This is a genomic window from Aneurinibacillus thermoaerophilus, assembly GCF_019603355.1.
In the GTDB taxonomy this organism is placed as follows: domain Bacteria; phylum Bacillota; class Bacilli; order Aneurinibacillales; family Aneurinibacillaceae; genus Aneurinibacillus; species Aneurinibacillus thermoaerophilus.
Map to the genome: position 1 here is coordinate 415001 of NZ_CP080764.1, position 56999 is coordinate 471999.

Genomic DNA, 56999 nt, shown 5'->3' on the forward strand with positions numbered 1-56999 from the left:
GGGGTATCGCCAAGCGGTAAGGCAACGGACTTTGACTCCGTCATTCCCTGGTTCGAATCCAGGTACCCCAGCCATTGATGAGCCATTAGCTCAGTTGGTAGAGCACCTGACTTTTAATCAGGGTGTCACTGGTTCGAGTCCAGTATGGCTCACCACTTTCATGCGGGTGTGGCGGAATTGGCAGACGCACTAGACTTAGGATCTAGCGCTTCGGCGTGGGGGTTCAAGTCCCTCCACCCGCACCAATTTAATTAAAATGCGGACATAGCTCAGTTGGTAGAGCACAACCTTGCCAAGGTTGGGGTCGCGAGTTCGAGTCTCGTTGTCCGCTCCATCTGTATTCATTTTTACTTAGTTGTATTTTCAGGCTTCTTCATTTTAATAATGTGCCCGTAGCTCAACCGGATAGAGTGTCTGACTACGAATCAGAAGGTTGGGAGTTCGAGTCTCTCCGGGCACGCCATTTATGCCGATGTGGCGGAATTGGCAGACGCGCACGACTCAAAATCGTGTGGGGTACCCCCCGTGTGGGTTCGACTCCCACCATCGGCATCAAAAAGGAGACTTTGGGTTTGTGGAAAGCCTACTAATAAAAGTTTTATGACATACTATTTTTACTGCATACAATCTTCGTACTGTGTATTACTTATTAAAAGCTAAATCACCTAATTCATCAATGTTAATACTCCAAATATCATCGCCATTATATATAGCGACCTCATTAGCTTCTCTATTGAAGTAAAGTGAATATTTTTCTTTTTCTTTAATCAATTCCATGTCCTTCAAATATTGTTCCATATCTTGCATTTTCATTCCCCTTCCTTATTTAGTAGTTTGTGTTATTGTGAAACAATTGTTATTTTAAAAGCATTTCAAATGTCTATATTTCACTACTTAATCCGAAAAGCCTAAATTTTTAAATGAAGTTTCAATGGATATGTATGCAACGAATCCGTTCGACATTTACTTGTCATTCAAAACACAAGAGATAAACGCTTTTAAGATGCCTTCAAGAGAATACAATACAGATGTTCCTTTAAGAAGTGTTTTACAAGAATTAAAAGGATTGACGAATTGATTAGATAGTTTGCACACTGTAGCCTTGTAAAAAATTGTTTAATAATGATTGATTAAAAGTAGACGTTAAATCATAAAATGTCTACTTTTACAATGGTAATATGCACCAATGTAGTGTGTAGAAAAGGGTTGAGTAGATTAACCAATGGTTTTAGACGGCTTATGCTATATAAAAAAGTGAATCGAAATATATTGGGATTCATGCGTTCGATAGAATCTACATGTTTTGTTTTGTATTTCGAGGACTTATTTTAAAACTATTTGGTTTTTTTATCACTTTCTGTATTTTTTTACAAAAAAACTATTGACATCCATTTTTTTGATATTTTATATTATGAGTTGTAAGAAGAAAATTAAAAGGTGAAATTTTATGAAAACTAAAACTATTAGTAGGATGGTAAAAGGAGTCTTAGCAACATCGCTTGCTACAGCCGTTGCGTTTGGGGTAAGGCAAGAGTCATTGGCGGCTTCGCCTCAAAACCAAGAGAATGTTGTTAAACCACAGGCAGGTGTCATTACTCCTCAGTCTATTGTTTCAAAAACGAAGTCAGTAACTTTTAAGGCTGGAGGAACTTATCAAACGTTAAGCATTACAGGAACTTTTGAGACACAATATAGTGATATTTATGAGAGACAAATGTTTGCGGGAATTAAATCTATAACTTCGAAAGTAACAACTGGTGGAAGCTGGAAACAAACAGGGTATGAAGTACGGCTAATTGATGGTGGTCGTACATATGTTATTATTGTATCAGGATATTTTACAATAGCTGGAGTAACTTATACAGTTACAGAAAGCGTAGAATTTTATTGTAATGCTGATGGTTCCATTAGCTGATGAGAAAACTTCATTTTAACGAATGCCGAAATTTGAAATACAGGTGAAATTTAACATGAATAGCGATTCATCCCCCACCTACGTCGGAGGCGTGGAGGAAGGGGACTTCTCGCGTGTTATGTTAAAAAGCACTTTTCCTCTTCAGTAAAGAGGAAAAGTGCTTTTTTCTTTATTAAAACATATTTTTCAGCATGGACTGTACCATTGGATTTTGTAAAAGTTTGGTGATTTCGGCAAAATCAATTCCGCTTAGCGTATCAGAAAGGCCTTCTTTTCTATTTGGCTTTTTGTTGTTTGTTTTTCCTAGCTTTGTCACTACACCGCTGTTGAGGCCCTTTTTTATTAATGTTTGTACCGCAGGGTTTTGCAGTATTTCTATTAGTGCGGCGGCATCTAACCCTTTGCTATCGTTTCTTTTTGTACGGGTTCTTCCGCTTTCTGAAGTTTGGTTCTTACGACGGAGAAACGGAAAGAGGTTAATACGGCGGCGTTGTCGTGGCTTGCTTCTCGTTGGTCGCGTTCTCCGGGCTACCGACTTTGTTTGATTTAATGCTTTTTCGATTTTACTTGCAGATTCTTTTGTCTCATTCACCTGGCTTTCTATTTCATACAGTGACTGTTTGAATCCTGTAAGCCGTTTGCTTACTGCGGTTGCCGGCTTTTTCTTCTTTCTTTTTTTTGTCAAACCGGTCACCTCCTTAGTTATATAAATTTGTGCACTCTATATAAACAGTGTATGTGTCATTCCTATCGTGAGAAATAAGGTATGTACTCAGAGTGGAATTACGGGCGGGAATCCTTAGCCTTTTCCTTTCACCAGACTTCACTTTGTTTAAAAGTGGGAGTCTTCTCAGTTGCTATGATAAAATAAAAATAAAATGTACTTTTTTACAGAAGATGCTGTCTGAAAGCTCACTGGCTTTAACTGTGGGATGAAAGACGGCGTTGCTCGGTATCCTATTCGTGGAGATGCTTAGAGCAACAATTTTTATGTTTGCAAATGACGTTGCAGAATTTAGTGTGGAGTGGAGGACTGCTATGAAGAAATATCGTCAGGGAAACGTATTGCGACATGAAGAGGCAAGCGCTAAAGATATTTATTTAAGGCGCCCATTCAAGTACAAGTTCATTGAAACCATTCTTTATGTTTTTGTGATGTTTGGCATATTGAGTTTGCTGCCGAAAAGCAGCGTAGCTGTGTTTATTGTCGCTATGGTAGCTGCTATTGTTATCGTTGGTTTTGCCCCGTTTATTTATAAAGTATTGCTCCATCCAGCATATAAGCTTTCCCGCACCCATTTACTAATTCGTATAGGTAAGACTGAAGAAAGTGTGCCGCTGCATGAACTACAGCGCACAAGCACATGGAATTCGACGTACCGGGCCAACGGGAAGAAATATCACATTATGGCTTCGAAAGAGTTTCTTGAAGAGTTGGACAATCAAATCGCACGTGTACAGAAAAGAGGGAAATAGACGATGGAAGCATTCTATCGGGATGTCTGGGCTGAAATCGACCTAGACGCCATTGGAAGAAATATTAAAACATTTCGTAAGCACATTCCTTCAGAAACAAAAATTATGGCGGTTGTTAAGGCGGATGGTTATGGTCATGGTGCTTTTCAAATAGCGAGGCGGGCGCTTAAGGAAGGCGCTGATTGGCTGGGGGTCGCGTTGTTGGATGAAGCGTTGGAACTTCGTCACCAAGGAATTGAAGCGCCAATTCTTGTTCTCAGTTCATTTCCTACCCGGGGAATCAGGCTGGCCATCGAACATGACATCACTATGACAGTATATCAATTGGAGATGTTGCGGAAAATTTCTCAGGAAGCTGAAAAGCAAAAAAAGCGGACAAAAATTCACATAAAAGTGGATACAGGCATGGGACGTATCGGTATGCGGAGCGAGGAAGAATTAGGAGCATTCATGGAAACGGTGCGCGATTGTCCGTGGGTAGAGGTCGAAGGGATGTTTACTCACTTTGCAACAGCTGATGAGGAGGACGGCACCTACACAAAAGAGCAGTTTCAGATGTTCCAACGCTTTGTGGATAGTCTGGAGGAAAGAGGAATGAAGGTTCCACTCCTGTATACAAATAACAGCGCAGCGGCCATGTTCTACCCGGAGCAAAGCCGTCATATGATCCGTTTGGGTATTAGTTTGTATGGCCAGTATCCTTCTAGGTACTCGAAAACGACAGGTATCCCGCTAGCGCCTGCGTTTCAATGGAAGGCGCGGATTAGTCATGTTAAACAAGTGCCGGCCGGGGCAAAAATCGGCTATGGTGCGACTTATGAAGCGAAACGAGATGCGGTTATTGCCACCGTTCCGGCAGGGTATGCGGATGGATACAATCGTTTGCTGTCGAATAAGGGGTATGTGCTTGTTAAAGGTTATCGAGCGCCGATCGCTGGACGTGTCTGCATGGATCAGTTCATGATTGATGTTACGCACATTCCGAATGTAGCTGCGGGAGAGGAAGTAGTTTTGATCGGGCGACAGGGCAACGAAGAGATTTCGGTAGATGAGATGGCGGAATGGCTGACGACGATTAACTATGAGGTTACATGCATGGTTAGCAAACGGGTTCCACGCGTATATTACGAAAATGGCCGCATTGTTGCTGTAAACAATCACATATTACCAGACTTCTGTAAGGAGTAGGGAGTTCATGCGTCGATTCCTACTGTTGTGACGCAGGAAGAATCATGATACAATCAGTAAGAATCAAAATCTCTTCTAAAAATGGCGAAGAGATGCAGGAATTTGCTATTATAACTCGAATACTAAGAAGGGAAGTCGAATCTTCCCGCTAAAAAACCGTGCAAAGTATAATTCTGTACCCATTACGACATACTGGTAATGAGACGTACGCGCGGTCTTTCATCTTAGAAAAAAGTTGTACAGTGTTGGTGTTGGAGGTGCGATGGTCTTGTCTAAAATGGACACGAAGCGAATTATGATTAGCTTGCCGGGGCATCTATTGCAGGAAGTCGATGGATTGGTGGAGAAAGAAAAATCTAATCGCAGCGAGTTTATCCGTCAGGCAATGAGATTATATTTGAAAGAGCGGAAGAAGCGGCATATTCGTGAAATGATGCAGCGTGGATATATGGAAATGGCCAATATTAATCTAGACATCGCGAGCGAGGCTTTTCAGGCTGAGGAAGAAGCGGATTTGACATTGGGTCGTTTAGTGAGCGGGGTGTAGTGTGTGATCGTGAAGCGTGGCGACGTATATTTTGCGGATTTATCCCCTGTTGTCGGATCGGAGCAGGGCGGAGTCCGGCCTGTGCTGGTTATACAGAATGATATAGGAAACCGCTTCAGTCCGACAGTAATCGTCGCAGCCATTACGGCCCAAATCCAAAAAGCTAAGTTGCCTACCCATGTAGAAATTGATGCAAAGACATACGCATTTGACCGTGATTCTGTTATCCTGCTTGAGCAGATACGGACGATTGATAAACAGAGATTAACGGATAAGATCACACACCTTGATGAAGAGATGATGGAGCGAGTAAATGAAGCTCTTCAGATTAGTTTGGGACTTATTGACTTTTAAACAAGATTCGTTTTTTATAATTTCTCGAAAGGCTGCTGTGAAATACGGTAGCTTTTTTTCATTATAAAAAAGTCGCGGAAGGATTGTTACTATGGAAATAAAACAGATGGCTTCGGTTATTGCGGATGAGTTACAAATTACTTCCGGACAGGTGGAGCGGACCATTGCGTTGCTTGATGAAGGTAGTACGGTTCCGTTTATCGCCCGTTACAGGAAAGAAGCTACAGGAATGCTGGATGAAAATCAAATTCGTTTCATTCAGGAACAGGTTCAGTACTTGCGTCAACTTGCGGAAAGAAAAGGGGAAGTCATTCGCCTGATTGCTGAACAGGACAAGTTGACAGAAGAACTGGAAAAACAAATTCGGGACGCGACAAAATTACAACAAGTAGAAGACTTATACCGTCCCTTTAGACAAAAGCGGCGGACGCGGGCGACGGTGGCGAAAGAGAAGGGGCTTGTGCCGCTCGCAAATTTCATGTTAATGGCTTGTACAGGTGACTTGCAGGAAGAAGCAGCAAAATATATTAGCCAGGAAAAAGGGGTTGCTTCAGCGGAAGAAGCGATACAGGGCGCATCTGATATCATTGCGGAGCAGGTAGCCGACGACCCGGATGTGCGCAGTTGGGTACGGGAGTATACGATGAAGCATGCGACGCTTATCACATCCAAGAAGGAAGATGAACCATCCGGAAAAAAAGTGTATGAAATGTACTACGAGTATAGCGAGCCGGTCAGCCGGATGGCACCCCATCGAGTTCTTGCTGTAAACCGGGCGGAACGGGAAGGGATTCTGCGCGTAAAGCTTGCGCTTGATTCTGCTCCGATATTGCAACATTTGGAACGAAATTGGATTCGCAAAAATAGTATTGCAGCCGAGCAACTAAAATCCGCGCTAGAAGATGGCTACAAGCGGCTGATTGCGCCTGCGGTTGAGCGGGAAGTGCGTGGCCTATTGACAGAGAAAGCTGAAGAACAGGCGATTCATATCTTTGCGGAAAATCTCCGTCAGCTATTGTTGCAGGCGCCGTTAAAAAATCGTGTTGTATTGGCACTTGATCCAGCTTACCGTACCGGATGCAAGACGGCGGTTCTGGATGAGACGGGCAAATTGCTGGAAGTAGCTGTTGTCTATCCGACGCCGCCACAGAACAAAACCGATGAAGCGAAGCGTGTGCTTACAGAACTCATCGAAAAGTATGGGGTGCAGGTCATCGCTATCGGTAATGGTACCGCTTCTCGAGAAACGGAGCAATTCGTCGCTAACATGCTAAAAGAAATTGATCGTGATATTTCTTATATTATCGTGAACGAAGCAGGCGCGAGTGTTTATTCCGCGTCCAAATTAGCAGGGGAAGAGTTCCCGGATCTAGATGTGGCGGAGCGAAGCGCTGTATCTATCGGTCGTCGTTTGCAGGACCCTCTTGCAGAACTCGTAAAAATTGACCCGAAATCCATCGGCGTCGGCCAGTATCAGCATGATGTGTCACAAAGCAGGCTGGCAGATAGCCTGCAATTTGTTGTGGAATCAGCGGTGAATTATGTGGGCGTGGACGTCAACACCGCTTCACCTTCGCTTCTGCAATACGTGTCGGGCATTACCAAACAGGTGGCCAAAAATATTGTGTCTCGCCGCGAACAACTAGGGAAATATGTATCGCGTGCCCAGCTAAAAGAGGTGCCCCGCCTTGGTGCCAAAACATACGAGCAATGCATAGGGTTTCTGCGCATTCCGGATGGCGAAAATCCGCTTGATAATACTCCTATTCATCCCGAATCTTATCCGGCTGTAGCTGTTCTCTTGCAAGAGCTCGGAATTCGGACGGACGAGATTGCGAGCGAGGCGGCAAAAGCAAAGCTAAAGGAAGTCAATGTAAAGGATATGGCGCAGAAGCTGAGCATTGGCGAACCGACGCTCACCGATATTATCGAAAGTCTTCTGCGGCCAGGACGAGATCCGCGAGAAGAATTGCATGCACCGCTTTTGAAAAAAGATGTATTAGATATTACAGATTTGTCGAAGGGGATGGAACTGCAAGGTACAGTACGCAACGTAGTCGATTTTGGCGTATTTGTGGATATCGGTTTGAAAAATGATGGACTTGTCCATATTTCTCAATTGAGCCGTCGCTTTGTTAGACATCCGCTGGACGTCGTATCCGTTGGCGAAATTGTTACCGTCTGGGTAAAGGACATTGATGTGGAAAAGGGACGGGTCGGCCTCACGATGCTAGGACCGGAAGCCGTGCAATAGTCGAGGTTAACAGGGAGGCCGTAAAAGCTTCAGTTGCGGCCCCCCTGTTTGTCATTGTATAAGAACCAGCAATCGTTCAGCAGTAGAATTTGCTTCCGGTTTTTTGTTTGAAAAGCTTTCATCAGTTGACGTTTTAACCATTGAGGCATCCTTATTCCTCCTGTTGACATATAGTAAGGCCAAAAAGCGGAATACGGTACGCGCGTCTTTTACTACTATATGTCACTGGAGCTTGGATGTTACTCGTATTCATTTTCTTCTGCCAGATATTCGAGTTGCGCGTGGAGGGCACGAATTTCAGTCAGCAGCGAGATGAGAGGATAATGTTCCTCCTTTAGTGAGGCGAATTGCTTTTCTAGGTTGGTTAGGTAATCGATGCCCTGGATAATGCGGGCATTTGTATCATGCAATTCGATATCACTGCATTCGGCAATAATGTGCGGCAGAACGGGGCGTTCTGCGACCGTTAGTTTGTCGATTTCTTTATGCAATCGGCGTAAAAGGGCAATAAGCTGATACATATAGCCGGAAGGCATGGCGACAAATTGGAGTTTATTTTCCACTGATAAAATACAATAGCGCATAACACGGCTCCCCCTTGCTTTGTATATGTCGTATGTACGTTCACAGTGTAGCGTATGTTTCGTCCCGGCGCAAGAATGGGAGGAGAAGAAATGGAAAAACTGACGGATGGACAATTGCAGAAATTGGTGGAGCGAATCTCTACGAAATTTTTTCGGCGCCCGTTTGCGCACAGGGCGTACTTTAACCCGCGTTTGAGAACAACAGGGGGGCGCTATGTACTTGGGACGCACAACATTGAGCTAAACCCCAAGCATTATGAAATGTTCGGAATGAATGAGCTTATCGGTATTATTAAACATGAACTCTGCCATTATCATTTGCATCTGACTGGCCGGGGATACAAGCACAAAGACGCGGATTTTCGACGGTTGTTGAAAGAGGTTGGTGGAAGTCGATACTGCCGTTCGGTAGCGCCTGAGCGGAAGCGGGAGACGTACCGCTATGAATTGATATGCAGGGATTGCGGAACACGCTATTTGCGCAGGCGGAGAATGAATACCTGCAGGTACGTTTGTGGAAAGTGCAGGGGACGCCTGCTGTTGCGTGAATGGAGGGAATACAATGACGGAAAAACGCCGTGATGAATTCGGGTTAATTTCGTATTTAACTGGCGGGCAAACCATACCGCAGGCGCTCAAAGGGCGGATTGCCGTCGGAAATGGGGATGACGCCGCCGTCGTCGCCGGAAGAAGTGGATATGATTGGGTTGTTTGCTGTGATTCAATGATCGAGGATGTGCATTTCAAACGGCAGACGATGCTGCCGTCTGACATTGGCCATAAAGCGCTGGCGTCAAACATTAGCGATATTGCGGCGATGGGTGGAATGCCGCTGTTTTATCTTGTTTCTCTTGGATTGCCGCGCACATGGACGGAAGAAGAGGTTGCAGAAATATACAAAGGAATGACGGAATTAGCCATGCGTTACGATATGGCGCTTATTGGCGGAGACACAGTGGCCATGCCGGGCCCCCTGACTATCACAGTTATGGTGCTTGGAGAAATGGAACAGGGGAGAGCGCTCCGCCGTTCTGGTGCCCAGCCGGGTGATCTCGTATTTGTCACCGGAACAGTGGGAAATTCAGGAGCCGGGTTGGATGTACTTTTGCAAGAGAGGTGGGGAGTGCATAACATTCCAAATGAGTGGGAATTTCTTGCTTCTTGTCACCGCCGCCCGGAACCAAGAGTAGACGCCGGACGAATGCTTGCGCAAAGCGAAATACGCATTGCGTTAAACGATATCAGCGACGGGCTGGCGAGCGAAGCGTGGGAAATCGCTGAAGCAAGCGATGTGGTGTTAGTGCTGGACGAAGCAAACATCCCGCTCGGTGATTGTATTCAGCGCTACGCTAAAGTTAGCAGAAAGGATCCTTTACAATGGGCCTTTTACGGGGGCGAAGATTATCAGCTGATCGGATGTGCGCCTGCGGCGGCCAAAGAAAAGCTTTCTGAAATGTTCGAGAAGGCTGCCCTTCCGCTTTACTGGATCGGCGAAGTACAGGAAGGAAAGGCACAGGTATGGTTGCGGAAATGGAATGGAAAGCTAACGCAGCTTGAGAAAAAAGGATATAATCATTTTACATGAACGGTAAGTTTGTATAGGAAGTGATAAAAATGGAAAAAAGGCAAACGTATACATTTTACACCCGTTCCGTAGAAGAAACGCAGGCGCTGGCTGAGAAGCTGGGAAAACGGGTAGAACCAGGAGATGTATTTACTTTGTCCGGAGACTTGGGAGCCGGAAAAACGAGTTTTACGCAAGGATTGGCCCGCGGCATGGGAATAGAGGGCGTCGTGAATAGCCCGACGTTTACGATTATTAAAGAATATATAGGACGTTTGCCTCTTTATCATATGGATGTATACCGTATAGAAGATGAGGCGGAAGATCTTGGGCTTGATGAATATTTCTACGGCGATGGCGTTACGGTTATAGAATGGCCGCAAATGATTGCTGAGCAGCTTCCTGAAGAACGCTGTGAAATCGTAATCAAGCGCGGCGCTGAGGATGAGAGGACACTTATTTTTACCCCGATAGGGAGCCGATACCAAATATTATGTGAGGCGATAAAACATGATGATTCTGGCGATTGATACATCCAACTTTAGCCTGGGCGTCGCTATTTGTTCCAAGGAAAAAGTTCTTGGGGAATGCACGACAAATTTAAAGAAAAACCATAGTGTTCGCTTGATGCCAATGATAGACCAGCTGTTGAAGGAAGTGGAAGTCGATCCGGCGGAACTTTCCGCAATTGCTGTTGCACGCGGGCCGGGCTCTTATACAGGGGTTCGCATTGGGGTGGCTACCGCCAAAAGTATGGCCTGGTCGCTTAATATTCCGCTTATCGGTATATCAAGCCTCGAGGTGCTGGCCTGGAATGGTGCATATTTTCCAGGCATGATTGTGCCGTTGTTTGACGCGCGCAGAGGACAAGTGTATACAGGCGTCTATCGTTCTGTTCCCGAGGGAGGCGTACAGCTTGCGGAACCAGAGAGAATTGTGTTGTTCCGCCAAGCTTTAGAAGAATGGAAGACGATCGCAACGGAAGAGCCTGTCCTCTTTTTAGGTGATGACGTGGCGCTTCATAAAGAGACCATCCAGGAAATACTTGGTACGAGGGCTGTATTTGCGCCGCTGTCGTATCAAATACCGCGTGCCGCTCATCTTGGCGCGGCGGGATGGAAAGCGCTGCGTGAAGGGCGAGTGGAGAATACGCAAACCTTTGCTCCGGTCTATCTTCAATTGGCGGAAGCGGAAGCGAAGTGGCTCGCCAGTCAGAAGAAGTAGGGGGACGGACGGTACGATGGAACAAGAATTTATGATTCGCCGTATGGAGATGAAAGACCTTGACGATATTGAAGAAGTAGAACAACTTTCGTTTCCTACCCCGTGGTCGCGCGAGTCTTTCATCAATGAGCTGAAAAATAACGTATTCGCCCGTTACTTCGTAATTGAAAAAGACAAGCGAGTTATCGGGTATGGCGGAATGTGGCTTGTACTGGACGAAGCTCATATTACGAATATTGCCATTCATCCCGATTATCGCGGTTTGCGTCTCGGGGAACGTCTGATGCGACGATTAATGGGCTTGGCCATCCGTTCCGGCGCCGCTAGCATGACGCTGGAAGTGCGCAAAAGCAATGAAGTGGCGCAGCGGTTGTACAGGAAGCTTGGATTTGTCGAAGAAGGGGTGCGTCCCGGTTATTACACGGACAATGGAGAAGACGCGATTATTATGTGGGCAACATTAAAAGAGAATGTTTGCGAGACAGAAACCTTTGATTTATAAGGGTTTCTTTTTTTGTCTTTAATGATAAGAATGAGGTTATCGGTTTTTATGTTACCACTAATAGTTTCTTGAAAGATATTGAGCTTTTGCAATAATATAACCATTATGTTGTGTATAATTGTATACAAGCACGTTTATTCCAAGGTATTCGAAAATGCAGGTGAAATAAAAAATGAACAATTGGAAACACAAAGTTTACAAGCGCCGTGAAGAAGCGCTGGCATCCGGGAAGCCGATCCGTATTCTTGGCATTGAGACGAGCTGCGATGAAACGTCGGCCGCCGTTATCGAGAACGGGAATACGATTCGTTCTAATGTGATTTCTTCCCAGATCGAAAGCCATAAACGTTTCGGCGGTGTAGTACCGGAAGTTGCTTCGCGGCACCATGTTGAAAATATTACGTTAATTATTGATCAAGCGCTGCGGGAAGCGAACCTTACGTTGGATGATATTGATGCGATTGCGGTTACATACGGTCCGGGACTTGTAGGGGCGCTTTTGGTCGGTGTGGCAGCAGCTAAAGCGATTTCGTTTGCACGCGGGATTCCGCTTGTAGGCGTGCATCATATCGCAGGCCACATTTACGCCAATCGTTTTGTCAAGGAATTGGAATTTCCATTGCTTGCGCTGGTTGTTTCCGGCGGGCATACGGAACTGGTTTATATGAAAGAGCATGGTGCTTATGAAATTATTGGACAAACGCGTGATGACGCGGTAGGCGAAGCATACGATAAAGTGGCCCGCTCGCTTGGCCTTCCGTATCCGGGTGGCCCGCATATTGATCAGCTGGCGCATGAGGGCGAACCGTCCATTCCGTTGCCGCGCGCCTGGTTGGAAGGAACGTATGACTTTAGTTTTAGTGGCTTAAAATCGGCGGTTTTGAATACTTTACACAATGCGGCGCAACGGGGAGAGTCCATCGAACCGAAGAATCTGGCCGCCAGTTTTCAGGAGTCAGTCATTGAAGTGCTTGTAGATAAAACATTTAGGCTAATTAATGAGCGCCCGGTAAAACAGCTTTTGCTGGCCGGCGGTGTGGCCGCTAACAAAGGTTTGCGCCGCGCGTTGTCCGAGCGGGCGGCGCGGGAAGGCGTGGAACTTATCATTCCGCCACTTTCGCTTTGCACCGACAATGCAGCGATGATTGCTGGAGCTGGCTATATTGAATATAAAAAGGGAAACCTAGCTAGTATGACGTTGAACGGTGTTCCCGGTTTACCTCTCGCTTGAAAAGGCAATCCTATGTACAGGGTTGCCTTTTTTCTACGTGTAGCTTTTTGTCAAAACTTGTGGACATATGCTGAATAACATTATCCATAGATTTGTGGATAATGTGGATAAATTAGTGGATAACCTATTTTACCAACCTTTATTTGTGTTAAGAGGTGTGGATAAAGCTGTGTGTATGTGGAAAAGGAGAGAAGCGGGTTGGGAAAAAAGACGATTCTTGTTGTTGGGTTTTGTAGTTTTTTTCTCGCTTCTTGTTTATGTTTTGCCACAAATGTTCTTTCCCAAAACCGATCTTCCGTTATGTTGTTTCTCGTGCCGGAGCTTACCCGGGAAGATGTTCGCGAGGCATATGATTCGCAGCGTTTTCCTTTCTTAAAACAGGCGGCGCTGGGGGAGTTAAATATAAGAAGTGCCCTATCTCTTAAAGATATTCACAATGTATTGACGATAAGCGCGGGAACGCGCGCGGCAGGCTCAGAATGGGGAAGGCACGCATACGGAATTCACGGACGCAATGGAGAAGGAATTGCCTTATACCGTCAATATACGGGAGAAATACCTCCCACGTTGCGGAACGGCTCAGTTCTGTTTCCTTATATGGCCGTTTTGCGGAGAAGCAATGAACAAAAAAATACAGGGGCGGTGCCGGGGTTAGTAGGAGAAACACTGGAAAGGCATGGAATTTCCAGAGCCGTTATTGGTAACAGCGATACAAATAGCCAAATCAGCCGCTTGGCAGCATTGATTACGATGAATCAAAAGGGGATCACCCCTGAAGGATGGGTTGGGGAGGAAACGCTGATCCGCCATGCTTTTTTTCCAGGAGAAAGAAAAACAGATTACTCTTTCATGTACTATCATATGGCGCGATGGAAAGCCAGAGGTGTTGGCCTAATTGTAGCGGAACTGGGCGATTTGCGGCGATTAGGGAAATATGAAAGCGTGCTGGATACCGAGCGATATGCTCTCCTGCGCAAACAGATCGTGCATGAGATGATAGGGTTTGTGGGAAAACTGGTTGCGGAAGCCGAACCCCGGCAGCGCCTACTGCTTGTTTCTGCCTCGCTTCCTGACAGCGAAATCGTCGCCAAAAAAAGAATGGCGTCTGTACTTTTGTGGGAAGCCGGAAGGTACGGTGGGGTGATCACGTCTGGTACGACAAGGCAACCGGGAATTGCGGCCAACATTGACATCGCCCCGTCCGTTCTGTCCTGGCTTGGAATACAGCTCCCTCCCGAAATGAAAGGACTGCCGCTTAGAGTTGATCGTTCGCGTTCGGTATCCCATGATTCATTTTGGCGTACAGCGGAACTGGTGGATGCTATTTACGCTACAAGACCGTTTGTTTTATATCCGTATATAGTTTTTTCTATCATTGTGATTTTAGTTGTACCCGCTTCTTTATTTTTGCGCGGGAAAGCAGAAGAAATAAAAAGAAAAGCCACACCGGCGCTCCAATGTTGTTTGTTATTCGTTTTGCTGATGCCTTGTCTGCTTCTGTTTCTTTCTGCCTTGCCGTATTTGCCATCACCTTTACTCACAGTGCTTTTGCTGGGCGGCGTGGGAAGTTGTCTGGCATATATACTACGAAAAACGTCGTTTGGTCTTTGTTTTTTATGCGTTGGCCTTGCAGGGTGGCTTCCTGTTCTGGCGGACGGTTTGTTGGGAGGCGAGCTGATCCGGCGTTCTTATCTGGGATATGACCCGGTTATTGGCGCTCGTTATTATGGAATTGGTAATGAATATATGGGCGTTATGCTGGGCAGTGTTGTACTAAGTTTGGCAATGTGGGGAGAACTGCGGGGGAAACAGAGAAGAGGGTTTCTCATTGCGACTATGCTTGTTTTATTCGCCATACTCATTTTGTATATGGCTTGGCCAGCAGGGGGAAGCAAAGCAGGGGGAATTCTCGTTTTTCTGGCTGCTCTTGTATATGGCGTGTTCGCTTTTTCCGGGTGCTCCATGCGAATATGGCGTGTGGTACTGGTTGTAACTATCGGCTTAGCAGCGGCCTGTTTGGTGTTCTGGCTGAATTATCAATTCGCCGCGCAAGAACAGTCACACATTGGTCGGGCGGTCGGAGAACTGCTGGGTGGAAACTGGGCGGAAATCGGGAGAATTATAGAGCGAAAGGTAACGATGAACTGGCGCTTAATTCTGACTTCCATATGGAGTAAATTGTTTATTGCTGGTTTGACCGTCAGCCTGCTGCTTTTGTATTGGAAGAGGGAAAAAGTAAAACAATTAGCTTCACCTTCTTCTTTTTTTATCGCCGGAGTAAAGACGATCGCGTTTGGTTCGTTTGTTGCCTTGTTCACCAATGATTCGGGTATTATTGCTGCCGCGTTGGCCATGCTGTACGCGCTCGTCCCCATTTTGTACGTTTTGTTGCGGAATGAAAATACGGTTGACTAGCGCTATCATAACAAAAGCAGAGGCTAAACTTTGTGTTTCATCTTTTTGCCGTTTACATACGAAAAAACGGCCGCAATTTTTTTCCCGCGGTGAATAAGCCGGGAGGTTTTGCGGCCGCTGTAGTTATTCCTGTAATTCCGCCCACTCTTCCAGACAGGTATCCAGTTCCACTTTTTTTGCTTCCATTTGCTCATGAAGTTCCCGCGCTTTTTCGTGATCCTGAAATACTTCTGGTTTGCATAATGCTTCTTCCAGCGAGGCGATCGTTTCTTCCAGCTGTCCGATCGTACTTTCCAGTTCTTCGATGCGGCGCTGACGTTGACGTTCCGCCCGTTTTGCTTCTTTGTTTTGCAGGAACTTTTCTTTATTGGAGGAGGGAGCAGGATGCTGTTCTTGTTTCTGAACCGCTTTCGCTGGAGCAAGGGCAGCTGACTGTAATTCCTCCAGTTCTTGCTTTTTCTCCATATAATAATCGTAGTTCCCGAGGTAAGAAATAACGCCGTTCGGAGTCAGTTCAAGCACCCGGGTCGCGATTTTGTTAAGGAAATACCGGTCGTGTGATACGAAAAAGATGGTACCAGGATAATCTTCTAGCGCTTCTTCGAGAATTTCTTTACTGAATAGATCAAGATGGTTTGTTGGCTCGTCCAGAATCAGGAAATTCGCCTTTTGCAGCATTAATTTGGCCAGCGAGACACGGGCCCGCTCTCCGCCGCTCAATTCACTAATTTTCTTAAGCACGTCATCGCCGCTGAACAGGAAGTTGCCCAGCACGGTGCGAACGTCTTTTTCCTGCATGGTCGGGTATTCGTCCCACAGTTCGTGCAACACTTGCTTCGCATGATTTAAATCTTCCTGTTCCTGATCATAAAAGCCAAGCATGACATTGCTTCCGTACTGAATTGATCCGGCGAGCGGCGGCATTCGTTTAACGATTGTTTTCAGCAAGGTGGATTTGCCAAGGCCGTTTGGGCCGAGCAGTGCTACACGTTCCCCGCGTTTGATGTCAAACGACAGGTTCTGAGCGAGCAGCGTATTTCCGTATCCGATCGCAACATCTTGTACAGTCAGCACTTGGTTACCGCTTACTTTCTCGATATCGAAGGAGAAATGTGCTTTTTTCAATTCGCTGATTGGTTTTTCGATCGGTTCCATCCGTTCCAGCATTTTGCGCCGGCTTTGCGCGCGTTTGGTCGTAGAAGCGCGGGCGATATTGCGCTGTATAAATTCCTCAATGCGCGAAATTTCTGCCTGTTGTTTTTCGTACTGCTTCATTTGTTGCTGTACCCGCTCGCCTTTCTGGATAAGATAATCAGTGTAATTGCCGACATAGCGCGTAACCTGGGTTCGTTCCAGTTCGTAAATAATATTGACAAGCGAATCGAGGAAGAAGCGATCGTGCGATACGACCAGCAGGGCGCCCGGATAGTTTGACAGGTATTTTTCAAGCCAGCCGAGCGTTCCAATGTCGAGATAGTTAGTTGGTTCGTCCAGAACTAGGACATCTGGTTCCATCAGGAGTAGTTTGGCCAGCGCGAGGCGCGTCTTTTGCCCGCCGCTTAATTGATGAATCGGCGTATCATAATCTTCCGGAAAAAAGCGCATGCCGTGCAGAACAGAACGGGTTTTTGCTTCGTATTGATAGCCGCCTTTCGATTTAAACTCCTCGGCTAATTGGGAGTAAGCGTTCAACAGCCGTTCGTGCTGGGATGCATCGGCAATAATGTTGGGATCAGCAATTTTCTGTTCAAGGCGGCGTAATTCTGTTTCCTGTTCCTTAAAATGTTCAAATACGGTCATCATCTCTTTCCAGATAGTATGTTCCGTATCTAGACCGCTATCCTGGGCCAGGTAACCGAGCGTCGTATCTTTTGCCTTCTGGATCTCTCCCTCGTCCGGCAGGATTTGGCCCGTAATAATTTTAAGCAGCGTCGATTTTCCAGCGCCGTTCACGCCGACCAGTCCAATCCGTTCGCCTGTCTGCAGTACCATATTAATATTGGAAAGCACCGGAGTGGCGCCGAATGATTTGCTTATGTTCAATGTTTGCAATAAGATCATTACTTAATTCACCTCTATTTTTGTCCATTGTTAGTTTATCGTAAAATACGGGCAAGGGAAAACCGGGGAAGGGAGAAAAGTGATGAATAAGAAAGAAAAAAAAGATATCAAGCGTCTTGTGCGCCGTGAGATGTTAAAGCGGAGGGCGGCGCTATCCGCGGAAGAGCATATCTGTAAATCAGAGGCGGTGGTGAAGCGGTTGTTTGCCGTCCCGGAAGTTCGTGCAGCCCAGAGGTTGTTTACTTTTCTTCCTTTTAGAGATGAAGTCAGGATTGACGCGTTTCTGGAAGCGTGCCGCGATGAAGCCAAGAATATATACATACCGAAAACGATTGTTGCTGATAAACAAATGCTCCCTTATCTTTTTGTAGGATGGGATTCGCTTGTGGAAGGCCCGTATGGCATTCGTGAGCCGGATACGGACAGAAGCGAGCTGTGGAGCGGTGAAGCATTTGATATTATTATTGTCCCCGGAGTAGCTTTCACCGAGCGGGGAGAACGTCTTGGATATGGCGGAGGCTTCTATGATCGTTTCTTTGCTCAGCTAAAGGGGCCCCCTCCTTTGCTTATCGCTCCTTGTTTTGAAGTGCAGATCACGACTTTTCTTCCGGTGGAGTCTCACGATAAAAAAGTGGATATAATTGTAACAGAGTGCCGCACTATCGTTTGTTCATGATTTTGCCACTGTATATATGCGCAAAAATCGACACAACTTGGACAGGTTGTAGTACAATATAATTGAATTTTTATGTATAATAACGGAGGGTTACCTGAATGTGGAAAATTGGGGTTGTCACATCTAGCAACTCGGTGTATCGCGGGGAACGGGAGAATGATTGTTTTCTGAGACTGGAAATGTTGCTGAAAAGCAATTTTGACGTTGATGTTACCCACCATCGCGTGTCGCCTGACAATATAGAGATGCTTAAAGAAAATATGATTGAACTTGTCGACCGGGAAAGAGTCGATTTATTGATTACAATTGGCGGCACAGGACTGAGCCCGGAAGATGTGACTCCAGAAGCGACGGAACTTGTTATTGATCGCCATGTTCCGGGGTTGGCTGAAGAAATGCGCCGCTCTGCTATGCAAAATTCGCGCAAGGCATTGTTGACGCGCGCCGCCGTAGGTACGCGTGGAAATGCGCTGGTAATTAATCTTCCAGGAAGCCTCCCGGCAATGGAATGGTGTTTTCTGGCGATCGCAGACCAAATTTCGTCAGCGCTGGCTATTATTCAAGGAAAAAATGAAAACGTAAATATTTAAAGGTGCAAACAACACTATATTTTGCAAGCTGTTTGTTAAGAGAGGGTTTGAACAGCATATGAGCAATGAAGACCGAGATATGCGGGTGGTGGAACACTTAAGCGAGTTGCGGAGACGTGTAATCTGGGTGTTGATTATTTTCATGGTGGCGTTTATCGGCGCGTTTGTCTACGCTGATCCGGTTGTCCGCTATTTTCAGAAAAACGCCGATATTCAGTGGAATGTTTTCGCTCTTGGCGACGGATTACGCGTGTACATGCAATTTTCATTTGTTATCGCGCTGGTGGTTACCCTTCCCTTTATGTTGTATCACATCTGGCGATTTGTTTCTCCGGGGCTTCGCCCGCATGAACGAAAAGCGGCTGGCGCTTTTATCGTTCCAGCATTCTTGCTTTTTATAACAGGGCTGGCTGTAGGATATTATTTAGTATTTCCGATGCTCGTAAGCTTCATGAAGAAGTTTTCCGAGAAACTCGGTACCGTAGAAACGTTTGGAATCTCTCAGTATTTTGGTTTCATGTTCAATATTGTGATCCCGCTGGCCTTGTTGTTTGAATTGCCGATCATTGTTATGTTTTTAACACGGTTACGCGTGTTGAACCCAATGCGGATGAAGAAGATGCGAGGTTATTCATATTTAGTTTTGGTCATTATAGCCTCGCTCATTTCACCACCAGATTTTATTAGCCATTTAAGCGTTTTTGTCCCACTGGTCATTTTATATGAAGTAAGTGTTGTGCTATCACGTATTGTGTACCGGAAACAACTGAAAGAAGAAGCCGAATGGGAACGCGAGTTTTATGGAGAGAGACAGGAAAAAGACGCTGTGCTAACGGTTGATAGAGAATAATAAGTATAATAGGGATAAGAGAGCCGAACCTTCCGGCTCTTTTTTTATCGTTTAAGAAACGTGGTTATTTGATGAATCAATACTTACCACAAGGAAAAGAGGAGTGAAGAATACGCGTATTTTCTACTCTAAATTCTGGAAAATAAACAGCCGTATTTTAGAATAAAGCTTATACGAAACGTACAAAATGAGAAAGAAAAATTTTTGTAACGCGGGGCTTGCAAAATGGAAATAAAGTATATATTATAATAATTGTGTTAGCACTCGTTTGTAACGAGTGCTAACAACTATACTTAACAGGGAGGTTGTTTTCAGTGTTAAAGCCATTGGGTGACCGTGTGATTGTAGAACCTATCGCAAAAGAAGAAACAACTGCTAGCGGAATCGTGCTTCCGGAAACAGCGAAAGAGAAGCCGCAAGAAGGCAAAATTATTGCTGTAGGAAACGGCCGTTATGAGAACGGTGAGCGCGTAGCTTTGGAAGTAAAAGAAGGCGATCGTGTTATCTACTCCAAATATGCTGGCACTGAAGTAAAATATGGCGATAAAGAATTGTTAATCATGCGTGAAAGCGACATTCTCGCGATTGTTGAGTAATCACTGAGAACGGCACTTTCATAAGTATCTGAGTTTTTCACCGTGCAGGTATCTATATAAAGACTACATAAATTAGGAGGGCGAACAGAATGGCGAAAGAAATTCGTTTTAGCGAAGAAGCGCGCCGCGCGATGCTTCGCGGTGTTGATACGCTTGCTGACGCAGTAAAAGTAACTCTCGGACCGAAAGGCCGCAACGTGGTACTTGAAAAGAAATTCGGTTCTCCGCTTATCACAAACGACGGTGTGAGCATCGCGAAAGAAATCGAGCTTGAAGATCCGTTCGAAAACATGGGTGCACAGCTTGTTAAAGAAGTTGCGACCAAAACAAACGATGTAGCGGGTGACGGTACGACTACTGCTACCGTTCTGGCTCAGGCGATGATTCGCGAAGGTCTGAAAAACGTAACAGCGGGCGCAAACCCAATGGATGTTCGCCGCGGTATTGACAAAGCGGTTCGCAAAGCGGTTGAAGAACTGCATGCTATTTCCAAGCCGATCGAAGGCAAGGAGTCTATCGCACAAGTTGCTGCAATCTCTGCTGCTGACGAAGAGATCGGCCAGCTGATTGCAGAAGCTATGGAAAAAGTAGGTAAAGACGGCGTTATCACAGTTGAGGAATCTAAAGGTTTCACAACTGAACTTGATGTTGTAGAGGGTATGCAATTTGACCGTGGATATGCATCTCCGTACATGATTACGGATACTGACAAGATGGAAGCGGTGCTTGAAAATCCGTTTATCCTGATTACTGACAAGAAAATCTCCAGCATCCAAGATATCTTGCCGATCCTTGAGAAAGTTGTACAACAAGGCAAGCCGCTTCTGATCATCGCTGAAGATGTAGAAGGCGAAGCGCTGGCAACGCTTGTTGTCAACAAATTGCGTGGCACATTTACTGCGGTAGCAGTTAAAGCCCCTGGATTCGGTGATCGCCGCAAAGCGATGCTCGAAGATATCGCGGTATTGACTGGCGGTCAAGTAATCACTGAAGACCTCGGTCTTGACCTGAAGACAGCTTCTCTGCAACAACTTGGTCAAGCCGGCAAAGTTGTTGTAACGAAAGAAAATACAACAATTGTAGAAGGCGCTGGTGACAAAGCGAACATTAACGCTCGCGTGAACCAAATCCGCGCTTCTATCGAAACAACAACTTCTGACTTTGACCGTGAAAAACTGCAAGAACGTCTGGCTAAATTGGCTGGCGGCGTAGCAGTTATCAAAGTTGGTGCGGCTACTGAAACTGAATTGAAAGAGAAAAAACTGCGCATCGAAGACGCGCTGAATGCTACTCGCGCTGCTGTTGAGGAAGGTATTGTAGCTGGCGGTGGTACTGCGTTTGTAGCTGTTTACAATAAAGTAGCAGAAGTTGAAGCGGAAGGCGATGAAGCTACTGGCGTACGCATCGTTCTGCGCGCTCTTGAAGAGCCGGTACGTCAAATTGCTGCCAACGCTGGCCTTGAAGGTTCTGTTATCGTTGAGCGCCTGAAACAAGAAGAAGTAGGCATCGGCTTTAATGCGGCAACTGAGCAATGGGTGAACATGATCGATGCTGGTATTGTTGACCCGGCGAAAGTTACTCGTTCTGCGTTGCAAAATGCTGCATCGGTTGCGGCTATGTTCTTGACAACAGAAGCGGTTGTAGCCGACAAGCCAGAAAAAGAAAAAGCAGCTCCTGGCATGGACGGAATGGGCGGCATGGGCGGTATGATGTAATCGCCTCTGGGAGAAACCCCTTCGAAGAAGTTCGAAGGGGTTTTTGCATGCATTTCGCCGGATTGAGAGAAGAAGCAACATCATCTACAGTTCTGATTTTTTTTAATAAATTTATGGTATGACGAATGAAAAAGCAAAAGAAAAAGAATTTATATGAGGAAAATCCGAACAATTAGATAGAAAAGAGGGTTAAATTTTCATATTTTAGTGCTTGACTTTTCGAATACCTCTGGTAAACTAAATTCGTTAAAGCCTCATATAATCTCAGGGATACGGCCTGAAAGTTTCTACCGAACGACCGTAAATCGTTCGACTATGAGGACAGATAGCTGTGCACCAGGTTTCTGTCTCTATACTTTTTTATAGAAAGCCTGGTTTTTGTTTTTTTATAGGAAAAAATAAAAATGCTAAAATGTTTGTTATGCTTATAGATGCAGCGATTTATACAGAGGAGGATTTTACAAAGATGGACAAGCCGAAAGAGTTAGTTGTAGTTCTCGATTTCGGAGGACAGTATAATCAGTTGATTGCACGTCGTGTTCGTGATCTTGGTGTATTTAGTGAACTTATACCTTATAACACTCCGGTTGAAGAATTGGAAAAGCTGAATCCAAAAGGGATTATCTTCTCCGGCGGTCCAGCGAGCGTATATGCCGAAGGAGCGCCACAGTGCGACACCCGCATTTATGACATGGGAGTGCCGATTCTGGGTATTTGCTATGGTATGCAGTTAATGTCTCACAATCTGAAAGGGAAAGTGGAACGCGCGGGCGTGCGTGAATACGGGCGTTCCGATATTTCCATTCATAATGATTCCCTGTTCTTTAAAGGGCTCGACAAAACGGAAACAGTATGGATGAGCCACTCAGACAAAGTAATCGAGGTGCCTGAAGGTTTCCAGATTGACGCTAGCAATGAAGCGTGTCCGGTAGCAGCTATCAGCCATCCGGTGAAGAAGTTCTACGGTGTCCAATTTCACCCGGAAGTTCGTCATTCCGTACGCGGCAGCGAGATGCTGAAGAACTTCCTGTTCGAAATCTGCAAATGCGAAGGCAATTGGTCGATGGAAAACTACATCGATATGATGGTAGAAGAGATTCGCCAAAAAGTCGGCAACAAAAAAGTGCTCTGCGCACTGAGCGGTGGCGTGGACTCTTCCGTAGTGGCCGTGCTTATTCATAAAGCGATTGGTGATCAGTTAACATGCATGTTTGTCGACCATGGTTTGTTGCGTAAGGGTGAAGCGGAAAGCGTAATGGAGACGTTCGCTGAGAAATTCCAGATGAACGTGATTAAAATCAATGCCCGCGAACGCTTCTTGAATAAGCTGAAAGGCGTATCTGATCCTGAGAAAAAACGTAAGATTATCGGTAACGAATTTATTTATGTGTTTGAAGAGGAAGCCAGCAAGCTGAAAGACATGGACTTCCTTGCCCAGGGTACGCTGTACACAGATATCATCGAGAGCGGTACGGCAACGGCACAGACAATTAAGTCACACCACAATGTAGGTGGCTTGCCGGAAGATATGAAGTTTGAGCTTATCGAACCATTAAACAAATTGTTTAAAGACGAAGTGCGCAAGGTGGGCGAAGAGCTTGGTCTGCCACGCGAAATCGTATGGCGCCAGCCATTCCCAGGCCCAGGTCTTGGAATTCGCGTGCTGGGTGAAGTTACGGAAGAGAAGTTAGAGATTGTACGCGAATCTGACTATATTTTGCGTGATGAAATCAAAAAAGCAGGTCTGGAGCAAGACATCTGGCAATACTTCACCGTGCTTCCGGATATTCGTAGCGTAGGTGTTATGGGAGATGGACGTACGTACGATTATACGGTTGGCATTCGTGCCGTTACATCAATTGACGGGATGACAGCTGACTGGGCGCGTATTCCGTATGAAGTGCTGGAGAAGATTTCAGTGCGCATTGTAAATGAAGTTCCGCATGTAAATCGTGTCGTTTATGACATTACGTCGAAACCGCCGGCAACGATTGAGTGGGAGTAAGTATAATTCGCGAGAGAAAAGGAAGAAAAGAGAAGATGGATAAGCTGTTCAGGTTGAAAGAGAATAACACGAATGTGCGTACGGAGCTTATCGCTGGTATTACCACGTTCATCACAATGGCATATATTCTAATCGTCAATCCGCTCACACTAACGGCCGGAGGGGCCACAGGCATGGATTTCAATGCTGTGTTTGTGGCTACCGCGCTTGGCGCGGGTCTTGTCACGATTATGATGGGATTGTTCGTGAACTATCCCATCGCGCTGGCACCTGGCATGGGTTTAAACGCATATTTCGCTACTGTCGTCATAAGTTCGGGGGGAGCCATTACCTGGCAAATCGCGCTCGCTTCTGTGTTTATTTCCGGTATTATCTTTTTTATTCTGACGATTACAAAAGTCCGGCAATTATTGCTGGACGCGGTTCCGGAATCTATCCGTGCGGCGATTACGGTAGGTATCGGTTTGTTTATTACGATTATCGGATTCAAGACAAGCGGCCTACTGACCGGTTTTTATATTGGAAAAGAGGGAGCAAAACCATTTACGGAGATGTCGCCGAATGACTGGCTTCTCCAACTTGGCAACTTTGTTGGACATAAAGAGATTTTGCTGACGATTATTGGTTTGCTGCTTACAAGCATTTTGATGGTCATGCGTGTACAGGCCGCGATTTTGTTAGGAATTGTTGTGACGACGATCATCGGTATTCCGATGGGGGTAACCAATCTATCCTCTTTGACAACCGCTCAGTGGGTGCCTGATTTCAGTAATCTGGCCATTGGACAGATGGATTTGGCAGGTGCGCTGAATGCAGGATTGTTAACGATTGTATTTACGTTTACGTTTGTCGAATTGTTCGATACATTCGGTACGTTGACGGGTACGGCCGCCAAAGCGGGCTTGCTGGATAAACCGGATGCAAAAAAACGCATCGGGCGTGCAATGCTGGTGGATGCTGGCGGGGTAAGCCTTGGCGCGTTACTTGGCACAAGTACCATTACGGCATATGTAGAAAGTGCAGCAGGTGTAGGCCAGGGTGGACGTACGGGTCTTACTTCAGTTACAACGGGCATCTTGTTTTTGCTTGCTTTATTCCTCGCTCCGCTTGCGTTGGTTGTTCCGGCTCAGGCGACGGCTCCGGCGCTTATCATTGTAGGTGTGCTTATGATGGGCGCAGTACGCGGCGTTGAATGGGATAACATGGTATACGCTATCCCGTCGTTTTTTACCATTGTGATGATGCCGCTGACATCTTCCATTGCTAACGGAATTTCGTTCGGTATCGTGTTCTACGTTATTCTCGCTACTGCGAACAATCTTGCTGGAGGCAGGAATAAGATTCATTGGCTTATGTGGATTCTTGCGCTGCTTATCATTGCGAGGTTTTTATTCATTGACATTAACGCATAACTCTATTGAAGTAAAAAAGCATCGGTTTTCACTTGAAGCCGATGCTTTTTTCACTTCGGAAAGATACAAGCTCGAGTTTTGTCGAATTTTTTTCTTAAATTATTAGAAAAGTTAGATCAATCTGTTGTACAATTTTAACATAAGTAGCGAGAAGTCTTCTTTCTCTTATAGATGGGAGATGAATCATTTTTTCTTTTGTATTTATTTCTGCAACTGGAGGGAGGTTCATTAGGAATATTTAGTTCGACAGCGAAGCTTGTAAAGAATTGCGCTTTGCCGTTTGCTTGAAAGGAGCCTTAAAGTAGGCGTATATAAACCGGGAGGAGATGGGGAGGCGATGGGCTTTTTCCCTTTTGCGACCGATAATATAAAAGAAAAAATGTGGATTGAAACATTTAGCGTGCTAATTGTTGATGACGAAGAATGCCATTTAGATATTATCGAGCAATTTTTATCCGAAAGAAACTATCGTGTGTTTTCCGCTTGCACGGGCACGGAGGCGCTGTGCATTCTTGAGAATGAAGATATCGATTTGGTTCTGCTTGACATTGCGATGTCTAGCATGGACGGATACAGAGTGCTTCGTGAAATCAGAGCGATGAAAGAGCGGTATATTCCTGTCATTATGCTTACTTCGTTTGATAGTAAAGAAGATAAAATCAAAGCGCTGGAGGAAGGTAGCGACGATTTTTTGAACAAGCCTATTGATAAGTATGAGATGTATGCAAGGGTGCAAACGTTGCTACGCATGCGCCACTATTCTAAACAAATGGCTGTCGCCAAACAGCGCTTGGAAAACGAAGTGGCGCGTCAGACGGCCGAGTTGCAGCAAGCGCTTAACGAGCTGCAATTGTTGAATAGCAAATTGGCGGACAGTCATCGAGAGATCGTAGAACGTTTGTCGGCAGCTGCCGAGTTTAAAGATCCAGAAACAGCAGCCCACATTCAGCGCATTAGCCATTACTGTGGGGTAGTGGCCCGGGCAATGGGCATGGGTGAAGAAGAGGTTAATCTGATGATTCAAGCCAGTCCCATGCACGATATCGGGAAAATTGGCGTACCCGATCGTATTCTTCTTAAGCCGGGAAAGTTGACGAAAGAAGAATTTGAGAAGATGAAACAACATACCGTAATCGGACATAAAATTTTAAGTGGTTCCGATTCGCAGTTGCTTAAACTGGCGAGTGAAATCGCATTATCACACCATGAGAAATATGACGGAACCGGGTATCCACGTGGTTTGTCTGGCGCCGATATTCCGCTGAGCGGAAGAATTGTGGCCGTTGTAGATGTGTTTGACGCTTTGACAAGCCGCAGGCCGTATAAAGCGCCATATCCAAATGAGAAAGCGTATGAAATCATTCGCCAGGGAAGCGGAACACATTTTGATCCCTTGATTGTGCGGCTATTTTTTGAAAATCTTTCTGAAATTTTACGTATTCAACAGCAATATCAAGATGAACGGTAAGAGCCAGAGCCTAGAATAGGCTCTTTTTTTTGGATAAAAATGGGCGGACGTCCAAACAGTCTGCCTGTTCAGGACATAGTATGTAACATGCCAAGTGATTCAAGGGCCTTGCTGAAGGGAGGGTATCGACACAACGTGAGTTGCTGAAATGGAGATAAAGTTGGGGTGATTTTAATCCTCTTTATTCTGCTGGTGGTAATCGCTTGCTCGTGTAATAGCTAAATTCCTAATAAGAAGGAAGGGTGAGGCAAATGAGTTGTTCTGGAGGATTTGGAGAAGAGATTGGCGTAATTCTGGTGTTGTTCATCTTGCTTGTAATTATTGCTTGCGCCTGTGACCGATGAAGAAAAAATAGGTATCCGCCGATTTTTCTGCCAGATAACAACGGGGTAGGCGGGTGTCCAAACCCTTACCGGTCAGGTGGCATACGTTGTAATATGGGTGATTGAACCCCCTGATGCTTTAGACAGCACGCTAGAAAGGGGTGAAATGAATGAGCTTTTTCAATGGAGATGACGTAATCGGTGTGATTCTGGTGTTGTTTATCCTGCTTGTTATTATCGCTTGCGCTTGCGATAGTTAATGCATAACATAACATGCAGGAAGACCGCCTTTCGGGCGGTCTTTTTTGGTGGCTAAAAAAGAGTTAGAATAGGGCTTGGTATGCGTCATGTTTTCTTTACTAGAATTTTGTAATAGCGAATAATATTATTTAAAAAAACGTTAAATGTTCGGTAATTTCCTTGACGAGCCTTGATTTGCTTGTTAAACTAAAAGTGAATTAAGCGGAAAGTGAATCTAGGGTTCCGCAGCCGAAGGCAGAGCTGTAGGTCCGAGCGATTCAGGCGTGCGATAGCACGCTACACCGTAGGGATAAAAGCCCAGGCGGTAGGTTTCCCGTTATTTAAGGGGAAATCTACCGCCTGGGCTTTTTTTGTCGTATAAGAAGGTATATGTTGCTTTATAGTGATAAAGAAACATATACTTTCTTTCCATAAGTAAATGAGGAAAAACATGCGAGGCGTGTGGTACGGAAGGAGAGAAAGACCGGCAACGTCCGCGAGCTTTTCTTGTGAAAATCATGAAGTAAGAAGAAAAAGCTAGCAGTCTCTGAGGTTTTTCTGACAAAGGAAACATACTAAGGGAAATAAGGGGGATTGCATATAGATGAATCAGCCGCTTGTAGGTGTGATTATGGGGAGCACGTCAGATTGGGATACGATGCAAGAAGCATGTGCCATTCTGGAAAAATTGAAAATACCTTACGAAAAAAAGGTGGTATCCGCTCATCGGACACCGGATTTGATGTTTGAATACGCCGAGAAAGCAGAGGAACGCGGATTGGAAGTTATCATTGCGGGAGCTGGCGGCGCGGCGCACTTGCCGGGCATGGTCGCTTCCAAAACGGCGCTTCCGGTTATCGGCGTACCCGTGAAATCTTCAACGTTGAATGGCCTTGACTCACTGCTTTCGATCGTGCAGATGCCAGGCGGTGTTCCGGTCGCCACAGTCGCGATTGGAAAGGCCGGAGCGATCAATGCAGGGTTGCTTGCCGCACAAATCCTAGGAAACAAATATCCGGAAATTCGTGATTGTTTTATGGCGCATCGGGAGGCCGTTAAACAAAAAGTGCTGGAGGCGGAATTGCCATTATGAGTAAGAAAAAAATCATTACGCCTGGCGCCACGATTGGCGTACTCGGGGGAGGTCAACTGGGACGAATGATGGCGCTTGCTGGTCGCGCGCTCGGCTATCGTTTCGCTACGCTTGATCCGACAGAAGATTGCCCGTGTGCCCAGGTATCGGATAAGCACGTTGCGACCCGTTACGATGACGTCGAAGGAGCGATGGAACTGGCGCAGGCCAGCGATGTGATTACGTATGAATTTGAAAATGTGGATGCGGATGTAGCGGCGATTTTAGAGGAAAAATCATACGTGCCGCAAGGAAGCAGTCTTTTGCGTGTGACCCAGCACCGGATTCGGGAAAAATCAACGCTGGCTTCGTTCGGAATTCCGGTGGCTCCTTTCCGTGTCATAGAGAATGAGCAAGATGCGGATCATGCGATTCGCGAATTGGGAGTGCCGGCGGTTATGAAAACGGCGACCGGCGGTTACGATGGAAAAGGTCAATACGTTATTCGCCAGGCGGAAGAAGCCGTATCCGCCTACCGCGAGCTTTCCAAAGCCGGTACGGAAATTATTATCGAACAATTCGTGCCTTTTACGAAAGAAATCTCGGTTATTGCGGCACGCAGTGTTTCGGGTGAAATTAGGACGTTTCCAGTGGCCGAGAACATTCACCGAGAAAATATTTTGCATCTGTCCATTGTTCCGGCGCGTATTACGGAAAATGTGACGGCACGCGCGGAGGAATTGGCTAAAACAATTGCAGAGAAGCTAGGAGTGGTCGGGCTAATCGCGGTGGAGATGTTCGTCACGGCGAACGATAAAGTGCTGGTTAATGAACTGGCGCCGCGCCCGCATAATTCAGGGCATTATACGATGGATGCTTGCGTGACTTCGCAGTTTGAGCAGCATATCCGCGCGATTTGTGATCTGCCGCTTGGAGATCCGAAGCTTTTAACCCCGGTTGTCATGGTCAATATTCTCGGCGAGCATCTTGAACATGTTCTTGATAAAATAGAGACGCTTCCTCGCTCCGCAAAACTGCACCTATATGGCAAAAAAGACAGCAAGCCGAAGCGGAAGATGGGACATATGAATGTCTTGGCGGAGTCGGTTGAGGTTGCGTTACAGCAAATAGAAGAATTACAAATCTGGGAGTAAATCAAGGGAGGATACGTAACATGATTCCACGCTATACCCGCCCGGAGATGGCGGCGATTTGGACGGAAGAAAACAAATTCAACGCATGGCTGAAAGTCGAAATTTTGGCCTGCGAAGCCTGGGCTGAACTGGGCGTTATTCCGAAAGAAGATGTTGAGAAGCTGTGGAAAAACGCCCGCTTTGATATCCACCGCATTTATGAGATTGAACAGGAAACGCGCCATGATGTGGTGGCATTCACCCGGGCGGTATCGGAAACGATCGAAGGCGATGAGAAAAAATGGATTCATTACGGCTTGACGTCTACCGATGTAGTGGACACCGCGCTTTCATACTTGCTTTTGCAGGCGAATGAAATTATCGAACGAGATCTTGTCCGCTTTATTGAAATTTTGAAGGAAAAAGCGCAAGAACACAAATATACCGTAATGATGGGACGTACGCACGGCGTACACGCAGAGCCGACTACGTTCGGTTTGAAAATGGCGCTCTGGTATGAGGAAATGAAGCGCAATCTTGAGCGGTTCCGCCGCGCGAAAGAAAACATTGCGGTTGGCAAAATTTCCGGCGCGGTCGGCACGTATGCCAACATCGACCCTTTTGTGGAAGCGTACGTGTGCAAAAAGCTCGGCTTGAAACCGGCACCGATTTCTACGCAAACGCTGCAGCGCGACCGTCACGCCGAATACATGGCAGCGCTGGCGCTTATTGCGACATCGCTTGACAAGTTCGCAGTAGAAATTCGCGGTTTGCAGAAGAGCGAGACGCGGGAAGTGGAAGAAGCGTTCGCCAAGGGACAAAAAGGCTCTTCCGCGATGCCGCACAAGCGCAACCCGATTGGCAGCGAAAACATTTCCGGTCTGGCGCGTGTGATTCGCGGACATATGCTGTCAGCTTACGAAAACGTTCCGCTCTGGCATGAGCGCGACATTTCCCATTCTTCTGTAGAACGCGTGATTTTACCGGACGCGACGCAGTTGATCAACTACATGCTGAATCGCTTCGGCAACATCGTGAAAAACCTGACAGTATTCCCGGAAAATATGAAACGCAACATGGATCGTACCTTTGGCCTCATTTATTCGCAACGTGTTTTGCTCAAGTTGATTGATAAGGGCTTAAGCCGTGAGGAAGCGTACGATACGGTACAACCGCGCGCAATGCAAGCGTGGGAAGAACAACGTCCGTTTCGCGAGCTGATTGAAGCTGATGAGAAAGTAAAATCGTTGTTATCGAAAGAAGAAATCGACGATTGTTTTGATTATAGCTGGCATCTGAAGCATGTAGACACGATTTTTGAGCGTCTCGGGTTATAAAGTAAGGCTGACTGACATCTCTTCCTTTTCTTGGCCGGGTTTTTTTAGCGTGCCTAAGCGAATGTATGCGCTCCGTTCTTCTTCAAGCGATCCCGCAAAATATGCAGGTATCTCGAATAGGAGAACAATTGCAATATCGTTTCATTTTGTGAAACACAGGGCTGAAGCTCGTCAGAAAAAAGTCTGTGAAAAGGAAGAATGTCAGTCCTTTCAAATTTATAAAAGTTAATAAATGAATTATATTTTCAATATTGGCAATAGATTGTAAAAACAAAGGGAATGATCGGGCCAGAAGCCTAGAAGGAGAAAAACGATGGAAAAACTCGAAATGCTGTATGAAGGAAAAGCGAAACGGATTTATCGCACAGATAAGCCAGGAGTTTTCTGGGTGCAATACAAGGACGATGCCACCGCTTTTAACGGAGAAAAGCGGGCTCAGATTATGGGAAAAGGCGAACTGAACAACCGTATAACTTCAATTTTTTTCCGTATGTTAAAAAAGAAAGGCATTGATAATCACTTCATTGAAGAGCTATCGTCGACCGAACAACTGGTAAAGCAAGTAGACATTATCCCGTTGGAAGTTGTCGTACGAAATATTGCAGCGGGTTCTCTCGCCAAGCGTCTTGGTATGGAGGAAGGGACAGAACTTTCTCAACCGGTCGTTGAATTTTATTACAAGGATGACGAGCTTGGCGATCCGCTCGTTAATGATTCACATATTGATGTGCTCGGCATTGCAACGGAGGAAGAACGCCGATATTTGCGCGAGATGGGGCTCAGAATCAATGAAATACTCACCGCATATATGAGGGAGCGCAACATTATTTTGGTTGATTTCAAGTTGGAATTCGGTCGTACTGAAGATGGAAACATTCTGTTAGCGGATGAAATTTCGCCGGATACGTGCCGTTTCTGGGATGTAGATACGAAAGAAAAGCTGGACAAGGATCGTTTTCGCCGCGATCTGGGCAACGTGGAAGACGCTTATAAGGAAATTTTAAAACGTATTGGAGGAGAAGCACATGTTTAAAGCCGTTGTATATGTAACATTGAAAGAGTCCGTACTTGATCCGCAGGGAAATGCCGTAAAAGGCTCCTTGCATTCCTTGGGATTCGATGAAGTAAACGATGTTCGTATCGGTAAATACATGGAAGTTGAACTGAATGTAAACGATCGCGTAGCAGCGGAAGAACGCCTGAAAGAAATGTGCGAAAAACTGCTCGCGAACACGGTAATTGAAGACTATCGTTTCGAATTGGTGGAGGCGTAAGCGATGAAGAGTGCAGTCCTCGTATTTCCCGGTTCGAACTGTGATATTGACATGTACAAGGCTGTGGAAGATTGTCTTGGGGAGCCGGTTGAATATGTATGGTATACCCGGAACAATCTCGATGAATTCGATTGCATTCTCCTCCCAGGCGGATTTTCTTATGGGGATTACTTACGCCCCGGAGCGATGGCCGGCATGGCACCTGTGTTGAACGCGGTACGCGAAGCGGCGGAGAAAGGCAAACTGATCATGGGCGTATGCAATGGGTTCCAGATACTGACGGAAGCACGCCTGCTACCAGGTGCGTTACGTCGCAATAAAAGTCTGAAATTCCGCTGCGAGATTGTGAACTTGCGCGTAGAGAACAACAAAACACCATTTACTTCACAGTATGAAGAGGGTGAGATTATCCGTATTCCGATCGCGCATGGTGACGGTAATTATTACTGCGATGAAGAGACATTGCGAGAAATGAAAGCGAATCATCAAGTCGTATTCCGTTATAACGGCGGCAATCCGAACGGTTCCATTGAGAACATTGCCGGGGTTATCAATAAAGCGGGCAATGTGCTGGGCATGATGCCGCATCCGGAGCGGGCTGTGCACGAATGGCTCGGTTCAGCGGACGGAAAGCGCATGTTTACTTCGATTTTACAGAGCTGGAGGGAGAAGAACGGTGTCACATATAGAGCCTAATCCGCAACAGATCGCCGATAGAAAAATTTACCGTGAAATGGGTTTGACTGACGAAGAGTATGCTAAAGTCGTTGAAATTCTTGGCCGAAAACCGAATTACACGGAGACAGGCTTGTTCAGCGTCATGTGGTCCGAGCATTGCAGCTACAAGAATTCCAAACCGGTGCTCCGCCGCTTTCCGACATCCGGTTCGCGCGTATTGCAGGGACCGGGCGAAGGTGCAGGCATTGTTGACATCGGCGACGGTCAGGCGGTTGTATTTAAAGTGGAAAGTCATAACCATCCGTCTGCGATTGAACCGTATCAAGGAGCTGCGACCGGCGTGGGCGGTATTATTCGCGATGTGTTCTCAATGGGAGCACGTCCGGTTGCCCTGTTGAATTCCCTTCGATTCGGTGAACTGAATAAGCCGCGCACGAAATATCTGTTTGAAAACGTGGTGGCAGGAATCGCGGGTTACGGCAATTGCATGGGCATTCCGACAGTAGGTGGCGAAGTTGCTTTTGACCCGTGCTATGAAGGAAATCCGCTCGTAAATGCGATGTGCGTAGGTCTCATTGACCACGATAAAATCCAAAAAGGCGTGGCGGAAGGAATTGGCAACCCAGTTGTGTATGTAGGTGCTGCAACCGGACGCGACGGCATTCACGGCGCGACATTCGCTTCGGAGGAATTAAATGAAGAATCAGAAGCGAAACGGCCGGCGGTGCAGGTTGGTGACCCGTTCATGGAAAAGTTGTTGCTTGAGGCCTGCCTCGAACTGCTGGAGACGGATGCGGTTGTCGGCATTCAGGATATGGGAGCCGCAGGTCTGACATGCTCAAGCGCAGAGATGGCTAGCAAAGCCGGAAACGGCATGGAACTAAACCTTGATCTGGTACCGCAGCGCGAAAAAGGCATGACACCGTACGAAATGATGCTATCCGAATCACAGGAGCGCATGCTTCTTGTCGTGAAAAAAGGCCGTGAATCCGAAGTGGAGAAAATCTTCAAGAAATGGGGATTAAACTCTGCGGTTGTGGGCCGGGTGACGGACGATGGCATGCTGCGGCTTACGCACAAAGGGGAAGTCGTTGCTGAAGTTCCGGTGAAAAGTCTTGCTGATGACGCTCCGGTATACTGCAAGCCTTCACAGGAGCCGGTTTACTATAACGAATATCGGAACGTGGACACATTAAACTTGCCGGAGCCTGCCGATTATACGGAAGCGTTGAAAAAAGTGCTGTCCGCGCCAACGGTGGCAAGCAAAGAATGGGTGTATAATCAGTACGATTATATGGTGCGCACCAGCACTGCTGTTGTACCAGGATCTGATGCGGCCGTCATTACCATCCGCGGCACGCGCAAAGCGCTGGCGATGAGCATTGATTGTAACGGGCGTTACGTATACCTTGATCCGGAAACAGGCGGCGCGATTGCGGTCGCAGAAGCGGCGCGCAATGTTGTCTGCTCCGGTGCAGAGCCGATTGGCCTGACCGATTGTCTGAACTTCGGCAATCCAGAAAAACCGGAGATTTTCTGGCAATTTGAAAAAGCGGTCGACGGTATGAGTGAAGCGTGTCGCGTACTTGAAACTCCGGTTATCGGGGGTAACGTGAGCTTGTACAATGAAACGAACGGTGAAGCCGTCTATCCAACACCGGTTGTTGGTATGGTTGGTTTGATTCACGACGTGGATCATATCACGACACAGGCGTTTAAAAATGAAGGGGACGTCCTGCTTTTGCTCGGCGAGACAAAAGCGGAAATCGGTGGTACAGAATATCAGAAACAGATGAATGGTTCGATTATTGGACGGCCGCCGTCCATTGATCTGGAAACGGAGAAAAGATTGCAAAAAACCATTCTTATGGCGATTCAGCAGGGACTGATCGCTTCCGCCCATGATCTAGCAGAAGGCGGGCTTGCTATTGCTTTGGTGGAATCGGCGCAGCCTGGTCTCGGGGCGAGCGTTGATTGGAATATTGACCTTCGCCCGGATTTTGCGTTGTTTAGCGAATCACAATCCCGCGTACTGCTGAGCGTGAAACCGGAACACGTGGAAAAAGTGTGGGAATTGGCGGCGGCAAACGGCATACTGTGTACGCGGATCGGTACGGTAGGCACGGATGCAATTAAAGTAACGGTAAACGGACGCGAATTGATCAACACGCCGCTGGAAGAACTGAAAGCGGCTTGGAAGGGTGCGATTGCATGTCTGATGCATTCATGATGGAACATGATGAATTGTGGGATAAATTGAACGAAGAATGTGGCGTATTCGGGGTGTTTAACCACCCCGATGCGCCGCAATTGACATATTACGGACTTCATGCACTGCAGCACCGGGGTCAGGAAAGCGCCGGGATTTGCGCGTCCGATGGGGAGAAATTTACTTCTCACCGCGGCATGGGCCTGGTAACAGAGGCGTTCAGCGGCGGGGAGTTAGGCAGAATCCGCGGACGGATGGCAATTGGGCACGTGCGTTATACAACGGCGGGCGAAAGTAAGCTTGAAAACGCCCAGCCGCTTGTCTTCAAATACACAGGGGGCAATCTGGCGCTCGCGCACAACGGCAATCTGGTAAACGCCACGCAGGTGCGCCATCAGTTGGAACGTCAGGGCTCCATCTTCCAGACAACAAGCGACACGGAAGTGATTGCCCATCTGATCGCGCGTTCCGGTTATGAGATTGAACAGGCGGTAAAAGAATCGTTGCGCATGATTAAAGGCGCGTACGCCCTGCTTGTTATGACGGAAAACAAAATGATTGTTGCGCTTGATCCGAACGGTCTGCGCCCGCTTGCGCTCGGAAAAATTGATGACGCATACGTTGTCGCTTCTGAGACCTGTGCGTTTGAAACGGTAGGAGCCGAGTATATTCGCGACGTAGAGCCGGGAGAGATGATCATTATGGACGAAGAGGGCCTTCGTTCCGAACGGTTTGCCGGCCAGTCCCAACGCGCGATTTGTTCATTCGAATACATTTATTTTGCACGCCCGGACAGCGATATCGGCGGTATTAACGTACATCTGGCCCGTAAAGAGCTGGGACGCCAGCTGTACAAAGAAGCCCCGGTGGAAGCTGACGTTGTCACCGGGGTACCGGATTCCAGCATTTCCGCGGCGATCGGATACGCGGAAGCGGCAGGCATTTCGTACGAGCTTGGCCTGATTAAAAACCGTTATGTTGGGCGGACGTTTATCCAGCCGACACAGGAAATGCGAGCTCGCGGCGTGCGGATGAAGCTGAGCGCGGTGCGTAAAGTCGTGGAAGGCAAGCGCGTCGTCATGATTGACGATTCCATTGTGCGCGGCACGACAAGCAGCCGAATTGTAAGAATGCTGCGCGAAGCGGGAGCAAAAGAAGTGCATGTACGTATCAGCTCCCCGCCGGTTACCAATCCGTGTTTTTATGGAATTGATACCTCCAGCCGGGAAGAGCTCATTGCAGCGAAGAAATCAATTGAAGAAATCCGGGAGTTTATCGGAGCTGACTCGCTGTATTTTTTGTCTGAAGAGGGTATGGTAAAAGCGATTGGGCGCAACGATACGGCTCCGAACCGCGGGCATTGTCTGGCCTGCTTCACAGGTTATTACCCGACAGAAATTTACGAAGAAACGAAAAATTGCGTGGAAAAATAGGGGGAGAAAGCATGAGTGAAGCTTACAAGCAGGCGGGAGTGGACATTGACGCCGGCAACGAAGCGGTTGAACGGATGAAAAAACATGTCAAGCGCACATTCCGCCCGGAGGTTTTGACTGACTTGGGTGGTTTTGGCGCGCTTTTCGGCCTTGATACAAGCAAATATAAAAAGCCGGTGCTCGTATCGGGCACGGATGGGGTAGGAACGAAATTGAAAATCGCATTTGCGATGGATAAGCATGATACGATTGGAATTGACGCGGTCGCCATGTGTGTCAACGACATTGTGGTACAGGGCGCTGAGCCGCTGTTTTTCCTTGATTACCTTGCCTGCGGCAAAGTTGTCCCGGAACGCATCGAAGCGATTGTCAAAGGAATTGCCGACGGATGCGAGCAATCCCGGTGCGCGCTTATCGGCGGCGAAACCGCGGAAATGCCAGGGATGTATGACGAATCGGAGTATGATATTGCGGGCTTTAGCGTAGGTGTAGTGGATGCTGATGAGATCATCGACGGCAAAAACATCAAGCCTGGCGATGTGATCATCGGTATGGCTTCCAGCGGGGTTCATAGCAACGGATTTTCGCTTGTGCGCAAGGTTCTGCTGGACAACGTTGGAATGTCACTGACGGATAACGTGGCGGAACTTGGCGGTACGCTGGGGGAGACGCTCTTGACGCCGACGCGCATTTACGTGAAATCGTGCCTTGCTTTGCTGGAAAAAGTGCGGGTGAACGGCTTTGTGCACATTACCGGCGGTGGATTTTACGACAATATTCCGCGCATCTTGCCGGAAGGAACAGCGGCTCAAATTGAGTACGGCTCCTGGGATATTCCGCCGGTGTTTATGCTTGTGGAAGAGAAAGGGCGTATATCGAAAAAAGACATGTTTCGTACGTTTAATATGGGGATTGGCATGATTGCCATCGTTCGGGAAAATGAGGCGGCCGAAGCGCTCCGCGTATTGCAGGAAGCGGGAGAGAAGGCGCAGATAATTGGCCGGATTGTACAGGGAGAGCAAGATGTACGCTTTGGCGGGGGGAATTGGTAATGAAAATCGCCGTCTTTGCTTCTGGAAGCGGCTCAAATTTCGCTGCTATTATGGAAGCTATTAGGAACAGGACGCTAACCGATGTGGAAGTAGCACTGCTTGTCTGTGACAGGCCTGGCGCATATGTGCTTACGAGGGCGGATTCTTACCAAGTGCCGACGTTTGTGTTCTCCGCCAGAGATTATCCGGACAAGCCAAGCTTTGAAAGGGAAATTCTCAAACAGCTTGAAGAGTTTGGTATAGAGCTTATCGTACTTGCGGGTTACATGCGCTTGATCGGTGACACGCTTTTAAAAGTGTACGGTGGGCACATTATCAATTTGCATCCGTCTCTCCTGCCTTCTTTTCCTGGAAAAGATGCTATTGGTCAGGCTTTACGCTATGGTGTGAAAGTTACAGGAATTACTGTCCATTTTGTGGATGAAGGCATGGATACGGGGCCGATTATCGCGCAGCGTTCTATTCCAGTGTACGGCAGCGATACGGAAGAAACGCTGGCGGCGCGCATTCATCGGGAAGAGCACCATTTGCTTCCTCAGGTGATTCAGCTTCTGGTAGACGGCAAGGTTCATCTTGATGGACGACATGTACGTGTTGATGCGGAAAATTTTGAATACGGTAGAGGAGTGGAAAAACTGTGAGTGCAGTACAGGTAAAACGCGCATTGATTAGCGTATCGGATAAAACAGGCATCATAGAGTTCGCCAAAGAACTGGAGAAACTGGGTGTAGAAATTATCTCCACTGGCGGTACAGCTGCTCTGCTACAAAAAGAAGGAGTAAAGGTGATCGGCATTTCTGACGTAACCGGCTTTCCTGAAATTCTTGATGGGCGCTTAAAAACGTTGGATCCACATATTCATGGCGGATTGCTTGCTGTACGTGACAATGAAAAACATGTTCAGCAAATCGCCGAGCATAACATTACGCCGATTGATCTTGTGGTTGTTAACCTGTATCCGTTCAAACAAACGATCAGCAAGCCAAACGTAGCATTCGCCGAAGCGATTGAAAACATTGATATCGGTGGGCCGACGATGCTCCGTTCCGCGGCGAAAAACCATAAATATGTAACGGTGATTGTAGATGCGGACGATTATAGCAAAGTGCTTGAAGAAATCCAGACGAACGGAAGCGTATCGGATGAAACGAAGCGTAAATTAGCGGCCAAAGTATTCCGCCATACAGCCGCTTATGACGCACTTATTTCTCAATACTTAACTGAACAGGTTGGGGAGCAACTGCCGGAAAGCTATACGGTAACATATGAGAAAGTGCAGGATCTTCGTTACGGTGAGAATCCGCATCAGACCGCAGCCTTTTATCGTGAACCGCTCGCAGGACAAGGCAATATTGCTACCGCCAAGCAATTGCACGGCAAAGAACTGTCTTACAATAATATCAATGACGGCAACGCCGCACTTGCGATCGTCAAGGAATTTAGCGAACCGGCTATTGTCGCAGTGAAACATACGAATCCCTGCGGTGTGGGCATAGGAGCAACGATTCTGGAAGCGTACCAGAAGGCGTACGAATCTGATCCGGTTTCAATTTTTGGAGGGATCATCGCAGCGAACCGTCCGATCGATAAAGAAACGGCCTTGCAAATGAAGGAAATCTTTCTTGAAATCATCATGGCACCTTCCTTTACCGAAGAAGCGCTCGAAATTTTGCAGGAGAAGAAAAATCTACGCTTGCTGGAACTAGGAGATCTGACGGCAAAAGACAAAGCTGCGTGGAAATTGACCAGCGTCGAAGGTGGCGCGCTGGTGCAGAGCGAAGATGCGAAACAAATTACAGAAGCTGACCTTGAAGTCGTGACGGATCGCAAGCCGACGAAGAAGGAAATCGAACAATTGCTGTTTGCGTGGAAAGTCGTAAAACACGTGAAATCGAATGCCATCGTTCTCGCCAAAGATAATATGACAATCGGCGTGGGCGCGGGACAAATGAACCGTGTGGGTGCAGCGCGTATCGCGATCGAGCAGGCGGGCGATAAAGCGTTTCGCAGCGTACTGGCGTCTGATGCGTTCTTCCCGATGCCGGATACGGTAGAAGAAGCCGCGAAAGCGGGTATTACCGCAGTGATTCAGCCGGGTGGTTCCATTCGCGATGAAGACTCCATCAAAGTGGCGAATGAGCACGGCATTGCGATGGTATTTACGAAGATCCGCCATTTCAAACACTAAAGTAAAGAGAGGGAGTAAATTCAATGAAAGTACTCGTTGTCGGCGGTGGCGGTCGCGAACACGCCCTTGTATGGAAGCTGGCGCAAAGCCCGAAGGTATCTCGCGTTTACTGCGCGCCGGGGAACGCTGGTATCGCGCAGGTGGCCGAGTGCGTGCCGATTGGTGTCAATGACTTTGCGGCTCTTGCGGAGTTTGCGAAAAAAGAAAGCATCGAGCTGACGGTAGTCGGTCCGGAAGACCCGCTGCTCGGCGGCATTGTGGATTATTTTGAGGAACAGGGGCTAAAAATTTTTGGACCCAAAAAAGAGGCGGCGCTGATTGAAGGCAGTAAAGCGTTCGCTAAAGAGCTAATGAAGAAGTATAACATTCCGACCGGCGCGTACTGTGCTTTTACTGATTATGAAGCGGCCCTTGCTTACGTACGTGAGCAGGGCGCGCCGATCGTTATTAAAGCGGATGGTTTGGCAGCAGGTAAAGGCGTAACCGTGGCGTTTACGCTTGAGGAGGCGGAAGAAGCGTTGCGGACGATGATGGTGGATGATGTGTTCTCAGGCGCTGGCGCCCGCGTTGTCATTGAAGAATATCTGGCCGGTGAGGAAATGACGCTGCTGTCGTTTGTAGATGGCGAAACGGTTATTCCGATGGTGCCGTCGCAGGATCACAAGCCGGTGTTTAACGATGACAGAGGCCCGAACACAGGTGGTATGGGAACGTATTCTCCGGTACCGCATATGGACGAGTTGGTTGTTCGTCGGGCCATTGATGAAATCGTCATTCCGACGGCTAAAGCGATGGTGGCTGAAGGGCGTCCGTTCCGTGGCATTTTGTATGCAGGATTGATGATTACGGACAAAGGACCAAAAGTCATTGAATTTAATGCGCGTTTTGGTGATCCGGAAACACAGGTTGTACTCCCGCGTCTCGCGAGCGATTTGGCCGATATTTTTGTCGCGACAGTGAATGGAAGGTTAGATGAGTGCCGTGTAGAATGGAAAAAAGACGCAACAGTTTGCGTCATTATGGCGTCTGAAGGTTATCCTGGTTCTTATTTGAAAGGCCGCGAAATTACCGGACTGCCGGAAAATACGGATGACGTGATCGTGTTTCACGCCGGAACGGCTGAGAAGGACGGTCGCATTGTGACAAGCGGCGGTCGCGTGCTTGGCGTGACCGCGATCGGAGAAGATTTGTCTGAAGCCCAGCGTAAAGCGTATGAAACAGTAAAGCGAATTTCGTTTGTAGGTGCGCATTACCGCACCGATATCGGGGCGAAAGCGTTGCGCCGAGCGGAAGAAAAAACAAAATAATCGGCAAAGGCGAAGCCACGCGGTTGCTATGATTTATAGCGACCGCGCGACTTCCCATTTTTAGCCCACATTATAGCTACGACAATAACAGAAGCGACAATGGTTAGAATGACGTATAAATTGTCGCTTACGACCTCCCACATAAGTCGATCCATATGTGCTTCCTCCTTTGTGCGTGTTTATTCGCTTATCGCCGGCAGCGTGGATAACTGCGGATGCGATATGGACGTTTATTTTCGCCGTTTATTGTGCTGATGTCAAGCAGCGCGAGCAGCGGGCAGAAGCGGGTAATACCTTCAGCTACTTTCAGGGCGCTGAGCATAATCAACACACATGTAGAAGTCCGGTAAGGATAGCGGGCAAGACGGGCTATGCCGTAAGAAAGGCCCATGAGTCCGAACGTAATCCGGATGAGTGCGTCACATATACCTACATTTTGTTTCATTTTGCAGTCCCCCTATATCTGAAAACTGTACATTCTTTTCTTAGCATGTGGAAAGAAAAAGGGAATATGCATAGGCTGTATGGCTTTTCCTTGGAAAAAGCGTAAGATTTTAATAGTACTATTAGAAGTATAGTAACAATAAAAAAATATTTATGCGAAAAGTTATACTTTTTTTAGATACAAAATACTATATTACTAGACGAAGACACAATAATGATGTACAATATTTTCAGAATAATAGGTTTTTTATTAATAAAAATAAATTTTATTTTCTGATTCAAAAATACAATATAGAGGGAGGGGATTTGTTTAGAAATAAGATATTTTTGCTTTTTTGAAAAAGGAGATTTTATTTGAAAAATAGGGGGCACATGATGAAGAAAAGAAAAGTCACAGGTATTCTTTTATCTCTCATGCTATCTGCCGGAATAGCAGTTGGTTGCAGCGGCGGGACGAAAGATGCGAATACATCCGCTTCAGGCGGACAGGGCGCAGCTGGGGATACGATTAAAATCGGAGCGAACCTTGAGCTTTCTGGGGGAACTGCATCGTATGGCCAATCTTCTGGTCAGGGGATCGAACTGGCTGTGGAGGAAATTAACAAGAATGGCGGGATCAACGGCAAAAAGCTGGAAGTGGTAAAAGTTGACAATAAGTCCGACCCGGCTGAGTCGACCAATGCCGCAATTAAGCTGATCAGTCAGGAGAAAGTAGCGGCGATTATCGGGCCGGCTACAAGCGGGGCTGTTTTGGCTGAGGTTGAGGTGGCTACCAAGAATAAAACGCCAGTGATTACAACTGCCGGTACAAGCACAAAAATTACGGTAAATGATGACGGGTCAGTGAATGATTTTATGTTCCGCACCTGCTTTATTGATCCGTTTCAGGGAAAAGTGGCAGCAAATTTTGCAACGAAAGAGTTGAAAGTGAAGACAGCCGCTATTTTTTCCGATAGCTCCAGTGATTATGCGAAAGGTTTAGCGGACGCATTTGAGAAAAAGTTTACAGAAAATGGCGGGAAAGTGGTAGCGAAAGAAGCGTATGTGGCAAAGGATACTGACTTTCGTGCTACGCTCACGCGCATTAAATCCGCAAACCCTGAGTTCATCTTTATTCCTGGATACTACGAAGAAGTAGGTCTAATTGTGAAACAGGCGCGTGAACTGGGAATTAAAGCAGTATTGATGGGTGGAGATGGTTGGGATTCTCCGACGTTGGTTGAACTGGCTGGAAAAGATGCGCTGAACAATGCGTACACGATCGTCCACTACTCATCCGATGATCCGGATCCGAAAATTCAAAACTTCGTCAAAGCTTTTAAGGAAAAGTACAACGGAAAATCTCCTAATGGATTTAACGCTTTAGGGTATGATTCCGTTTATTTTCTAGCTGACGCGCTTAAGCGGGCTGGTGATTTAGACCCGATTAAGATTAAAGACGCTCTGGCGCAAACAAAAGATTTGCAGCTTGTATCAGGAAAATTCAGCGTGGATGAGCAGCATAACCCGATTAAGTCAGCTACAATCTTAGAGTACAAAGATGGGAAGCAAGTATTTAAAACAAAAATTAATCCGTAAGTATACGAATGGGGGGCTTGCCCCCCATTCGAAATGTAAGGGGCACATTGTCGCGTTGTCGCGCGAAAGCATTGCCTGGAAGGAGTGGGAACATGGAACTGGTACAGCAGCTTATAAACGGTATTTCACTAGGAAGTATTTATGCTTTAATTGCACTTGGTTATACGATGGTTTATGGAATTATTAAGCTCATTAATTTTGCACATGGCGATGTTTTCATGGTGGGTGCTTTTGTTGGATTTTATGCGGTTACCGTCATGGGGCTGAGTTTTTTTCCTGCACTGTTGTTCGCGATGGTCGTCTGCGCGATTTTCGGCGTGTTGATTGAGCGGATCGCATATAAGCCGCTGCGCAATGCGACAAGAATCGCCGCTCTGATTACAGCTATTGGCGTCTCGTTGTTCATTGAATATAGCACGGTTTATATAAGGGGAGCACAACCGGAAGCGTATCCGGCTGATGTGATTCCGAATAAAAGCTTTGAAATTTTTGGAGTGACCGTTAATAGTCAGTCGTTATTCATTCTCGGCGTTTCGCTTGCGTTGATGGTTATTCTGCAATTTATTGTGCACAAAACAAAAATAGGAAAAGCAATGAGAGCGGTTTCATACGATGCAGAAGCTGCTCGTTTGATGGGAATTAATGTCGACAATACCATCTCGGCAACGTTTGCGATCGGATCGGCGTTGGCCGGCGCGGCTGGCGTTATTTTCGGAATTTATTATGTCAAAATTGACCCGCTAATGGGGATTATTCCAGGCCTTAAAGCGTTTGTTGCAGCGGTGCTGGGCGGTATCGGAATTATTCCAGGCGCGATGGTGGGCGGCTTGGTCCTTGGCGTGGTGGAATCTTTGGTCAGCGCTGTCGGATATTCGCTGTGGAGAGATGGGGTTGCTTTTGTCGTTTTGATTCTAATTCTGATTTTTAAGCCGTACGGATTGTTTGGCAAAAACGTCAGGGAGAAAGTGTAGAGGGGGGGAGAAAAATGCAACGGAAGAGAGCGAAAGGTTTCTGGTTATCCATTCTCCTTGCCATTGCTTTTTATGCAGTTATTCAATATCTTATATCTTTTTCTATGCTTAATACGTTTTATGAGAATACGCTGTACTTTATATGTATCAATATTATCCTCGCTGTTAGTCTTCACTTGGTTATCGGTATCACGGGCCAGTTCTCCATCGGGCATGCTGGCTTTTTGGCTGTTGGTGCTTATATTTCGGCCATTTGTACAATGAAATTAGAGCTGCCATTTAGCGTAGCGTTAATTGCCGGGGGGATTGTAGCGGCTATAGCCGGATTGGTTGTCGGCATCCCCAGCTTACGGCTTAAAGGGGATTATTTGGCAATTGCAACATTAGGCTTTGGTGAAATTATTCGAATTACTTTTTTGAACATTGATTATGTAGGCGGAGCCAGTGGGATGCAAGTATCCCATATGACAGATTGGACCACGCTATTCGTTTGCCTGTTGATTACGATTATCGTAATTATCAACTTTACGAATTCTACGCATGGGAGGGCGTGCATTTCGGTTAGAGAGGATGAAATTGCGGCCGATGCTATGGGAGTGAATACGACATACTACAAGGTCATTGCCTTCGTCCTGGGTTCTTTCTTTGCGGGAATTGCCGGTGGATTGTATGCACATAACTTCTATATCATTCAGCCCACAAACTTTGGCTTTTTAAAATCGTTTGATATTTTGATTTTTGTTGTGTTAGGTGGCTTGGGAAGCATGTCGGGCGCGGTGATTTCCGCTATTTTATTAACGATTGTGTCTACCTTCTTGCAGGATTACCCAGAAACGCGGATGATTATTTACAGTTTGGTTTTAATTATTGTGATGATTTATCGCCCGCAGGGATTGATGGGTACGAAGGAAATTACGGAACTCTTTAAGAAGAAACGCACAGGCATCGAAGGAGGAGAACCAGGTGGCAAACACACCGCTGCTTAAAGTAGACAGCGTCGGCATTCAATTTGGCGGGCTAAAGGCCGTCTCTGGTGTAAATGTGGAACTGTATCACGGGGAGCTTGTTGGACTTATCGGTCCGAATGGAGCTGGAAAAACAACATTTTTTAACCTTTTAACAGGCGTATATGTACCGACGGAAGGGCACATTTTTCTAAATGACGAAAAGTTGAACGGACTTGTACCATATCAAATCACCCGTAAGGGAATTAGCCGGACATTTCAGAATATTCGTCTGTTTGGTGATCTGTCGGTGCTTGACAACGTCAAGGTCGCTTACCACTCGCTTGCGAAACATTCGATTGTCAGTTCGATTCTCCGTTTGCCTTCCCATTTTTCCGGGGAGCGGGAGATGGAGAAGAAAGCGATTGAGTTTCTCAAAATTTTTAAGCTTGATAAACTGAAAGACGAGATGGCGAAAAATTTGCCGTACGGACAGCAACGTCGTCTGGAAATTGCCCGCGCGCTTGCGGCTCATCCGAAACTGCTTTTGCTTGATGAACCGGCGGCGGGGATGAATCCACAAGAAACGAAAGAGCTGATGGAGCTGATTGCGTTTATTCGCAAAGAGTTTAATCTTACCATCTTGTTGATTGAACACGACATGCCGCTTGTGATGGGCGTGTGCGAACGGATTTATGTTCTCGATCATGGACAATTAATTGCGCATGGCTCGCCGGAGGAGATCCGAAATAACCCGAAGGTGATTGAAGCGTATCTCGGCGAGGAGGTTTTGTAATGTTAAAGGTAGACAATATTGACGTATATTATGGAAATATTCAAGCATTGAAAAGTGTGTCATTGGAAGTGAATCAGGGGGAAATTGTGACGCTTATCGGGGCGAACGGAGCGGGAAAAAGTACGTTGCTTAAAACGATTTCCGGACTTCTAAAGCCAAGGCAGGGCAATATTGTATATCTTGACCAATTCATTGCGGGCAAACAGGCGCAGGCGATTGTAAAGCAAGGAATATCCCACGTACCGGAAGGGCGCCGTGTGTTTGCCAATATGACAGTGGAAGAAAACTTGGAACTGGGCGCGTTTTTGCGCCGCGACAAAGATGGTATGCGCAAGGATTTTGAGAAAGTATACGATTTGTTTCCGCGTCTGCTGGAACGCCGCAAACAATTGGCGGGCACGCTTTCCGGCGGAGAACAGCAAATGTTGGCGATGGGCAGGGCGCTGATGGCGCGTCCGAAGCTGCTCTTGCTTGATGAGCCATCTATGGGACTTGCGCCTCTGCTTGTAAAAACCATTTTTCGTATTATTCAGGAAATTAATGAAGCAGGCACAACCATTCTTCTGGTAGAGCAGAATGCACATATGGCCCTTTCCGTAGCCAATCGGGCATACGTTCTCGAAACGGGCCGTGTTGTTCTTTCAGGCACAGCAGCCGAACTGAATGCCAGCGATGAGGTGAAGATGGCGTATTTAGGCGGACATTAATACAACATGCGGATTCTTCCTTTATGATGAAAGTTGCACGAATTTTTAAATAGAGGAAGAAATCCGCATATTTTCTTTCTATATATTTTTGTAATTCTACGTACTTGGGCATAAATTTTAGAGGAAAGCTATACTAAAGAAGTATGGTAAGATATAGGAAAATGATAAAAAGAAGAGGGATTATTATGAGAAAAAAAGTATGGGCGGCATCGTTGCTTGCTTTGAGCCTGTCTTTTACCAGCGCTTGCGGACTGCTTGATAAGCTGGAAAACAAGAGGCAGCAAAATATGCCGAACATCGAAACGGCTACCGGAGCGGTTCCTGAATCGGTGTCCAAGTACGTAGCTCCCTTAACCGGTCTTCCCGTCGAGAGTGAAAACAAGGATCGCGTTGTGATGGTCATGGTGAATAACCATTCCAAGGCGCGGCCGCAGTCCGGATTAGATCAGGCTGATATGGTGTATGAGATGTTGGAAGAAGGGCTTATCACCCGGTTTATGGCGTTTTACCAAAGCAAGTCACCGAAAGTAGTTGGGCCTGTGCGCAGTATCCGTCCGTATAATATTGAAATCGGACAAGGGTTTGACGCCATTATGTCGCATGCCGGAGGCAGCGTCGCCGCACTCAGCATGCTTCGCAGTGGCGATTATGCTGATATGGATGAAATTTACACATATCCAAAAGCTTACTGGCGCGATAAATCACGCAAAGCGCCGCACAATTTATATACAAACATTGAAAAGCTGCGTAAAGGAGCAGAAGAAAAAGGCTACAACCTCGGGGGAGATATTCCAGTTTTCTTATTTAAAAAGGAAGATGAATCGGTAGAGGGAGAGCCAGGAACGAAAATCAGCATTCGCTATTCCAAAAGGAATACAGCGGGGTACGAATACGATCCGGCCACAAAACAGTACAAGCGGTTTACCGCAGGCAAACCTCATCTGGATAAAGAGACAGGCAAGCAATTGCTTGTGACCAATGTGCTGGTCATTGCGGCGCACCATCGTGTATTGGACGGCGAAGGTCGCCTGGAAATTGATACGGAAGGGCCAGGAGAAGGTTATCTGTTTCAGCGCGGCAAGGCGCTAAAAATTACCTGGGAGCGGAAAGATGGGGCGATTCGCGCCTATCAAAATGGTGTAGAAGTACCGCTGTATCCCGGTACGACCTGGGTCAATGTTGTACCAACAACCCCGTCCTTCTCTGAACATATGACATTTGAATAAGAAAGTGAATAGATCCACCTGTTTGGTTAACGTGGTGGATCTATTCATGACCAGAGGATTTCTATTGTTTACTTTTTCGTTATGATAAATTTGCTCATCTCTTTCTCCAGTGTTTCAGACATATGAGCTAACGAAGAAGAATTTGCCGCCACTTCTTCAACCGTCGCCGACTGCTCTTCCGCTGAAGAAGCTACTTCTTGAGCGGCTGCTGCTGACGCTTGAGCAATGGTGGCGATTTCTTGCAACGATTGCAAAATCTCTTGTGTATTGCTTTCTAATCTGTGAAAGATCTGCTCGATTTTTTTAATATTGTTTTCTGTCGCTCCAACTTTGGAGACAATGATGTCCAATGATTTTCCACCATATTTGATGATATCAACTTGCTTTTCTATAGCACTGAAATTACTTTCCATTGTACGAATGGTAATGGCTGTTTCCGCCTGAATATCGCGAATCATTTCGGTTATTTTTTTGGCAGCTATATTTGATTCCTCGGCAAGTTTATGTACTTCATCCGCTACTACCGCGAATCCTTTGCCATGTTCACCTGCCCGTGCTGCTTCAACCGCCGCATTTAACGCCAAAAGATTGGTTTGGCTGGAGATGTCGGTAATCGTTGTAATAATTCCTCCGATTTCTTCCGAACGACGTTCTAACTTTTGAATGGATTCAGTCGCTGAAGAAATCGTATCGCATACAACGTTAAGATGATGAATCGCTTCATGAATAGAACGGTTTCCTTCGTGGGCGGCGTTTGTTGCTTCTAAGGCATGTTCCATCGTCTTTTTCACTTGCTCATGTCCTTCTTTTGTTTCCTCCATTGCCTGTTCCATTTTCTCAAGAATGATGGAAGTCGCGTCGGCTTGACGGTTTGTTCCATCCGCCACTTCGTTAATGATAGTGGCAATCCGTTGGGAAGCTTCACCGCTTTGATTTGCGGAAGCTGATAATTCATGGCTGCTTGCGTTTAAATCAGATGATAGGGTTTGCATATCCTTGACGAGTGCCAACAGCTTTAGCCTCATTTGTTCAAAAGCGGCTCCAAGTTGCCCGATTTCATCTTTAGTATGCACAATGACTTTATCGGTCAGGTTTCCGTGTGCAATTTGCTGTGTTCCCGTCAAAAGCTGGGATAGAGGCAAAGTAATGGCACGGCTTATTTTCAAAGCGATTACGATGGAAAGAAGGAGCACGATTGATGAAGAGATAAGCAAGACCGTTTTCAAAAATGAAATCTCATCATCCAGTTGTTTAACGACAGCGCGAATGTTTTGCAGGGCTTCCGCACGAAACTTGTCTACCTTTTCGTTAATGCTTTCGGCATATGCGTCAAACTCGCCCATTGTTTCGTTTCCTTTTGCTGTGCCACCTTGAATGTAGTCATGCGCCATTTTTTTTCCCATATTGTAATATTCGTTGAACGACATCTGAATTTCTTGTAATCTTTGCTCCTGTTCCGGATAAAAGGAGCGCATTTCTCCGAGCGTTTTTTCAAATTGTTTAGCATATTCTTCGGCTTTATCGAAACCGTCATCCAAACCTTTTGCGGCTTTCGTAACGCTAATATCGGTGAGCCATTGCTGAACTTGCACAACGGATAATTTCATGTCATCGGCTTTTAAAGCTATCGGCAATGTTTTGGTTTCCATGTGCTGAATATTTTTCGTATTTTGGCTGATTTGCAGCAGAACAAAGGCTAAAACGGCTGCAAATAACAAAAAAATCATCGTAAAAGAAAGTAGCAATTTTCCTTTAATACTTTTCAAACATATCTCTCCTCTTTCAATAATGAACCTCTCCCACTTACCATAGGTTGAAGTGGGGGTTTCTGAACGATCCACCTCGGCAGAACAGGCGATCAACGGGTTGTCGCTGATCTCACAGACACGTGCCGTCTGCGAGGGGAATCATTCAGCAACACACCCTTACGGGCGTGGGTCGGAACAAACCATCTACTACTTCTCGCTTAGGCGATCCGTAGATACGTGGGTTTCTGAATTTCAAACGGCAAGGACTGAATCCGGTTTTCATACAACACTTTGGACAGTAGATTCGCCGCACCGTGAATGTCCCGATGTTGGGTATAGCCGCACGAACAGCGATACATACGCCCACGCACGTTCTTTTTCGCCCCGCAAACCGGACAGGTTTGCGATGTATAGCGTTCCTTGCGCTTATGGAGCATGATGCCTTCCGCCTTCAGTTTGTACGTTAGGTACTTCTTTACTTTCCCAACCTGCCACTGGCTCATTCGCTGATTGTGGCAGCGAGAACGTTTCTTTTTCTTCTTTCGCTGGACGCCTTCGACGTCTCCAAGGTAGACTTCGTTCACTTGCTGGGCGACCACCCATTCGACAAACTGTTTCGTCGTTTTGTGCAAGGCATCCTGTAACTGGCGTTTACTTTTAGAAAGAAGATATTGTTTCGCTCGGTTGTACCGCTTCCACTGACGGCTGTATTTCTGGCACTTGCTCATTTTTCGCTGAAGCTCTGCAAGCTTCTTGTTACGCAGGCGGTGAATACTTCGGATTTTGCGTCCGGTCACAATGAGACTGTCTCCAGTTGTTGCGACGGCCGCAAGCATATGAATTTCACCCGGGTCAATGGCGCATATATGCGAACCCGGCGGGTTCGGTGCTTGACGCTTGCCTTCCCAGATGCCGCGACGCAACGAAATGCGTCCGTTAGGATGAATGGTAAAACCGTCCGCCGCCCACTTTGTGTTGAAATACTTCTTTTGCTTATATGGATAGCGGACGTTCGTGTGCCCTTCCTTTCGGGCCTGATGTGCGCTATCTCGCGCCCAAAGATATTTGTGGCACACAGCTTGTATGCTCTGGCTGTGCATCGGGAAACGACGCTTCAAGCGTTTTTGTAGTTCGGTTTTACCGATCCACTGCCCGGTTTGCTGGTGGTAGACTTTCGCTTCAGCCAAGCACGTATTCCACACTTCTGCCGAGAAGCGATGTAAGGCAAACAGGGCATCTATGGTAGAGCGGGATGCGGTAAAAGCGACTTTTGCGGTTCGAATCATTCGAATCACCTTCTTTTTCACTACGAACATACATTCCTAGTACGCAACGAATGGAAGAGAAAAAGAAGCGCGATTCATCCCCCACCTACGCCGGAGGCGTGGAGGAAGAGGACTTCTCGCGTGTTATGTTAAATTGAATGTCGAAATGGTAAAAGTGCTATATATTTAATATATCGTCATATTTTGGTAGGTAAAGATAGGAAGAATTTTTGAAATTTTTAAGGCTGTGCTATATATTTGAATGTGACCGTTTTTTCTTGTCAAAGCGTAGAGAATTACATATTATAAAAATAGCGTTTGCTTTACTTCTTGAAAAAAGTAAAGTGGTACTTATGTAAAGAGTACATGTGCCGGAAACGGAGGGAAAGTCGGTGCAGTTAGATAAAATCAAGGGAAAAGAGCTTGAACAATTATTTGAAGCAATTCTCTCGCTGGAGACGATGGAAGATTGCTTTTTGTTTTTCGATGATTTGTGTACGGTAAACGAAATGAAATCGATGGCGCAGCGCCTTGAAGTGGCACGAATGTTGCGCGAAAAACAAACATACAGCCAGATTGAAGAAGAGACAGGCGCAAGCACGGCGACCATTTCCCGTGTAAAACGTTGCCTGAATTATGGTAATGGCGGATATATGGCCGTGCTGGATCGATTAAGCAAAAAGAAGAACAAAAAAGAGAAATAAGCCTTCTGAATTTTAGTTCAGGAGGCTTTTCTTTTTTCTTTCGTCTTATTTGAATTATAATAACAAGCATGAAAGCATGGAGGAGGATACATATCTTGAATATCCAAACATGGAAACACGTGTTTAAACTTGATCCCGATAAACTTATTGGTGATGAAGAATTAGAGATGGTCTGCGAATCAGGAACAGACGCGATTATTGTTGGTGGAACAACCAATGTGACGTTCGATAATACGATTGACTTGCTTAGCCGTATTCGGCGGTACGCAGTACCCTGCGCGCTTGAAGTATCGAATGTAGAAGCGATTGTCCCGGGGTTTGACGCGTACTTTGTGCCGCTTGTATTAAACGCGCAGAACCCGGAGTGGATTTTTAACGCTTATATTGAGGGACTGAAAGAGCATGGGCCGTTTATTAAATGGGATGAAGTGTTTGTCGAGGGGTATATTGTTTGTAATCCGGATTCAGCGGTCGCACGGCTGACAGAAAGTCGGACGAATATTGCTCAAGAAGAGATGAAAGCGTATGCGCGTCTTGCGGATCAGATGCTAAAGCTCCCGATTTTTTATATTGAATACAGCGGAATATATGGTGACGTGGAGCAAGTGCGAGCGGCGCAGAAGGTAGTACAGAACAGCCGCATTTTTTACGGCGGCGGTATCCGAAGCGCGGAACAAGCAGCGGAAATGGCACAGTGGGCGGATACGATTATTGTCGGCAATATTATTTACGAGAATCTTGAACAGGCGCTTCTGACCGTACAGGCGGTGAAGAAGCAGAAGTAGGCGAGCGCAGCATATTTGAGCACAAAGCCGTTCTTCAAGCAGAATAGACCAAACTCTGAACCGTTCCATGATGGAGAGAGTCCATTGCTTGTTTCCGCTTTTTGAACGGCTTTGCTGAAGGTAAAATGGGCCGGGAAGAAGGTGAGAGTTTTCTTATACAGGTATGATTGTTTTCACCCTGTATGCTACTTAATCCGTCCATACGGCGTGATCAATCTTGTTAAGAACATGTTTTGGATGCTGGGCATGAACAGTAAATGATGTTGCTTAGTTTCAACCGTGCCATGTATAATCTGGATTTAATGATTTCTTCTTTTATGTTTAATAGCGAAGCAATCTCTTGGGCACTTAACTCTTGGTAGTAGAACAGCATGATTATGATTCGCAGCTCCGTGTCCAGGGACATAACCGAATACAGGAACTGTTGCTTTGATTCTCCTTGAGGCAGTGTATCAATTGGCAAAATGCCGTCAGCACTGATTGTAGACGGAGCGACATGCTCACACCTTTTCCATTCCGCTTGTTGTTGCGAAATACCCAGTATACAACGGGCGAGTACATGATGAAACCACCCTTTAAAGTTGTCGATCCTTTCTTCATTCCTAATGCGTGTATATGTCTCGATCAGCGCATTTCGCACGACTTCTTCTGCCAGCTGTTGTCTGCCTAAAATAACGAGTGATGTTGTATATGCTCGCTGTAAGTAAGGCCCGACCAGTAAGCGAAATCTCTCTTTATCACCGCTACGACATTGTTTTAGTAACATTCTCTCATAGCCCATTTTTAGCACCTTACTTTTTTAGTAGTCAATAAATATAACGTTTTCTCTCCTTCTTTTCAATGAACATAATGAATTCATCATCGTTTACTTAATTTGAACCCTCCGGAAGAAAAATACAGCCAGTGCAAGCATGATGATCGTAATGAGACCGTAATACAAAATAAACCACCAGTAAGGGTCGCTCATTTGCGAGGCTCCGTTGCCAAAGATTGATTTCTCATTCATAAAGACCATCACCACAATATTCACCGGATTGATGCAGCTTAGTGCATGTAGCCAGCTGTACAACGGATGAGAGTTAAGAGGCGGAAATGAGTCATCAGGAATCATCTTTTCAGCTAAATCTATGTTGATGATGTCATAAAGCATCGCATTGATAAAAAACAGCAAAGCGGTATATGCGAACACGATGGCGTATGTTGTCACAGATGCAGCGCCGGTGCGTTTTACGAGTGTGGATACGCATACGCCCACAGAACCGATAGCCAATATCGTGATCATGTATACACCGAATATTTTCAGCCATTGTTGTGGATCAATTCCCCCGAACAAAAACACAATACTGTATAACGGAAGCGAAGCGAAAATAAGTAAAAGGATAAAGCTAAGCGCCGAAAGCCATTTGCCAATAATGATTTGCAAAGGCGATAAATTAGTTGTCAGTAGAAGCGACAATGTTTGGCGCTCACGTTCTCCACTGATCACACCCGCCGTTAATCCGGGTGTAACGAAAATAATCAGCCCGTATTGTAATATGGATAAGCACATAAAAATTTCGAAGTAATTAGTAGAAGAGTAAGCTTCTTTTTCTTTAAAATACATAATACTGAACACGACAAGCGCAAGCGCCGCCAAATAAAGGCTGATGATCCATGGTGTTTTGCCAGAACGCATACGTATGCGGAACTCTTTACTTAGCACGGGATTAGCGAAGAGTTGTAGAAAGTTCATGAGCCCACTCCTTTCGTGATTTCCAGGAATATATCTTCTAAATTTCCTTCTATTTCGCTGAATGCAGTAATTGGATATTTTTCTATAAGCAAGGTTTGCAACAGGGCTGCTTGCTCGGAATCAGAGCCGTTAAAGCTTATAATAATATGGTCATCTTCCCGCACCGCATTAGAGACTTCAGGGGCGGAGCGCAAACGGGCCAAGAGCGGTTCCCATTTATCCAGCACCCGAATTTTTAATAATCTTTGTGCTCGCATTTTCCGATAAATTTCTTCCACCTTACCTGTAGCAACCAGTTTGCCGGATTCGATAATGCCGATGGTGTCACACATCTCCGCCAGTTCGGGCAGAATATGCGAACTAATTAAAATCGTTTTTCCGGTTTCCCGCAGCACTTTTAAAATTTCCCGCATTTCAATCCGGGAGCGTGGATCAAGCCCGGAAGCAGGCTCGTCAAGAATGATGACTTCCGGATCATGGATCAGGCATCTGGCGAGTCCCAGACGTTGTTTCATCCCGCGAGACAACATATCGACATATTCATCCGTTTTATGTGTTAGTTGCACAAGCTCCAGCATTTGCGGAATTGCCCGTTGTCTTTCTTTGGGCGATAAACCGTAACTCGCCCCGTAAAAGTCCAGATACTCATAAGCCGTTAAATTGTCGTATACACCGAAAAAGTCAGGCATATAGCCGATGAGACGGCGAACTTCCCGCGGATGTTTTACGCAATCGTAGCCGCCGACTTTTGCCGTACCGCTCGTCGGGGTAAGCAGCGTGGCCAGAATGGACATGACCGTTGTTTTTCCGGCTCCGTTCGGCCCTACAAAGCCGTAAATTTGTCCTTTTTTAATCTCAAGGGTGATTCCCTGTAAAGCAACGGTACGGCCGAATTTTTTGTATAAATCTTTTACTTCGATCATTTTACGCCTCCCGTTTCTTTTAGCTCTCCTATTTTCGCTTTTACAACCGATAATTGCGAAAGCTGATAAGATTCATTGATGACTTCGTTTTTTAATGGATGCTGGTCGGTCCAGCCGATGAGATAAATCCCTTGTTCTCCAATATCATGATAAATGGATTCGATCAGGCGTGCTTCCGGTGAACGTGTATAATTTCTCTTCTCTACATCGAGAGAAGCAGGTAGCAGCGCTTTGGCAAAATCTGATTTGAGAAAGCTTCTTGGCGTATCAACGCTGCGAATCGGGACATTGACCTGAATGGAATCGCCGGGCGCAAGCGCAGGGATTGTCTGCACGCCATCTTTATAAACGATGCAGACATTGCGTAATGCGTAGTTTGTATGATTGCGAATCGTACCGGTAATCCGGTTATTTTGCGTTGTTAGCGCTGCTGCGAATGTTCCGATCCCTTCTTGATGTTGTTCGGAAAATGCTTGGCGCAGCGACCAAAATGCCGTATTTGTGAATTGTGCTTCCGTATGGTCTGTTTGCAGGAGAATGCGGGTGTTGCTTCTTGGATTTCCTCTTTCCCTATCTTTTAATGGAAACACGGTTATACCTTTTGGGAAGCGCAGGCTGTAGTCCCCGCTATGCGGTGCAAAAAATGCGCTGCCACTCCTAATATCGGCGCTTCCGTCGTTGTTTACTTCAATCAAACTGACATTTTGCAGGTGTACTTTGTTGCCGTATTGCCACTTGCCGTATCCATAGGTTGCCAATGCCGCAATGATTGAAAGCGCCGGAATGAAGAGCCAATTCCATTCCCGGGCGTTTCGTCTTTTCATGATATAAAATAGGACAGGACCAATGATGATGATGTAGGCAGCGAACAGTAAAGCGGCAAGCGAAACGTCCGGCAATTTAAATTCGGGCATGTAGGTTGCGGCATCGCTCAGTTGGGAGGCCATGTATGTGCCATTCCATGAACTTGTATCGTTTTCCGCTTTTTTGCCGATTGTTTCCCAAAGTCCTTTCCCGCTTGTTTGATCAACAGTAAACAATTGTCCACCTTGTGCTGCCCAATCTTTTACGGTTTTCTTTTGCTGTTCATTTAGACGCGCCATTTCTTCTTTGTCGATCAGCAGGGCATTCAGGCCGCTGTTCCGCAGCGTATCTGCTGGAATGTCCTCCAGAGTAAGCGGCTGTACATGAATGGATGGTGCATTTGCTTTTTCCGGTGGTTGGGTACGAAGCAGATGCGTGGTCACCGCTTCATTCGCCAGTATACCGACAAAAATACTATCATTTGGGATGTTGTTCGGGGCCATCGGGTGTTTGACAAGTGTTTTGCCGTTTTGTACCCATTTAACATATGACGGGTTATTTTTAAAATAGCTGAATTGTGCATGTACCCGAAACGTCACATGTTTGCTTTCCCCTTTTTTCAAGGATAAAGGCTTTGAGTATGTACCCACAAATGTATGATTGGTACGCATATCTAATTCAATATTTCCATTGATAGGGGCATCGGTCTGGTTGGTGACGGTAACCCGGACAGGCACGATGGTATCCCATTTATACGTATTGTTAAAACCAACATTCACTTTTATGCTGACTACCGGTGCGGCAGTCGAGTCGGCGCGTACTGAAACGGGGAACAGACCGCTGCTAAAAAAGCAGATAATAATGACGGTGAAAAGAAGCCACGTGGCCCACCCTCGTTTTCGTTTTTTCATAAGTCTAACACCTTCTCTCCCATAATTACTCTTTGCTTGTTGTGCTTTCTAATTCATAGAATTTTGTTTTCGCTTCGTCTAGATTCATACTGTAATAATGCAGTACATCTGCGCGATCGATAATACGAAGATGTCCGGTTAAGATGTGAGATTGAAGCAAATACGTTTCTCCAACTTTTTCATCTTTCCACCAGACACGTTTCCCCATCGTCTTATAACGGGCTTTTGTCTTGGCACGTTGAATCCACTCTAGCTTGGCATCCGACGGTTCTTGTTCGATGCCTTGAAAAGCAACGAGTTCTATAATCTCGACCACAGATTCACCGAACATTGCCTGAACGATTTCGCTATTGCGAAATAAAATGCCGACGAGCGAAGCGGCGGTGAAGCCTAATGTTTTTCGCTCTTTTTCCACCTGTACAAGCGTTTTTTTGGAAAGGCCGATAATATCGGCCATTTGTTCTTGCGTGAGGCGGGCTTCCGTGCGAATGAGACGCAGCTTCTCGGAAATCATTCTGTCAAACGTTTCGCGAGAAAAATGAGGGGGATGTTGCTCATTCATAGAAAACTCCTTTCAAAATGAGATGA

General features: G+C 46.3%; 57 protein-coding genes, 6 tRNA genes and 1 riboswitch (1 of these 64 cut by a window edge). Of the genes, 49 read left to right on the top strand and 14 right to left on the bottom strand.

All coding sequences use genetic code 11. The annotated features are described in order from the left end of the window. From K3F53_RS02370 to K3F53_RS02395, 6 genes are all read left to right on the top strand, one after another. Window positions 1-74: transfer RNA gene (locus K3F53_RS02370), tRNA-Gln, on the top strand (it extends 1 nt beyond the left edge of the window). Window positions 75-79: 5 nt separating this feature from the next. Further along, window positions 80-155 (top strand) — tRNA-Lys (locus K3F53_RS02375). 7 nt (window positions 156-162) lie between these two features. Further along, a tRNA-Leu gene (locus tag K3F53_RS02380) sits at window positions 163-245 on the top strand. A gap of 13 nt (window positions 246-258) precedes the next feature. Beyond that, a tRNA-Gly gene (locus K3F53_RS02385) sits at window positions 259-334 on the top strand. A 52-nt stretch (window positions 335-386) separates the two neighbouring features. After that, window positions 387-463 (top strand) — tRNA-Arg (locus K3F53_RS02390). 5 nt (window positions 464-468) lie between these two features. Continuing rightward, a tRNA-Leu gene (locus tag K3F53_RS02395) sits at window positions 469-552 on the top strand. Between the two features lie 90 nt (window positions 553-642). On the opposite strand, the gene K3F53_RS02400 is transcribed toward K3F53_RS02395, so the two are convergent. Continuing rightward, window positions 643-807, bottom strand: a complete 165-nt coding sequence (locus K3F53_RS02400; RefSeq protein WP_156424103.1) for a hypothetical protein — start codon at window positions 805-807, stop codon at window positions 643-645. Between the two features lie 640 nt (window positions 808-1447). Between K3F53_RS02400 and K3F53_RS02405 the strand changes: the two genes are divergently transcribed. Then, complete coding sequence (locus K3F53_RS02405; protein ID WP_091261626.1) at window positions 1448-1915, top strand: hypothetical protein; 468 nt, start codon at window positions 1448-1450, stop codon at window positions 1913-1915. 172 nt (window positions 1916-2087) lie between these two features. Here the strand turns inward: K3F53_RS02405 and K3F53_RS02410 are convergent, their stop codons facing one another. Continuing rightward, the gene (locus tag K3F53_RS02410) at window positions 2088-2600 is read right to left on the bottom strand and encodes a hypothetical protein (protein WP_220559294.1); all 513 of its coding nucleotides are present in this window, start codon (window positions 2598-2600) and stop codon (window positions 2088-2090) included. Between the two features lie 353 nt (window positions 2601-2953). Here K3F53_RS02410 and K3F53_RS02415 point away from each other — a divergent pair, with 353 nt between their 5' ends. The 5 genes from K3F53_RS02415 (at window position 2954) to K3F53_RS02435 (ending at window position 7734) form a co-directional block, all read left to right on the top strand. Next, window positions 2954-3391 carry a hypothetical protein gene (locus K3F53_RS02415; protein ID WP_091260563.1) on the top strand — a complete coding sequence of 146 codons (438 nt, stop codon included), beginning with the start codon at window positions 2954-2956 and terminating at the stop codon, window positions 3389-3391. A 3-nt stretch (window positions 3392-3394) separates the two neighbouring features. Further along, entirely contained in the window at window positions 3395-4579 is a 1185-nt protein-coding gene (gene alr, locus K3F53_RS02420; protein WP_057899976.1) for an alanine racemase, read from the top strand. Between the two features lie 262 nt (window positions 4580-4841). Next, window positions 4842-5126, top strand: a complete 285-nt coding sequence (locus K3F53_RS02425; protein ID WP_057899975.1) for a CopG family ribbon-helix-helix protein — start codon at window positions 4842-4844, stop codon at window positions 5124-5126. A gap of 3 nt (window positions 5127-5129) precedes the next feature. After that, window positions 5130-5480 carry a type II toxin-antitoxin system endoribonuclease NdoA gene (ndoA, locus tag K3F53_RS02430; RefSeq protein WP_057899974.1) on the top strand — a complete coding sequence of 117 codons (351 nt, stop codon included), beginning with the start codon at window positions 5130-5132 and terminating at the stop codon, window positions 5478-5480. 91 nt (window positions 5481-5571) lie between these two features. After that, on the top strand, window positions 5572-7734 hold the full coding sequence (locus tag K3F53_RS02435) for a Tex family protein (protein ID WP_091260564.1): 2163 nt from the start codon (window positions 5572-5574) through the stop codon (window positions 7732-7734). 29 nt (window positions 7735-7763) lie between these two features. Here K3F53_RS02435 and cmpA read toward each other — a convergent pair whose 3' ends face one another. Further along, a complete protein-coding gene (gene cmpA, locus K3F53_RS02440) occupies window positions 7764-7883 on the bottom strand; it encodes a cortex morphogenetic protein CmpA (protein ID WP_091260565.1) in 120 nt (39 codons plus the stop codon). A gap of 90 nt (window positions 7884-7973) precedes the next feature. Then, window positions 7974-8318 (bottom strand): hydrolase/acyltransferase, encoded by a 345-nt coding sequence (locus K3F53_RS02445; protein ID WP_091260566.1) that lies wholly within the window; start codon window positions 8316-8318, stop codon window positions 7974-7976. A gap of 99 nt (window positions 8319-8417) precedes the next feature. Here K3F53_RS02445 and K3F53_RS02450 point away from each other — a divergent pair, with 99 nt between their 5' ends. The 7 genes from K3F53_RS02450 (at window position 8418) to K3F53_RS02480 (ending at window position 15254) form a co-directional block, all read left to right on the top strand. Next, window positions 8418-8900, top strand: a complete 483-nt coding sequence (locus K3F53_RS02450; RefSeq protein ID WP_057900438.1) for a SprT family protein — start codon at window positions 8418-8420, stop codon at window positions 8898-8900. After that, the gene (gene thiL / locus K3F53_RS02455) at window positions 8881-9903 is read left to right on the top strand and encodes a thiamine-phosphate kinase (RefSeq protein ID WP_057899971.1); all 1023 of its coding nucleotides are present in this window, start codon (window positions 8881-8883) and stop codon (window positions 9901-9903) included. Before K3F53_RS02450 ends, thiL begins: the two co-directional genes overlap by 20 nt. Window positions 9904-9932: 29 nt before the next feature. Continuing rightward, a complete protein-coding gene (gene tsaE, locus K3F53_RS02460; protein WP_057899970.1) occupies window positions 9933-10412 on the top strand; it encodes a tRNA (adenosine(37)-N6)-threonylcarbamoyltransferase complex ATPase subunit type 1 TsaE in 480 nt (159 codons plus the stop codon). Then, window positions 10393-11106: a tRNA (adenosine(37)-N6)-threonylcarbamoyltransferase complex dimerization subunit type 1 TsaB gene (tsaB, locus tag K3F53_RS02465; RefSeq protein WP_091260567.1), complete on the top strand. Its 714-nt coding sequence runs from the start codon at window positions 10393-10395 to the stop codon at window positions 11104-11106. The genes tsaE and tsaB overlap by 20 nt, the downstream gene beginning before the upstream one ends. Window positions 11107-11122: 16 nt before the next feature. Continuing rightward, window positions 11123-11608, top strand: a complete 486-nt coding sequence (gene rimI / locus K3F53_RS02470) for a ribosomal protein S18-alanine N-acetyltransferase (RefSeq protein ID WP_057899968.1) — start codon at window positions 11123-11125, stop codon at window positions 11606-11608. Between the two features lie 172 nt (window positions 11609-11780). Beyond that, on the top strand, window positions 11781-12839 hold the full coding sequence (gene tsaD / locus K3F53_RS02475; protein ID WP_057899967.1) for a tRNA (adenosine(37)-N6)-threonylcarbamoyltransferase complex transferase subunit TsaD: 1059 nt from the start codon (window positions 11781-11783) through the stop codon (window positions 12837-12839). A 198-nt stretch (window positions 12840-13037) separates the two neighbouring features. After that, entirely contained in the window at window positions 13038-15254 is a 2217-nt protein-coding gene (locus K3F53_RS02480) for a hypothetical protein (RefSeq protein WP_091260569.1), read from the top strand. A 123-nt stretch (window positions 15255-15377) separates the two neighbouring features. On the opposite strand, the gene K3F53_RS02485 is transcribed toward K3F53_RS02480, so the two are convergent. Then, on the bottom strand, window positions 15378-17315 hold the full coding sequence (locus K3F53_RS02485) for an ABC transporter ATP-binding protein (RefSeq protein WP_220559295.1): 1938 nt from the start codon (window positions 17313-17315) through the stop codon (window positions 15378-15380). 82 nt (window positions 17316-17397) lie between these two features. Between K3F53_RS02485 and K3F53_RS02490 the strand changes: the two genes are divergently transcribed. The 22 genes from K3F53_RS02490 (at window position 17398) to purD (ending at window position 40873) form a co-directional block, all read left to right on the top strand. Further along, the gene (locus K3F53_RS02490; protein WP_220559296.1) at window positions 17398-17991 is read left to right on the top strand and encodes a 5-formyltetrahydrofolate cyclo-ligase; all 594 of its coding nucleotides are present in this window, start codon (window positions 17398-17400) and stop codon (window positions 17989-17991) included. Window positions 17992-18089: 98 nt separating this feature from the next. Then, on the top strand, window positions 18090-18581 hold the full coding sequence (locus K3F53_RS02495) for a MogA/MoaB family molybdenum cofactor biosynthesis protein (protein ID WP_057899963.1): 492 nt from the start codon (window positions 18090-18092) through the stop codon (window positions 18579-18581). A 58-nt stretch (window positions 18582-18639) separates the two neighbouring features. Further along, entirely contained in the window at window positions 18640-19431 is a 792-nt protein-coding gene (gene tatC / locus K3F53_RS02500; RefSeq protein ID WP_057899962.1) for a twin-arginine translocase subunit TatC, read from the top strand. A 314-nt stretch (window positions 19432-19745) separates the two neighbouring features. After that, window positions 19746-20027 carry a co-chaperone GroES gene (gene groES, locus K3F53_RS02505; RefSeq protein ID WP_057899961.1) on the top strand — a complete coding sequence of 94 codons (282 nt, stop codon included), beginning with the start codon at window positions 19746-19748 and terminating at the stop codon, window positions 20025-20027. A gap of 89 nt (window positions 20028-20116) precedes the next feature. After that, complete coding sequence (groL, locus tag K3F53_RS02510) at window positions 20117-21742, top strand: chaperonin GroEL (RefSeq protein WP_057899960.1); 1626 nt, start codon at window positions 20117-20119, stop codon at window positions 21740-21742. A 234-nt stretch (window positions 21743-21976) separates the two neighbouring features. Continuing rightward, window positions 21977-22078: riboswitch (purine riboswitch) on the top strand. 130 nt (window positions 22079-22208) lie between these two features. After that, complete coding sequence (guaA, locus tag K3F53_RS02515; protein WP_220559297.1) at window positions 22209-23747, top strand: glutamine-hydrolyzing GMP synthase; 1539 nt, start codon at window positions 22209-22211, stop codon at window positions 23745-23747. Between the two features lie 35 nt (window positions 23748-23782). After that, window positions 23783-25159, top strand: a complete 1377-nt coding sequence (locus tag K3F53_RS02520) for an NCS2 family permease (protein WP_057899959.1) — start codon at window positions 23783-23785, stop codon at window positions 25157-25159. Between the two features lie 337 nt (window positions 25160-25496). After that, on the top strand, window positions 25497-26627 hold the full coding sequence (locus tag K3F53_RS02525) for an HD domain-containing phosphohydrolase (RefSeq protein WP_062731164.1): 1131 nt from the start codon (window positions 25497-25499) through the stop codon (window positions 26625-26627). 251 nt (window positions 26628-26878) lie between these two features. Further along, complete coding sequence (locus K3F53_RS02530) at window positions 26879-26971, top strand: sporulation protein YjcZ (RefSeq protein ID WP_082706114.1); 93 nt, start codon at window positions 26879-26881, stop codon at window positions 26969-26971. Between the two features lie 149 nt (window positions 26972-27120). Further along, a complete protein-coding gene (locus tag K3F53_RS02535; protein ID WP_082706113.1) occupies window positions 27121-27210 on the top strand; it encodes a sporulation protein YjcZ in 90 nt (29 codons plus the stop codon). Between the two features lie 584 nt (window positions 27211-27794). Next, window positions 27795-28283: a 5-(carboxyamino)imidazole ribonucleotide mutase gene (purE, locus tag K3F53_RS02540; protein ID WP_057899958.1), complete on the top strand. Its 489-nt coding sequence runs from the start codon at window positions 27795-27797 to the stop codon at window positions 28281-28283. Continuing rightward, window positions 28280-29416 (top strand): 5-(carboxyamino)imidazole ribonucleotide synthase, encoded by a 1137-nt coding sequence (gene purK / locus K3F53_RS02545; protein WP_057899957.1) that lies wholly within the window; start codon window positions 28280-28282, stop codon window positions 29414-29416. The genes purE and purK overlap by 4 nt, the downstream gene beginning before the upstream one ends. Before the next feature lie 20 nt (window positions 29417-29436). Continuing rightward, window positions 29437-30732, top strand: coding sequence for an adenylosuccinate lyase (gene purB / locus K3F53_RS02550; protein WP_057899956.1), 1296 nt, complete (start codon window positions 29437-29439; stop codon window positions 30730-30732). Between the two features lie 313 nt (window positions 30733-31045). After that, window positions 31046-31765, top strand: coding sequence for a phosphoribosylaminoimidazolesuccinocarboxamide synthase (gene purC / locus K3F53_RS02555; protein ID WP_057899955.1), 720 nt, complete (start codon window positions 31046-31048; stop codon window positions 31763-31765). Continuing rightward, window positions 31758-32006, top strand: coding sequence for a phosphoribosylformylglycinamidine synthase subunit PurS (purS, locus tag K3F53_RS02560; protein ID WP_057899954.1), 249 nt, complete (start codon window positions 31758-31760; stop codon window positions 32004-32006). Before purC ends, purS begins: the two co-directional genes overlap by 8 nt. 3 nt (window positions 32007-32009) lie before the next feature. Next, the gene (gene purQ, locus K3F53_RS02565) at window positions 32010-32702 is read left to right on the top strand and encodes a phosphoribosylformylglycinamidine synthase subunit PurQ (RefSeq protein ID WP_091260585.1); all 693 of its coding nucleotides are present in this window, start codon (window positions 32010-32012) and stop codon (window positions 32700-32702) included. Further along, window positions 32683-34914: a phosphoribosylformylglycinamidine synthase subunit PurL gene (purL, locus tag K3F53_RS02570; protein WP_281423713.1), complete on the top strand. Its 2232-nt coding sequence runs from the start codon at window positions 32683-32685 to the stop codon at window positions 34912-34914. Before purQ ends, purL begins: the two co-directional genes overlap by 20 nt. Beyond that, entirely contained in the window at window positions 34896-36326 is a 1431-nt protein-coding gene (gene purF / locus K3F53_RS02575) for an amidophosphoribosyltransferase (protein WP_408863278.1), read from the top strand. Before purL ends, purF begins: the two co-directional genes overlap by 19 nt. 11 nt (window positions 36327-36337) lie before the next feature. Beyond that, on the top strand, window positions 36338-37378 hold the full coding sequence (gene purM / locus K3F53_RS02580; protein ID WP_220559298.1) for a phosphoribosylformylglycinamidine cyclo-ligase: 1041 nt from the start codon (window positions 36338-36340) through the stop codon (window positions 37376-37378). Then, the gene (gene purN, locus K3F53_RS02585; protein ID WP_220559299.1) at window positions 37378-38019 is read left to right on the top strand and encodes a phosphoribosylglycinamide formyltransferase; all 642 of its coding nucleotides are present in this window, start codon (window positions 37378-37380) and stop codon (window positions 38017-38019) included. The genes purM and purN overlap by 1 nt, the downstream gene beginning before the upstream one ends. After that, window positions 38016-39566, top strand: coding sequence for a bifunctional phosphoribosylaminoimidazolecarboxamide formyltransferase/IMP cyclohydrolase (purH, locus tag K3F53_RS02590; RefSeq protein WP_057899949.1), 1551 nt, complete (start codon window positions 38016-38018; stop codon window positions 39564-39566). The genes purN and purH overlap by 4 nt, the downstream gene beginning before the upstream one ends. A gap of 23 nt (window positions 39567-39589) precedes the next feature. Beyond that, window positions 39590-40873, top strand: coding sequence for a phosphoribosylamine--glycine ligase (purD, locus tag K3F53_RS02595; RefSeq protein WP_220559300.1), 1284 nt, complete (start codon window positions 39590-39592; stop codon window positions 40871-40873). Window positions 40874-40899: 26 nt separating this feature from the next. On the opposite strand, the gene K3F53_RS19600 is transcribed toward purD, so the two are convergent. Continuing rightward, on the bottom strand, window positions 40900-41028 hold the full coding sequence (locus K3F53_RS19600) for an EYxxD motif small membrane protein (protein ID WP_257721577.1): 129 nt from the start codon (window positions 41026-41028) through the stop codon (window positions 40900-40902). 32 nt (window positions 41029-41060) lie between these two features. Continuing rightward, complete coding sequence (locus K3F53_RS02600) at window positions 41061-41318, bottom strand: YgaP family membrane protein (RefSeq protein WP_057899947.1); 258 nt, start codon at window positions 41316-41318, stop codon at window positions 41061-41063. Window positions 41319-41692: 374 nt separating this feature from the next. Here K3F53_RS02600 and K3F53_RS02605 point away from each other — a divergent pair, with 374 nt between their 5' ends. The 6 genes from K3F53_RS02605 to K3F53_RS02630 all read left to right on the top strand — a co-directional run bounded on the left by K3F53_RS02605 (window position 41693) and on the right by K3F53_RS02630 (window position 47539). After that, complete coding sequence (locus K3F53_RS02605) at window positions 41693-42895, top strand: ABC transporter substrate-binding protein (RefSeq protein ID WP_057899946.1); 1203 nt, start codon at window positions 41693-41695, stop codon at window positions 42893-42895. 92 nt (window positions 42896-42987) lie between these two features. Next, window positions 42988-43866: a branched-chain amino acid ABC transporter permease gene (locus K3F53_RS02610; protein ID WP_057899945.1), complete on the top strand. Its 879-nt coding sequence runs from the start codon at window positions 42988-42990 to the stop codon at window positions 43864-43866. A gap of 14 nt (window positions 43867-43880) precedes the next feature. Then, window positions 43881-44852 (top strand): branched-chain amino acid ABC transporter permease, encoded by a 972-nt coding sequence (locus K3F53_RS02615; protein WP_057899944.1) that lies wholly within the window; start codon window positions 43881-43883, stop codon window positions 44850-44852. Next, entirely contained in the window at window positions 44830-45606 is a 777-nt protein-coding gene (locus K3F53_RS02620; protein ID WP_057899943.1) for an ABC transporter ATP-binding protein, read from the top strand. Before K3F53_RS02615 ends, K3F53_RS02620 begins: the two co-directional genes overlap by 23 nt. Next, complete coding sequence (locus K3F53_RS02625; RefSeq protein ID WP_057899942.1) at window positions 45606-46313, top strand: ABC transporter ATP-binding protein; 708 nt, start codon at window positions 45606-45608, stop codon at window positions 46311-46313. The genes K3F53_RS02620 and K3F53_RS02625 overlap by 1 nt, the downstream gene beginning before the upstream one ends. Window positions 46314-46498: 185 nt before the next feature. Further along, window positions 46499-47539 carry a DUF3048 domain-containing protein gene (locus K3F53_RS02630; protein WP_220559301.1) on the top strand — a complete coding sequence of 347 codons (1041 nt, stop codon included), beginning with the start codon at window positions 46499-46501 and terminating at the stop codon, window positions 47537-47539. 68 nt (window positions 47540-47607) lie between these two features. Here the strand turns inward: K3F53_RS02630 and K3F53_RS02635 are convergent, their stop codons facing one another. Both K3F53_RS02635 and K3F53_RS02640 read right to left on the bottom strand, forming a co-directional pair. Next, window positions 47608-49305, bottom strand: a complete 1698-nt coding sequence (locus tag K3F53_RS02635; protein WP_220559302.1) for a methyl-accepting chemotaxis protein — start codon at window positions 49303-49305, stop codon at window positions 47608-47610. A 200-nt stretch (window positions 49306-49505) separates the two neighbouring features. Next, window positions 49506-50573, bottom strand: coding sequence for an RNA-guided endonuclease InsQ/TnpB family protein (locus tag K3F53_RS02640; RefSeq protein ID WP_220559303.1), 1068 nt, complete (start codon window positions 50571-50573; stop codon window positions 49506-49508). A 371-nt stretch (window positions 50574-50944) separates the two neighbouring features. On the opposite strand from K3F53_RS02640, the gene K3F53_RS02645 reads away from it, so the two are divergent. Both K3F53_RS02645 and pcrB read left to right on the top strand, forming a co-directional pair. Next, window positions 50945-51256, top strand: coding sequence for a YerC/YecD family TrpR-related protein (locus K3F53_RS02645; RefSeq protein ID WP_057899938.1), 312 nt, complete (start codon window positions 50945-50947; stop codon window positions 51254-51256). A 92-nt stretch (window positions 51257-51348) separates the two neighbouring features. Continuing rightward, a complete protein-coding gene (gene pcrB, locus K3F53_RS02650) occupies window positions 51349-52041 on the top strand; it encodes a heptaprenylglyceryl phosphate synthase (protein ID WP_091261127.1) in 693 nt (230 codons plus the stop codon). A gap of 220 nt (window positions 52042-52261) precedes the next feature. Here the strand turns inward: pcrB and K3F53_RS02655 are convergent, their stop codons facing one another. From K3F53_RS02655 to K3F53_RS02675, 5 genes are all read right to left on the bottom strand, one after another. Next, a complete protein-coding gene (locus tag K3F53_RS02655) occupies window positions 52262-52822 on the bottom strand; it encodes an RNA polymerase sigma factor (protein ID WP_091261123.1) in 561 nt (186 codons plus the stop codon). An 84-nt stretch (window positions 52823-52906) separates the two neighbouring features. Then, entirely contained in the window at window positions 52907-53773 is an 867-nt protein-coding gene (locus K3F53_RS02660) for an ABC transporter permease (protein WP_220559304.1), read from the bottom strand. Beyond that, on the bottom strand, window positions 53770-54696 hold the full coding sequence (locus K3F53_RS02665) for an ABC transporter ATP-binding protein (RefSeq protein WP_220559305.1): 927 nt from the start codon (window positions 54694-54696) through the stop codon (window positions 53770-53772). Before K3F53_RS02665 ends, K3F53_RS02660 begins: the two co-directional genes overlap by 4 nt. Next, window positions 54693-56411 carry a hypothetical protein gene (locus tag K3F53_RS02670; protein WP_220559306.1) on the bottom strand — a complete coding sequence of 573 codons (1719 nt, stop codon included), beginning with the start codon at window positions 56409-56411 and terminating at the stop codon, window positions 54693-54695. The genes K3F53_RS02665 and K3F53_RS02670 overlap by 4 nt, the downstream gene beginning before the upstream one ends. Before the next feature lie 25 nt (window positions 56412-56436). Then, on the bottom strand, window positions 56437-56973 hold the full coding sequence (locus K3F53_RS02675) for a helix-turn-helix transcriptional regulator (RefSeq protein WP_057899932.1): 537 nt from the start codon (window positions 56971-56973) through the stop codon (window positions 56437-56439). Window positions 56974-56999: the final 26 nt, after the last annotated feature.

Coding starts and splice junctions, on each gene's coding strand:
- tsaD (WP_057899967.1), top strand. CDS start 11,781: ATGAACAATTGGAAACACAAAGTTTACAAGCGCCGTGAAGAAGCGCTG.
- K3F53_RS02490 (WP_220559296.1), top strand. CDS start 17,398: ATGAATAAGAAAGAAAAAAAAGATATCAAGCGTCTTGTGCGCCGTGAG.
- K3F53_RS02400 (WP_156424103.1), bottom strand. CDS start 807: ATGCAAGATATGGAACAATATTTGAAGGACATGGAATTGATTAAAGAA.
- rimI (WP_057899968.1), top strand. CDS start 11,123: ATGGAACAAGAATTTATGATTCGCCGTATGGAGATGAAAGACCTTGAC.
- tatC (WP_057899962.1), top strand. CDS start 18,640: ATGAGCAATGAAGACCGAGATATGCGGGTGGTGGAACACTTAAGCGAG.
- K3F53_RS02640 (WP_220559303.1), bottom strand. CDS start 50,573: ATGATTCGAACCGCAAAAGTCGCTTTTACCGCATCCCGCTCTACCATA.
- K3F53_RS02405 (WP_091261626.1), top strand. CDS start 1,448: ATGAAAACTAAAACTATTAGTAGGATGGTAAAAGGAGTCTTAGCAACA.
- K3F53_RS02600 (WP_057899947.1), bottom strand. CDS start 41,318: ATGAAACAAAATGTAGGTATATGTGACGCACTCATCCGGATTACGTTC.
- K3F53_RS19600 (WP_257721577.1), bottom strand. CDS start 41,028: ATGGATCGACTTATGTGGGAGGTCGTAAGCGACAATTTATACGTCATT.
- purN (WP_220559299.1), top strand. CDS start 37,378: ATGAAAATCGCCGTCTTTGCTTCTGGAAGCGGCTCAAATTTCGCTGCT.
- K3F53_RS02610 (WP_057899945.1), top strand. CDS start 42,988: ATGGAACTGGTACAGCAGCTTATAAACGGTATTTCACTAGGAAGTATT.
- K3F53_RS02655 (WP_091261123.1), bottom strand. CDS start 52,822: ATGGGCTATGAGAGAATGTTACTAAAACAATGTCGTAGCGGTGATAAA.
- purQ (WP_091260585.1), top strand. CDS start 32,010: ATGAAGAGTGCAGTCCTCGTATTTCCCGGTTCGAACTGTGATATTGAC.
- purK (WP_057899957.1), top strand. CDS start 28,280: ATGAGTAAGAAAAAAATCATTACGCCTGGCGCCACGATTGGCGTACTC.
- K3F53_RS02415 (WP_091260563.1), top strand. CDS start 2,954: ATGAAGAAATATCGTCAGGGAAACGTATTGCGACATGAAGAGGCAAGC.
- tsaE (WP_057899970.1), top strand. CDS start 9,933: ATGGAAAAAAGGCAAACGTATACATTTTACACCCGTTCCGTAGAAGAA.
- K3F53_RS02435 (WP_091260564.1), top strand. CDS start 5,572: ATGGAAATAAAACAGATGGCTTCGGTTATTGCGGATGAGTTACAAATT.
- purC (WP_057899955.1), top strand. CDS start 31,046: ATGGAAAAACTCGAAATGCTGTATGAAGGAAAAGCGAAACGGATTTAT.
- K3F53_RS02665 (WP_220559305.1), bottom strand. CDS start 54,696: ATGATCGAAGTAAAAGATTTATACAAAAAATTCGGCCGTACCGTTGCT.
- K3F53_RS02630 (WP_220559301.1), top strand. CDS start 46,499: ATGAGAAAAAAAGTATGGGCGGCATCGTTGCTTGCTTTGAGCCTGTCT.
- purM (WP_220559298.1), top strand. CDS start 36,338: ATGAGTGAAGCTTACAAGCAGGCGGGAGTGGACATTGACGCCGGCAAC.
- purD (WP_220559300.1), top strand. CDS start 39,590: ATGAAAGTACTCGTTGTCGGCGGTGGCGGTCGCGAACACGCCCTTGTA.
- K3F53_RS02535 (WP_082706113.1), top strand. CDS start 27,121: ATGAGCTTTTTCAATGGAGATGACGTAATCGGTGTGATTCTGGTGTTG.
- K3F53_RS02520 (WP_057899959.1), top strand. CDS start 23,783: ATGGATAAGCTGTTCAGGTTGAAAGAGAATAACACGAATGTGCGTACG.
- cmpA (WP_091260565.1), bottom strand. CDS start 7,883: ATGCCTCAATGGTTAAAACGTCAACTGATGAAAGCTTTTCAAACAAAA.
- guaA (WP_220559297.1), top strand. CDS start 22,209: ATGGACAAGCCGAAAGAGTTAGTTGTAGTTCTCGATTTCGGAGGACAG.
- purE (WP_057899958.1), top strand. CDS start 27,795: ATGAATCAGCCGCTTGTAGGTGTGATTATGGGGAGCACGTCAGATTGG.
- K3F53_RS02615 (WP_057899944.1), top strand. CDS start 43,881: ATGCAACGGAAGAGAGCGAAAGGTTTCTGGTTATCCATTCTCCTTGCC.
- K3F53_RS02530 (WP_082706114.1), top strand. CDS start 26,879: ATGAGTTGTTCTGGAGGATTTGGAGAAGAGATTGGCGTAATTCTGGTG.
- thiL (WP_057899971.1), top strand. CDS start 8,881: ATGACGGAAAAACGCCGTGATGAATTCGGGTTAATTTCGTATTTAACT.
- alr (WP_057899976.1), top strand. CDS start 3,395: ATGGAAGCATTCTATCGGGATGTCTGGGCTGAAATCGACCTAGACGCC.
- K3F53_RS02495 (WP_057899963.1), top strand. CDS start 18,090: ATGTGGAAAATTGGGGTTGTCACATCTAGCAACTCGGTGTATCGCGGG.
- K3F53_RS02525 (WP_062731164.1), top strand. CDS start 25,497: ATGGGCTTTTTCCCTTTTGCGACCGATAATATAAAAGAAAAAATGTGG.
- K3F53_RS02485 (WP_220559295.1), bottom strand. CDS start 17,315: ATGATCTTATTGCAAACATTGAACATAAGCAAATCATTCGGCGCCACT.
- K3F53_RS02445 (WP_091260566.1), bottom strand. CDS start 8,318: ATGCGCTATTGTATTTTATCAGTGGAAAATAAACTCCAATTTGTCGCC.
- K3F53_RS02670 (WP_220559306.1), bottom strand. CDS start 56,411: ATGAAAAAACGAAAACGAGGGTGGGCCACGTGGCTTCTTTTCACCGTC.
- K3F53_RS02660 (WP_220559304.1), bottom strand. CDS start 53,773: ATGAACTTTCTACAACTCTTCGCTAATCCCGTGCTAAGTAAAGAGTTC.
- K3F53_RS02425 (WP_057899975.1), top strand. CDS start 4,842: ATGGTCTTGTCTAAAATGGACACGAAGCGAATTATGATTAGCTTGCCG.
- K3F53_RS02625 (WP_057899942.1), top strand. CDS start 45,606: ATGTTAAAGGTAGACAATATTGACGTATATTATGGAAATATTCAAGCA.
- purS (WP_057899954.1), top strand. CDS start 31,758: ATGTTTAAAGCCGTTGTATATGTAACATTGAAAGAGTCCGTACTTGAT.
- groL (WP_057899960.1), top strand. CDS start 20,117: ATGGCGAAAGAAATTCGTTTTAGCGAAGAAGCGCGCCGCGCGATGCTT.
- K3F53_RS02605 (WP_057899946.1), top strand. CDS start 41,693: ATGAAGAAAAGAAAAGTCACAGGTATTCTTTTATCTCTCATGCTATCT.
- K3F53_RS02675 (WP_057899932.1), bottom strand. CDS start 56,973: ATGAATGAGCAACATCCCCCTCATTTTTCTCGCGAAACGTTTGACAGA.
- purF (WP_408863278.1), top strand. CDS start 34,896: ATGTCTGATGCATTCATGATGGAACATGATGAATTGTGGGATAAATTG.
- purB (WP_057899956.1), top strand. CDS start 29,437: ATGATTCCACGCTATACCCGCCCGGAGATGGCGGCGATTTGGACGGAA.
- tsaB (WP_091260567.1), top strand. CDS start 10,393: ATGATGATTCTGGCGATTGATACATCCAACTTTAGCCTGGGCGTCGCT.